46 protein-coding genes are annotated in these 54,218 nt (G+C 41.3%); 34 read left to right on the forward strand and 12 right to left on the reverse strand.

Annotated elements, in window-relative coordinates:
• The first annotated feature begins 12 nt into the window (after window positions 1-12).
• Together AAC000_RS12585 and groL are read left to right on the forward strand one after the other, a co-directional pair.
• Entirely contained in the window at window positions 13-303 is a 291-nt protein-coding gene (locus AAC000_RS12585) for a co-chaperone GroES (RefSeq protein WP_339723138.1), read from the forward strand.
• Between the two features lie 38 nt (window positions 304-341).
• Complete coding sequence (groL, locus tag AAC000_RS12590; protein WP_339723139.1) at window positions 342-1,991, forward strand: chaperonin GroEL; 1,650 nt, start codon at window positions 342-344, stop codon at window positions 1,989-1,991.
• A gap of 661 nt (window positions 1,992-2,652) precedes the next feature.
• On the opposite strand, the gene AAC000_RS12595 is transcribed toward groL, so the two are convergent.
• On the reverse strand, window positions 2,653-4,638 hold the full coding sequence (locus tag AAC000_RS12595; protein ID WP_339723140.1) for a serine hydrolase domain-containing protein: 1,986 nt from the start codon (window positions 4,636-4,638) through the stop codon (window positions 2,653-2,655).
• 205 nt (window positions 4,639-4,843) lie between these two features.
• A complete protein-coding gene (locus tag AAC000_RS12600; RefSeq protein WP_339723141.1) occupies window positions 4,844-5,761 on the reverse strand; it encodes a LysR family transcriptional regulator in 918 nt (305 codons plus the stop codon).
• Window positions 5,762-5,857: 96 nt separating this feature from the next.
• Here AAC000_RS12600 and AAC000_RS12605 point away from each other — a divergent pair, with 96 nt between their 5' ends.
• The 8 genes from AAC000_RS12605 to AAC000_RS12640 all read left to right on the forward strand — a co-directional run bounded on the left by AAC000_RS12605 (window position 5,858) and on the right by AAC000_RS12640 (window position 18,551).
• Window positions 5,858-7,321, forward strand: a complete 1,464-nt coding sequence (locus AAC000_RS12605; protein WP_339723142.1) for an NAD-dependent succinate-semialdehyde dehydrogenase — start codon at window positions 5,858-5,860, stop codon at window positions 7,319-7,321.
• On the forward strand, window positions 7,318-8,652 hold the full coding sequence (gene gabT, locus AAC000_RS12610; protein WP_339723143.1) for a 4-aminobutyrate--2-oxoglutarate transaminase: 1,335 nt from the start codon (window positions 7,318-7,320) through the stop codon (window positions 8,650-8,652). Before AAC000_RS12605 ends, gabT begins: the two co-directional genes overlap by 4 nt.
• A gap of 15 nt (window positions 8,653-8,667) precedes the next feature.
• A complete protein-coding gene (locus AAC000_RS12615) occupies window positions 8,668-10,497 on the forward strand; it encodes a PLP-dependent aminotransferase family protein (protein WP_339723144.1) in 1,830 nt (609 codons plus the stop codon).
• Between the two features lie 97 nt (window positions 10,498-10,594).
• Complete coding sequence (locus AAC000_RS12620; RefSeq protein ID WP_339723145.1) at window positions 10,595-11,446, forward strand: carbon-nitrogen hydrolase family protein; 852 nt, start codon at window positions 10,595-10,597, stop codon at window positions 11,444-11,446.
• Window positions 11,447-11,554: 108 nt separating this feature from the next.
• Complete coding sequence (locus tag AAC000_RS12625; RefSeq protein WP_339723146.1) at window positions 11,555-13,981, forward strand: TonB-dependent receptor; 2,427 nt, start codon at window positions 11,555-11,557, stop codon at window positions 13,979-13,981.
• A gap of 99 nt (window positions 13,982-14,080) precedes the next feature.
• Window positions 14,081-15,655 carry a sulfotransferase gene (locus AAC000_RS12630; protein WP_339723147.1) on the forward strand — a complete coding sequence of 525 codons (1,575 nt, stop codon included), beginning with the start codon at window positions 14,081-14,083 and terminating at the stop codon, window positions 15,653-15,655.
• Window positions 15,646-17,355, forward strand: coding sequence for a serine hydrolase domain-containing protein (locus AAC000_RS12635; RefSeq protein WP_339723148.1), 1,710 nt, complete (start codon window positions 15,646-15,648; stop codon window positions 17,353-17,355). The genes AAC000_RS12630 and AAC000_RS12635 overlap by 10 nt, the downstream gene beginning before the upstream one ends.
• A 23-nt stretch (window positions 17,356-17,378) precedes the next feature.
• The gene (locus AAC000_RS12640; protein ID WP_339723149.1) at window positions 17,379-18,551 is read left to right on the forward strand and encodes an MFS transporter; all 1,173 of its coding nucleotides are present in this window, start codon (window positions 17,379-17,381) and stop codon (window positions 18,549-18,551) included.
• Between the two features lie 282 nt (window positions 18,552-18,833).
• Here AAC000_RS12640 and AAC000_RS12645 read toward each other — a convergent pair whose 3' ends face one another.
• On the reverse strand, window positions 18,834-20,054 hold the full coding sequence (locus tag AAC000_RS12645; RefSeq protein ID WP_339723150.1) for a Xaa-Pro peptidase family protein: 1,221 nt from the start codon (window positions 20,052-20,054) through the stop codon (window positions 18,834-18,836).
• A gap of 163 nt (window positions 20,055-20,217) precedes the next feature.
• Between AAC000_RS12645 and AAC000_RS12650 the strand changes: the two genes are divergently transcribed.
• Window positions 20,218-20,595, forward strand: a complete 378-nt coding sequence (locus AAC000_RS12650) for a DUF3703 domain-containing protein (protein ID WP_339723151.1) — start codon at window positions 20,218-20,220, stop codon at window positions 20,593-20,595.
• On the opposite strand, the gene AAC000_RS12655 is transcribed toward AAC000_RS12650, so the two are convergent.
• From AAC000_RS12655 to AAC000_RS12675, 5 genes are all read right to left on the reverse strand, one after another.
• Window positions 20,592-21,209 (reverse strand): LysE family translocator, encoded by a 618-nt coding sequence (locus AAC000_RS12655; RefSeq protein ID WP_339723152.1) that lies wholly within the window; start codon window positions 21,207-21,209, stop codon window positions 20,592-20,594. The two genes, AAC000_RS12650 and AAC000_RS12655, sit on opposite strands and share 4 nt — an antisense overlap.
• A 66-nt stretch (window positions 21,210-21,275) precedes the next feature.
• Window positions 21,276-22,040: a YiiX/YebB-like N1pC/P60 family cysteine hydrolase gene (locus AAC000_RS12660; RefSeq protein ID WP_339723153.1), complete on the reverse strand. Its 765-nt coding sequence runs from the start codon at window positions 22,038-22,040 to the stop codon at window positions 21,276-21,278.
• A 218-nt stretch (window positions 22,041-22,258) separates the two neighbouring features.
• Window positions 22,259-23,260, reverse strand: a complete 1,002-nt coding sequence (gene add, locus AAC000_RS12665) for an adenosine deaminase (RefSeq protein ID WP_339723154.1) — start codon at window positions 23,258-23,260, stop codon at window positions 22,259-22,261.
• Window positions 23,261-23,517: 257 nt separating this feature from the next.
• A complete protein-coding gene (locus tag AAC000_RS12670) occupies window positions 23,518-25,212 on the reverse strand; it encodes an NAD-dependent malic enzyme (protein ID WP_339723155.1) in 1,695 nt (564 codons plus the stop codon).
• A gap of 78 nt (window positions 25,213-25,290) precedes the next feature.
• Window positions 25,291-27,924 carry a penicillin-binding protein 1A gene (locus AAC000_RS12675; protein WP_339723156.1) on the reverse strand — a complete coding sequence of 878 codons (2,634 nt, stop codon included), beginning with the start codon at window positions 27,922-27,924 and terminating at the stop codon, window positions 25,291-25,293.
• 138 nt (window positions 27,925-28,062) lie between these two features.
• Between AAC000_RS12675 and pilM the strand changes: the two genes are divergently transcribed.
• The 9 genes from pilM (at window position 28,063) to AAC000_RS12720 (ending at window position 37,143) form a co-directional block, all read left to right on the forward strand.
• On the forward strand, window positions 28,063-29,127 hold the full coding sequence (pilM, locus tag AAC000_RS12680) for a type IV pilus assembly protein PilM (protein ID WP_339723157.1): 1,065 nt from the start codon (window positions 28,063-28,065) through the stop codon (window positions 29,125-29,127).
• The gene (locus AAC000_RS12685) at window positions 29,115-29,699 is read left to right on the forward strand and encodes a PilN domain-containing protein (RefSeq protein ID WP_339723158.1); all 585 of its coding nucleotides are present in this window, start codon (window positions 29,115-29,117) and stop codon (window positions 29,697-29,699) included. The genes pilM and AAC000_RS12685 overlap by 13 nt, the downstream gene beginning before the upstream one ends.
• Entirely contained in the window at window positions 29,696-30,313 is a 618-nt protein-coding gene (locus AAC000_RS12690; RefSeq protein WP_339723159.1) for a type 4a pilus biogenesis protein PilO, read from the forward strand. Before AAC000_RS12685 ends, AAC000_RS12690 begins: the two co-directional genes overlap by 4 nt.
• Window positions 30,310-30,849 carry a pilus assembly protein PilP gene (locus AAC000_RS12695; RefSeq protein ID WP_339723160.1) on the forward strand — a complete coding sequence of 180 codons (540 nt, stop codon included), beginning with the start codon at window positions 30,310-30,312 and terminating at the stop codon, window positions 30,847-30,849. The genes AAC000_RS12690 and AAC000_RS12695 overlap by 4 nt, the downstream gene beginning before the upstream one ends.
• The gene (locus tag AAC000_RS12700) at window positions 30,842-32,608 is read left to right on the forward strand and encodes a type IV pilus secretin PilQ family protein (RefSeq protein ID WP_339723161.1); all 1,767 of its coding nucleotides are present in this window, start codon (window positions 30,842-30,844) and stop codon (window positions 32,606-32,608) included. The genes AAC000_RS12695 and AAC000_RS12700 overlap by 8 nt, the downstream gene beginning before the upstream one ends.
• A 223-nt stretch (window positions 32,609-32,831) precedes the next feature.
• Window positions 32,832-33,347 carry a shikimate kinase AroK gene (gene aroK / locus AAC000_RS12705; RefSeq protein WP_339723162.1) on the forward strand — a complete coding sequence of 172 codons (516 nt, stop codon included), beginning with the start codon at window positions 32,832-32,834 and terminating at the stop codon, window positions 33,345-33,347.
• A 40-nt stretch (window positions 33,348-33,387) separates the two neighbouring features.
• Window positions 33,388-34,455, forward strand: a complete 1,068-nt coding sequence (aroB, locus tag AAC000_RS12710; protein ID WP_339723163.1) for a 3-dehydroquinate synthase — start codon at window positions 33,388-33,390, stop codon at window positions 34,453-34,455.
• A gap of 74 nt (window positions 34,456-34,529) precedes the next feature.
• A complete protein-coding gene (locus AAC000_RS12715; RefSeq protein WP_339723164.1) occupies window positions 34,530-35,996 on the forward strand; it encodes a DamX protein in 1,467 nt (488 codons plus the stop codon).
• A gap of 313 nt (window positions 35,997-36,309) precedes the next feature.
• Window positions 36,310-37,143 (forward strand): Dam family site-specific DNA-(adenine-N6)-methyltransferase, encoded by an 834-nt coding sequence (locus AAC000_RS12720; RefSeq protein WP_339723165.1) that lies wholly within the window; start codon window positions 36,310-36,312, stop codon window positions 37,141-37,143.
• Window positions 37,144-37,201: 58 nt separating this feature from the next.
• Here AAC000_RS12720 and AAC000_RS12725 read toward each other — a convergent pair whose 3' ends face one another.
• Both AAC000_RS12725 and AAC000_RS12730 read right to left on the reverse strand, forming a co-directional pair.
• The gene (locus AAC000_RS12725) at window positions 37,202-37,504 is read right to left on the reverse strand and encodes a hypothetical protein (protein ID WP_339723166.1); all 303 of its coding nucleotides are present in this window, start codon (window positions 37,502-37,504) and stop codon (window positions 37,202-37,204) included.
• Window positions 37,505-37,669: 165 nt separating this feature from the next.
• Window positions 37,670-38,353 (reverse strand): TorF family putative porin, encoded by a 684-nt coding sequence (locus AAC000_RS12730; protein WP_339723167.1) that lies wholly within the window; start codon window positions 38,351-38,353, stop codon window positions 37,670-37,672.
• A 319-nt stretch (window positions 38,354-38,672) separates the two neighbouring features.
• On the opposite strand from AAC000_RS12730, the gene rpe reads away from it, so the two are divergent.
• The 9 genes from rpe (at window position 38,673) to AAC000_RS12775 (ending at window position 48,166) form a co-directional block, all read left to right on the forward strand.
• Complete coding sequence (gene rpe, locus AAC000_RS12735) at window positions 38,673-39,344, forward strand: ribulose-phosphate 3-epimerase (protein ID WP_339723168.1); 672 nt, start codon at window positions 38,673-38,675, stop codon at window positions 39,342-39,344.
• A gap of 37 nt (window positions 39,345-39,381) precedes the next feature.
• On the forward strand, window positions 39,382-40,386 hold the full coding sequence (gene trpS, locus AAC000_RS12740) for a tryptophan--tRNA ligase (RefSeq protein WP_339723169.1): 1,005 nt from the start codon (window positions 39,382-39,384) through the stop codon (window positions 40,384-40,386).
• Between the two features lie 24 nt (window positions 40,387-40,410).
• Window positions 40,411-41,037, forward strand: a complete 627-nt coding sequence (locus tag AAC000_RS12745; protein ID WP_339723170.1) for an aminodeoxychorismate/anthranilate synthase component II — start codon at window positions 40,411-40,413, stop codon at window positions 41,035-41,037.
• Between the two features lie 131 nt (window positions 41,038-41,168).
• The gene (locus AAC000_RS12750; protein WP_339723171.1) at window positions 41,169-42,332 is read left to right on the forward strand and encodes an HDOD domain-containing protein; all 1,164 of its coding nucleotides are present in this window, start codon (window positions 41,169-41,171) and stop codon (window positions 42,330-42,332) included.
• Window positions 42,333-42,590: 258 nt separating this feature from the next.
• Window positions 42,591-43,811: an aspartate aminotransferase family protein gene (locus tag AAC000_RS12755; protein WP_339723172.1), complete on the forward strand. Its 1,221-nt coding sequence runs from the start codon at window positions 42,591-42,593 to the stop codon at window positions 43,809-43,811.
• Between the two features lie 10 nt (window positions 43,812-43,821).
• Entirely contained in the window at window positions 43,822-44,856 is a 1,035-nt protein-coding gene (gene astA / locus AAC000_RS12760) for an arginine N-succinyltransferase (RefSeq protein ID WP_339723173.1), read from the forward strand.
• Between the two features lie 2 nt (window positions 44,857-44,858).
• Window positions 44,859-46,331, forward strand: a complete 1,473-nt coding sequence (gene astD / locus AAC000_RS12765; RefSeq protein ID WP_339723174.1) for a succinylglutamate-semialdehyde dehydrogenase — start codon at window positions 44,859-44,861, stop codon at window positions 46,329-46,331.
• 24 nt (window positions 46,332-46,355) lie between these two features.
• Window positions 46,356-47,177, forward strand: a complete 822-nt coding sequence (locus AAC000_RS12770; protein WP_339723175.1) for a DUF1338 domain-containing protein — start codon at window positions 46,356-46,358, stop codon at window positions 47,175-47,177.
• 68 nt (window positions 47,178-47,245) lie between these two features.
• On the forward strand, window positions 47,246-48,166 hold the full coding sequence (locus AAC000_RS12775; RefSeq protein WP_339723176.1) for a hypothetical protein: 921 nt from the start codon (window positions 47,246-47,248) through the stop codon (window positions 48,164-48,166).
• Window positions 48,167-48,192: 26 nt separating this feature from the next.
• On the opposite strand, the gene erpA is transcribed toward AAC000_RS12775, so the two are convergent.
• Window positions 48,193-48,537 carry an iron-sulfur cluster insertion protein ErpA gene (erpA, locus tag AAC000_RS12780; protein WP_339723177.1) on the reverse strand — a complete coding sequence of 115 codons (345 nt, stop codon included), beginning with the start codon at window positions 48,535-48,537 and terminating at the stop codon, window positions 48,193-48,195.
• 212 nt (window positions 48,538-48,749) lie between these two features.
• A complete protein-coding gene (locus AAC000_RS12785) occupies window positions 48,750-49,454 on the reverse strand; it encodes a DUF6776 family protein (protein WP_339723178.1) in 705 nt (234 codons plus the stop codon).
• A gap of 180 nt (window positions 49,455-49,634) precedes the next feature.
• Between AAC000_RS12785 and AAC000_RS12790 the strand changes: the two genes are divergently transcribed.
• The 5 genes from AAC000_RS12790 (at window position 49,635) to AAC000_RS12810 (ending at window position 53,893) form a co-directional block, all read left to right on the forward strand.
• The gene (locus tag AAC000_RS12790; protein WP_339723179.1) at window positions 49,635-51,311 is read left to right on the forward strand and encodes a chloride channel protein; all 1,677 of its coding nucleotides are present in this window, start codon (window positions 49,635-49,637) and stop codon (window positions 51,309-51,311) included.
• A gap of 15 nt (window positions 51,312-51,326) precedes the next feature.
• Window positions 51,327-51,755, forward strand: a complete 429-nt coding sequence (locus AAC000_RS12795; protein WP_339723180.1) for a CopD family protein — start codon at window positions 51,327-51,329, stop codon at window positions 51,753-51,755.
• A 48-nt stretch (window positions 51,756-51,803) separates the two neighbouring features.
• Complete coding sequence (locus AAC000_RS12800; protein WP_339723181.1) at window positions 51,804-51,986, forward strand: hypothetical protein; 183 nt, start codon at window positions 51,804-51,806, stop codon at window positions 51,984-51,986.
• A gap of 148 nt (window positions 51,987-52,134) precedes the next feature.
• Window positions 52,135-52,689: a GTP cyclohydrolase I FolE gene (gene folE, locus AAC000_RS12805; protein ID WP_339723182.1), complete on the forward strand. Its 555-nt coding sequence runs from the start codon at window positions 52,135-52,137 to the stop codon at window positions 52,687-52,689.
• Between the two features lie 184 nt (window positions 52,690-52,873).
• On the forward strand, window positions 52,874-53,893 hold the full coding sequence (locus tag AAC000_RS12810; RefSeq protein WP_339723183.1) for a 5'-methylthioadenosine/S-adenosylhomocysteine nucleosidase: 1,020 nt from the start codon (window positions 52,874-52,876) through the stop codon (window positions 53,891-53,893).
• Window positions 53,894-54,218: the final 325 nt, after the last annotated feature.

Raw genomic sequence — 54,218 nt, forward strand, 5'->3', positions numbered from 1 at the left:
GGAGATTTGAAAATGGCAATTCGTCCTTTAAACGATCGCGTTATCGTTAAGCGTCACGAACAAGAAAGCAAATCTGCAGGTGGCATAGTACTAACAGGCTCTGCAGCAGAAAAATCAACTCGCGGTGAAGTTATCGCTGTAGGCAATGGCCGTGTACTAGACAACGGCGACGTGAAAGCAGTTGACGTTAAAATCGGCGACATCGTAATTTTTAACGATGGTTATGGGGTTAAAACTGAAAAGTTAGACGGCGAAGACGTGCTTATCCTTAGCGAAAGCGACATCTTAGCAGTAGTCGAATAAACCCAATCCAATAACAGAATTTTAGAGGAATTATTATCATGGCAGCTAAAGAAGTTCGTTTTTCTGATGACGCTCGCGCAAAAATGTTAGCAGGCGTTAACGTCCTAGCTAACGCAGTAAAAGTTACCCTTGGTCCTAAAGGCCGTCACGTAGTATTGGACAAGTCTTTCGGTGCACCTACCATCACTAAAGATGGTGTATCTGTAGCCAAAGAAATCGAATTAGAAGATAAATTCGAAAACATGGGCGCACAGATGGTCAAAGAAGTGGCGTCTAAAGCCAATGACGAAGCCGGTGACGGAACAACGACTGCAACAGTTTTAGCTCAAGCTATCGTAACTGAAGGTTTAAAATCAGTTGCTGCAGGTATGAACCCAATGGATCTTAAACGTGGTATCGACAAAGCTGTTGTTGCTGCAGTTGAAGCGTTAAAAGGCCTTTCAGTTCCATGTGCAGACAGCAAAGCCATCGCACAAGTGGGTACTATCTCTGCTAACTCTGATTCAGAAGTAGGCGACCTAATCGCTGAAGCAATGGACAAAGTAGGTAAAGAAGGCGTTATCACTGTTGAAGAAGGTCAAGCACTTCAAAACGAATTAGACGTTGTTGAAGGTATGCAGTTCGACCGCGGTTACCTTTCTCCTTATTTCATGAACAACCAAGAAAACGGTACTGTTGAATTAGACAGCCCTTATATTCTTTTGGTTGACAAAAAAATCTCTAACATCCGTGAATTACTACCTACTCTTGAAGCAGTAGCAAAAGCCTCTAAGCCTTTGTTAATTATTGCTGAAGACGTTGAAGGTGAAGCGCTAGCAACACTAGTAGTGAACAACATGCGCGGTATCGTTAAAGTAGCAGCTGTTAAAGCTCCTGGTTTTGGTGACCGTCGTAAAGCTATGCTTCAAGACATCGCTACCTTAACTGGTGGTACTGTGATTTCTGAAGAAATCGGTCTAGACCTTGAAAAAGTGACCCTAGAAGACTTAGGTACAGCAAAACGTGTTGTTATCAACAAAGACAACACTACTGTTGTTGATGGTGCTGGCGAAGAAGACATGATCAAAGGTCGTGTTGCGCAAATTCGCGGCCAAATCGAAGATTCAACTTCTGACTACGACAAAGAAAAACTGCAAGAACGTCTAGCTAAATTAGCTGGCGGTGTTGCGGTAATCAAAGTTGGCGCAGCCACTGAAGTAGAAATGAAAGAGAAAAAAGCCCGCGTTGAAGATGCACTTCACGCGACTCGCGCCGCAGTTGAAGAAGGTGTGGTAGCAGGTGGTGGTGTAGCACTAGTACGTGCCGCTTCTAAAGTTGCTTCGCTAACGGGCGACAACGAAGACCAAACACACGGCATTAAATTGTTGTTACGTGCAATGGAAGCGCCTATGCGTCAAATCGCATCAAACGCCGGTGCAGAAGCTTCAGTTGTCACTAACGAAGTGAAAAACGGTACTGATAACTACGGTTATAACGCTGGTAACGACACTTACGGCGACATGATAGAAATGGGTATCCTAGACCCAACTAAAGTGACGCGTTCTGCACTTCAGTTTGCTGCATCTATCGCTAGCTTGATGATCACTACAGAATGTATGATCACTGACGCACCTAAAGACGATGCACCTGGCATGCCTGATATGGGCGGCATGGGCGGCGGCATGGGTGGCATGGGCGGCATGATGTAATCCGATAGGATTACTATACCGTGCATAACATTGCATAAGCTTGAAATGTGAACACTTTAAAGCCCGCAGATCTATGGTCTGCGGGCTTTTTTTAATGCCTTTAGTTTTGTCTAGTGCTCACTGATTATTAATTTTCGCTTAGACCCAAGAAACTCATCAATAATCAGTATTTCATCTTAAAAAACAACATTTATCTTAGATGTAGCAAAAGCGTGATGCTGTTTGTTCATAACAAAACTCAGTATGTTGCCCAGCAAGCACTTATCCTTTGTTTTAATTACCCTTCACTGAATAAATGGATAGTTAGCATGACAATATCCACCTTGTATTGTCACAAATTCATGAGCGTATCGAGTTAATCCTAAGTTTGATTTAGGACAAAAACGCAAACGTGAAACCCAGATACCGCAGCAAATAGCCACTGATTTGGATGACTATTCTAGTTCTATCGATGGTACCTTAACCAAAATAGTCACTACCACTTACCTTGTCGAATAAGCACAAAAAACTGCGCCATTACACCTAACGGATGGAGTGGAAATTGGCACCATGACTTATTAAATACCAAACCGTAATGATATTAAGATTACATCGAGTCACATACTCAGTTACGCAAAAAGAGTCTCGCATGGCATTTCCTTTTTAATACATGTGTCTACTTTCAATCTGATTCGGTAAAGGTATATTTGTGCTGTGGCGTGATTAGACTCAAGGTACGTTTGCCCGCGGCTTCACCTACAATAAGATCAAAATAACCTCGGGTTGCACCACTTACAGTTATCAAAGAATGAGTGCCATCTGCATTCGCTTTACTTCCCAATGGTGCGCGCCACGTTCCACTGTCGAGAATAACCTCAGAGCCATTCACAATAATATCCACTGTGCCTAATTTAGGGCTATGATATTTTTTAGCCAGATTAGCTAACAAATCCGGGTTAACAGGAATAGTAATGTCTTTTCGTGCCTCAACCATTGCTTTTTGCTTGGCTGCGGCACTTGCGGTTATTTGTGCTTGGGCTTTATCTACAGCGTCGTATAACAACTCAATCAGTTTCCTACCAAAAGGTTTAGTTAAGTTCCAGCCTTCGTCTGAATTGGTGAGGATGACAGCACCGATATTTGCGCTCGGTATAATCATCATTTGCGACTGATAACCTGCCATAGAACCACCATGCTCAATGATGGCAACGCCACTCATATCCCTATTTGACAACCCCATACCATAAGACGATCCTGCGCCCGTTTCTACTGTGGGTACGCGGCGCTCAAGTAATGGCTCGGCAGCAAACAAGCGAGTGCCATCAGGCGCTAATCCTGCGGTCAGTTCATTTTGAATATATTTGAGCATATCGGTAGTGGTTGACCACGCACCACCAGCAGGACGATAAGCCGTTACAGTATGGTTAAATCCCGCAAATGAGGTTTGCCTAACAGCATCTATATTAGCGTCGACATCTATGACATAAGGTTTCGCGACATTGCCGATAATTGCATCATTGAAATTAAAGGTCGTATTGTTCATACCTAGAGGGTCAAAAATAATATCCTGCATTGCTTTATCATAGGCGGCTCCTATTTCCATATCAGGGTAAAGCACATGACCGGCAACGTAACCGGCAACAGCGGCCATTTGATTGTTATATTGATAGATTTCACCAAACTTACTGGTCGGCTGGGTCGCCGCTAATTCCTCAAAAACAGCGGTCGCAGGTGTATCGGCTTGATTATTAAACACCCACTCATAATCTTTACGTGGCAGACCTGTGCAAGCGCACACTAGATGACGTATCAGTACACTTTTTGTGGTCGCGTCGTCACCTAAACGAAAATCAGGATAATGTTTGATGACCTGATCGTCCCAGTTAATTTTGCCCATTTCAACAAGCTTTGAGAGCAACAGCGTACTCATGCCTTTGGTATTAGAAGCAATGATAAATCGTGTATCACCATCAATTTTTTGTTGGGTTTCTTGGTCTTTCACACCTACCCCGCCACTGTATACCACTTCGCCGTTCTGGATAATACCAATACCCACACCAGGCACTTGATGCAGGTCTGCGGCCTGCTCAACAAAAGCCAGTAGTTCTGCTAGCATTTCTGGGGATATCTGCTTGGCAATGCGACCTGACAAATCTTCACCTTGGTACCCGGCGCGCGTTAGACTGCCAAACATGGCGCGCGCAGCAGCACCGCGCTTACCAATAGTACCTAAATCACCGTGCAGTAAAACTACTGCCCATTGACCTTCGAACTGATGAGGTTCTGCGTATACAACAAGCTCCTCACTGGGCGAAGTTTCATAGTCAATTGACCAAATTTTGTCCCATCCTTTTGATGAGGGGTTTTCAGTTAACAATTTTACTTTTCGGTCAAAACCGATATCGAGAAGATCCCAAGCTTTTTTAGCGGCAGATTCTGGATCAACAGCATTCGCAACTGTTACCAGTGAAAGGGTTAAATTGTCTTCAGGCGCAGTAAAGGTAATCACGTTGTGCTTATCGCTACGTGACCAGTCTTTAGGCTCGGTAAAGGTAGGAGGGGCCTTGGCGATTTGTTGCGACTCGCTTAGCGGCATTTTGTTTTGTGTATTACTTCCGGCGCATCCTGCTATTAACAACGTTAGGGTTAAAATTATCAGTGTCTTCATGATTAACATTCCTGCCAATTAGTAGTCTAGATTTACCAGTATAGGTGTCGCTGATTTCTTAACAAATAATTCATTTCTGCAAAAGTTTCAACAATGTATTCAGTACTCAACTTCACGATTTCAGTCGAATATTGTTTTGATTATGTAAAAATTACTAAGCGAAATTCAGTTACATAACCATACACATCAAGTTGCATATCGTTAACTAAACGTTGGAAAACATAACACTTTTAATCAAATCAACTTTCGCTTGCTCTCGCGGTGCGATTTTATTGGCTAAACAAAGACTAAAGTCATAAAAACAGTCATTTGCACAAATCAAACGGATCTCGCCGTTTTGTACTTCTTCGTTGATATAACTAATGGGTAAATATCCGATATAAACCCCTGATAGAATGAGGGTTTTGCGGGTGTCAAATTGATAGGCTTTGGCTTCTAACTTGAGTTTTAGTAACTGCTCCCTACCCGCTTGATCCACCTCAAGACCTGGATGTACTGCACTGTAGGAGCGAAGTAAATCTTCACTTATGAGTTCATCATCTATGTCAAAAAGCGGATGGGTTTTAGCACAACACAAAAACATCGGTTCACTAAATATCTGTTGGTATTCAAGCCCGTCTACTGGCTTATAATTGGGGATCAGACCCACATGGGCTTTGTCTCGTAACAGGGATTTTTCAATATTTTGAATCGAATCAACATCTAATACGAGTTGTAATTTTGGTGCTTGTTGATGAATAAGTTTTACCACTTCGGCCAGCCTTTTTTGTTTGGAAATATCCAGTTGGTCCGCACACAGAATCACTAATTCACCACTTAGTTCGCTGTTAAGAGATAACACTAACAACGAAAAATCATTCATGGATTCAAACATATCGGTGCAAGCATGATAAATAATGCGGCCCGCCTCGGTCAGTGCAAACCCGCCTCTGCCTCGCGAGCATAACTTTAGTTTGAGTCTCGCTTCTAAGTTACCCATGTGCACACTGATGGTTGAGCGAGTAATACCTAGCTCATTTTCCGCTGCTGCAAATCCACCGTTTTCTACCACAGATTTAAAAATACGTAATAGCCTTAAATCAAAATCGGTGACGGGTTTTGGGATCAGGCTAGAGGACTTCATAAGTTTTATCTACATAAGCGTAAAGGTTTAATGTTTTATATTTAACGATATCTGGATTTGAGTTTCAATGACTAAAAATAAGTCGCGGAGTACAAAATGCAAAATATCACTGACCAAGCCTTGGTCAAAACCGAGTCATACATTGACGGCCATTGGGTTGCAAGCACAGCAAAGATTGCAGTGTGTAATCCTGCCAATGGTGAAGTGTTAGTCAACATTAGCGATGCCAACCCAGAAATAGCCGAACAAGCTGTTGTAGCAGCGAGTAAAGCATTGGCCTCTTGGTCTGCAAAAAGTGCGCAACAACGCTCTGACATACTGCGCAAATGGTTTGAGCTTATGATCCAACATCAAGACGACTTAGGGCGTATTTTAACCTTAGAACAAGGTAAGCCTTTAGCTGAGGCCAAAGGAGAAATTGCCTATGGTGCTTCATTTATTGAGTGGTTTGCTGAAGAAGGAAAACGTGTTTACGGCGATGTTATCCCAGCACCAAGTGGTGATAAACGTATATTAGTCATTAAACAACCTGTTGGCGTGGTAGCTGCCATCACTCCATGGAACTTCCCTAATGCCATGATTGCCCGTAAAGCGGCTGCGGCTTTGGCTGCGGGTTGTACATTTGTGGTACGTCCCGCCACACAAACACCCTTGTCGGCTCTGGCAATGGCCGAATTGGCGTCACGAGCAGGTATTCCTGCAGGCGTGTTTAACGTAGTGGTGGGCGAAGACGCGAGTGGCCTAGGCAAAGTGCTCACTGAACATCCTTTAGTGGCCAAGTTTACTTTTACTGGCTCAACGGGTGTGGGTAAAAAACTGATTGCCCAATGCGCTAGCACAGTGAAAAAAGTGTCTATGGAATTAGGAGGCAACGCCCCTTTTATTGTATTTGATGATGCTGACATTGACGCTGCGGTTCAGGGGGCGTTGGTATCTAAATACCGTAACGCAGGGCAAACCTGTGTTTGTACCAACCGTATATTGGTACAGCGTAAGGTACATAAAGCCTTTTGCGAAAAATTCATTGCCGCAGTGCAAGATTTAAAAGTGGGTGACGGCTTGAGCAGTGGTACCCAAATTGGCCCGATGATCACCACAAAAGCGGCTAGTGACGTACATGAATTAGTACAGCAATCCATTGCCCTAGGTGCGGAATTGGTGCTGGGTGGTAGACGTGCTGAACAAGGTGACAATTACTATTTACCCACTGTACTTACCAATGTCACCAATGACATGCCTATCGCCAACAATGAAATTTTTGGCCCAGTGTCACCCATTATTTGTTTTGACGATGAAAGTGAAGCCATTGAGTTGGCCAATGCAACCGAATATGGACTGGCCGGATATTTTTATAGTCGTAATATTGGGCGTATTTTCCGCGTAGCTGAGTCATTAGATTTTGGCATGATTGGTGTGAATGAGGGCGCGATATCAAATGCTGCCGCACCTTTTGGTGGAATGAAACAGTCTGGCAATGGTCGTGAAGGCTCACGCTATGGGTTAGACGATTATTTAGAAATTAAATACCTTTGTTTAGGTGGTATGGAGAGTCACTCATGAGTATGAATCAATCAGTTATACAGCAAGTTACAACTAATCAAGCTTTACAAAAACGTAAAACAGCGGTCATTGCGAGAGGACAAGGTAATGTCTATCCAGTTTTTGTTGATTATGCGAAAAACTCAGAGGTGTGGGATGTTGATGGCAATCGCTACATTGATTTTGCCTCTGGTATAGCGGTGTGTAATACAGGTCATAGTCATCCATTAATTGTCGAAGCCGTCAAAAACCAAGTTGAGAAATTTAGTCATAGCTGTGTGATGGTCAATCCCTATGAAGTGGCGATTACACTAGCTGAAAAATTGGTGGAATTGGCTCCAGGCGAATCAGCTAAAAAGGCTATTTTTGTTAGCACTGGCGCTGAAGCGGTAGAAAACTGCATCAAGATAGCCAGAGCGCACACCAAACGTCGTGGCGTAATCGCCTTTAATGGAGGGTTTCATGGAAGAACCAATATGACCATGGCACTAACGGGTAAAATTGCCCCTTATAAAAAAGACTTTGGGCCGTTTCCAGCGGAGATCTACCACGTACCTTTTCCCAATGAGTTACATGGCATATCAGTGGCCGATTCATTACAAGCGCTGAATATTTTATTTAAAGTAGATATTGCTGCTGAGGACGTTGCCGCAATCATTGTTGAACCCGTACAAGGCGAAGGGGGATTTTATCAGGCTCCTGCCGAATTTTTGCAAGGTCTGCGTGACTTGTGTGACCAACATGGCATTGTATTGATAGCGGATGAAATTCAAACAGGCTTTGCCCGTACCGGTAAAATGTTTTGTTTTGAACACGCCAATGTCGAACCCGATCTAATTACCATGGCAAAAGGCATTGCCGGTGGTTTACCTTTATCCGCAGTAGTGGGTAAACAAGCCATTATGGATGCGCCTCTGCCCGGTGGTCTTGGAGGCACCTATGGTGGTTCACCAGTGGCTTGTGCTGCTGCTTTATCTGTATTGCAAATAATCGAACAAGAAAACCTAGTACAACGCAGCAATGAAATAGGCCAAATATTTGCGCAGCACCTAGAAGAAATGAAACTTCACTACCCTGGTTTTATTGTTGATGTGCGCCAAATAGGTGCCATGCTCGCCATTGAGTTGGTAAGTGACAACGATGTGGATAAACCTAATCCTGCTTTAACCCAAGCTATTATTGGCAAAGCAGCGGAATATGGATTGATATTATTAGCCTGTGGATTTTATGGAAACGTGATCCGTTTTCTGCCGCCATTGACCATTAGTGATGAAACTCTTGAAGAAGGTATTGCTAAATTTAAGTTACTCTTTCAGGATGTCATTGCGCTGCAAAATATTAAAACACAGTAGGATTGCCATTCAAATATGCTTAAACGATTGATCCATATAGACAATTCCCTTGACGAGAGTTTACAGAGTCAAATCCGTAATAAACTGGTTGAAGGGATCCTAATTGGATCATTCGCTTTAGGCAGCCGCTTGCCCTCTTCGCGAAAACTCGCAGAACAGCTGGGGGTAGCACGAAATACTGTGGTGTTGGTCTACCAAAACTTGCAGGACGAAGGTTACATTGTCAGCAGAGAACGCAGTGGGATCTACGTCAATGAAAAAATCCATCAAGGTTGGGTCAATCAAAATGAAGTCAGCCACCACTACTTGCCAAAAGTAAGTGATAATCAGCACAGATTCAAACATGCCGTGCAAACCACTAACCAAACCGCTTGCCCTGCAGATTGGCAAAAGTACAACTTCCCTTTTATTGATGGAAAATTCGATTCGTCGTTATATCCCGTAAAAGAATGGCGAGATGCCAATCAACAAGCCAATGTAACCCGTGAAATAAACCAATGGTCACATTTACAAGGTTTGGGTGATGACCCTATGTTATTGGAACAGATTCGCACTAAGGTCATTCCTCGGCGAGGCATTCAGGCCAGTAGTAACGAAATTATGATCACTGTGGGTACTCAACAAGCGCTACACCTTGTCAGTCAGTTGTTTGTGGATGCGTCTGTCACTGTGGCAGTTGAAGAACCCGGTTACCCTGAAGTACGTGATCTTTTGCAATACAATGGTGCCAAGTTGGTTTATCAACCAGTAGACGACAACGGTATGTTAGTTGACTCGCAACTGGACCAATGTGACATTATTTACACAACCCCTAGCCATCAAACTCCCACAAGTGTGACTATGTCCATGTCGCGTCGCCAAGCGTTGCTTCAAAAAGCCAAAGAAGAAGATATCTTGATTATTGAAGACGACTTCGAATTTGAAAGTAATTTTTTACGACAACCACATCCAGCGCTGCGCAGTTTAGATACTGAAAATCGCGTGATTTATATTTCCTGTTTATCCAAAGTATTGGCCTCGGGTATCCAAATAGGCTTTATTGTGGCCGACTCTGGCGTAATCAGCGAACTTAAAAAACTCCGAAAAATGACCATGCGTAACCCACCATTAAATAATCAAAGAGCGGTAGCCTATTTTCTGTCATTAGGTTATTACGATGCCTTTATGCTGCATTTACATAAAGTCTTTTTTGAACGTTGGTTAACCTTGCGCGAGGCATTAAATACCTACCTACCCAATTGTATTGATACCGGCCCTATTCAAGGTGGCACTGCCTACTGGATAACAGGTCCCAAACAACTAGATGGCGAAAACTTACGTGAAAAAGCAGCAGAACTTGGCATCCTGATTGAGCCGGTTAAACGTTACTTTGCCAAAGGCAAACACCCTGAGAATTGTTTTCGTATGGGAGTCACTAGTATTCCCAATGACAGAATCCGGGCTGGGGTGAGTAAACTCGCAGAGCTTATCCACCAATTAACCGCTGAGTATGAAGAAAAACTCACTGACGCAAGTGGCAAACTGCTTAGCAATGAAGTGCTTAAAAAATTGTTGCCGGGTACGCGCCTAGAATGTCAAATGGTGTACGGCGTACCTTGTACAATTGACCTATTACCCGATGGTTCCATGTCAGGACACACCAGTGGCATCGACAGCGAAACCGATACTGGCCGTTGGTGGATTGAAGACGGTATGTATTGGCGACAATGGAAACTATGGAGTTATGGCGAGGTTAAAGGATTTTACGTAGTAGTAGATGGCTCACAGATGAAATGGTTTGACAAAAACTACTGTTTTGTTCGTCAATTAGATATAAAAGAACACACCAAAAATCTGGACCCATAGAACCAAGCAAACTGGCTCTATCGGTTCTACTCTGGACCCATTACAGTTTCTTAAAGACAATGGAAAATCACAATGTCATCAGTATATGAGGAACTCAATGAGTCATTTTACCATCGCTGGTTTACAACTGGCCTCTTCATACGGGAACAACCTACAACAGATTGCCAAAGAAATAGTCAGCTGTAAAAAGCGTTTTCCATGGCTAGATATGTTGGTATTAGGTGAGCTCAATAGTTTTGGACCAGAAAAAAAATATGCTGAACCTTTACCTGGCCCTACCGAAAAGTTTTACTGTGATATAGCCAAAGAGCATAACATCTGGCTGATCCCTGGTAGTCACTATGAACAAGCTGAAGAGGGCGTTTACAACACCACTTCGGTTATCAATAATCACGGCGAAGTGGTATGTCGTTATCGCAAGATGTTTCCTTTTTGTCCTTACGAAAAAGGCGTGGAAAGTGGTAAAGACATAGTGGTATTTGATGTCCCACAAGGTCGTATTGGCGTTGCCATATGTTACGATCTTTGGTTTCCAGAAGTGGCTCGCAGCATGGTATGCGAGGGGGCAGAAGTGCTTATCTATCCTACCATGACAGGTACTATTGACCGTTCAGTAGAATTAAATTTGGCTAAGGCTACCGCTGCCATTAATCAATGTTATGTAGTGGCTGTGAACACAGCTGGCGCTTTAGGTAATGGGCAATCGATTATTGTGGGGCCTCAAGGTGATGAAATCTATTGCGCGGGTGAATTACAAGAAATCATCCCTATAGAAATTGACTTTGCACACATCCGACGTACCCGAGATCGAGGCCTACATAACTTGGGGCAACCATTAAAAAGTTTTCGTGACAATCAGCATACCCTGACTAATCAAGCAATGAATAAACCAAGTGACTTTTTAAATCAATTGGGGCCACTGACCTTACCCGCTCGTGAAGAAGACTGACAACCAAACTGGACCAACAACTGGCACCAATCTGGTACTACGAAGAAAGTATTTACTGTTCTAACCTCGAACAAGATTATAAAAAATAAAGAAAACTGGAGTAACACTATGCATGCTTTAAACTTTAAGAAACGTTCGATTAGCACAGCCATCGCTAGCGCCCTAATAATAGGCGCTCCAGTTGCACAGGTAGCTGCACAAGAAGTCGCTGTTGACTCAGAAAAAATGGTTGAACGCATTGAAGTGACGGCCAACCGTCGTACACAAAGCATTCAGGATGTGCCCTACAATATTTCTGCGGTATCCGGTGACGAACTCAAGGCGGGTAACATTATTGATTCAACTGAGCTACTGAGAAATGTGCCCGGAGCCACAGTAGTGGACAGAGGGTACCGTAATTCAGGTGTTATAAGCGGTGTGGTTATTCGTGGTATCAACGTTGATAGCGGGGCACAAGGTGATGTTGCTTTATCGGCAGTTGCCACAGTTGCCGGTTACGTAGATGAAACGCCTCTACTAGCCAACTTTATTCTGAAAGATGTAGAAATGGTTGAAGTATTGCGCGGCCCTCAAGGCACTTTGTACGGTTCAGGTTCTTTAGCCGGAACCGTAAAGTATCGTATGAACAAAGCGGAAAGTGATGAATTTTACGGTAGCGTAGGAATGGCCCTTGGACAAACTGAGGGTTCAGAAGGCAACAATCTAAATTTAGATGCAATGGTCAATATTCCACTAACCGACAACTTAGCGTTTCGCGCTAACGTAGGCCGCATAGATAACGATGGTATTGTTGATTACAGCAACGTTTATGTTCTGGACAGTAATAATTATGCCCCCGCTGCACAAGGCGGCGATCTGGCCGCCGGTGGCGTCAGTTTCCGCAGTGTAGAAGATGCCGATACGGTTGATATTGATTACGGACGTATGTCACTTTATTGGGAGCCTTCGGACGACGTCAGATTGAATCTTTCCTATCAAAAACAGAGCGATGCAATTGGTGGACGCCGCCAAGTAACCCGGGGCACAAATTGGGTCGATGGCACTGAACAACAATATGGCGAATACGAAAATGGCGCGGTAATACTGGAACCTTCAGAACGAGAAGTCGATTTAACGGCTTTGGAAGCAGAGTGGGATCTTGGTTTTGCCACTTTGACATCTAGTAGTTCCAAATATAATCACAGCGGCGATTCCGTTAGCGACAATACTGGTTTTTACGCACAACAGAACTGGTTTGCTGATTTATATTACGGCTCGCCTAGACCTATGGCACTTGCTGAACGTGGATACGACGATAGCGCTTTCGTGCAAGAATTACGTTTAGTCTCTAACGAAACAAAAAACAATATTGATTGGGTTGTAGGCGTTTACTACATGGATCAAGACAGTCAAGCCACACAAGATAGCTTTATGCCTGGATATCAAGAATGGGCGGGTGCCGCATTTTCTTGGTGGCCAACTATGGGTGGTTTCGGCATGGTTTATACCGACAACGATTTCCACTATATTCGCAACGAAAATTTCAAGGATAAGGCTATTTTTGGTGAGTTAACCTACAATTTTTCCGATGATTTTCGCGCCACTATTGGGGTCAGACGTTTTGACAATACCTTTGTCAATGATACTGAATTAATGTTACCTATTTGGCCATTTTTAGGTGCCGAGCCTAGTTTTGAAACATCTGAAAGTGACACCCTATTCAAATTTAATATGTCTTATCACCTAGACAAAGACACTATGGTGTACGGTACTGTTTCAGAAGGATACCGCCGCGGTGGCGCAAATGCGGTACCCTTGGAAGGAAGTTTGGCAGAACGTCCAGAGTGGCAACAATACTCTTCTGATAGTGCGGTTAATTATGAATTAGGGGTGAAAGGTTACCTAGGCAATAACAAACATAGTTATAGTTTGTCGGCTTTCAGATTAGATTGGGATAATCCGCAACTGAATACGGCCTCGTATTGGGGATTTTTTACTGTAGCTAATGGTGAATCGGCTCAAACACAAGGTATCGAATTAGAGCTTCAAGGTTACCTAACAGACAGCATTCATTATGTGCTGGGTTATGCTAATGTCAGTGCTGAATTGACTGCTGATTTTATTGTGCCTACTGGAGTCGACTCAGAGTCGGCAAACAGAGTACAAGCAGAAAATGGGGCGAAACTACCTGCTTCACCTAAAAACACTATTAGTCTCGCAGTTGACTACACCCATGAACTAGATGGTGGCATGTATTGGGTCACGCAAATAAACACTTACTATCAATCTAGCTCCCTTAACTACTTAGGTGACAGTGATTCTTTACAGGCCGACATAGATGGATTTTCGTTATCGAATATTACCTCTAGACTCGCCTCTGACACTTGGGATGTGACCCTATACGTGAAAAACATTTTCAATGAAGATGGGGTGACCGGGCTGATACCCGAGGCCTACATGGGAACCGACCCTAGCGAAAACTTCTTGGGTAATTCTTCTAAAGATTACATTAGTTTGCCCAGAACATTTGGGGTTGCTTTTAACTACCGCTTTTAATTAGGTGGTTGTTAATGTTGAATTTCGAAGGGCTAGTATATTGTGTTAACTAACAGCACAATAACGCTAACTAACACTTATTCAGAAACTAAGGAAAACGTGTTAAATCCCGAAATTGAATTACAACAGGTATGGCAAAACCTGAGTCATAAAAAACTGTCAAACGCCTTTGAAAGAAGCCAGCAACTTTGCCAAACCTTCCCGGACTTTGCGCCGGGATGGTACGCGGCGAGCATAGTGGCAACCGAACAAGGGCGTGTCGATACCGCTCTTGAAAATATCAATCATGCCTTACAGCTACACCCAAATATTGACCAATGGACTTTACATAAAGCAAAAGTTCATTTGCTTAAAGGTCAAAGAAAAGAAGCCAATGAATTGGCGCAACCACTATTTAATAGTTCACAGAAAAGTCTTAGTTTTTGTACTGAGTTAGGTTTGTTATTTAACAAACTAGGCGAGTTTCAATCTTCCCTTGAATGTTTTCAACAAGCATTAACAATACAACCCAATAACCCGCAAACACTATTTAATTTGGCGTCAGTGCAGCGTTATATGGGTAAAATAGAAGAGGCACAAAACAGTTTTGACCAGTTGATTAAGCTAGATCCATCTGACAGCGAAGCTTGGCTTTTACGATCTAACCTTAAGAAACAAACCTCTGAACATAATCATGTGTTAGGTCTACAGCAGGCATTAAAACAGCCTAAAAAACCGATTGAACAAACACAACTTTTATTTGCGCTAGGCAAAGAATTAGAAGACTTACAAAAATACCCAGAAGCCTTTGAGGCACTTAAACAAGGTGCCCAAACGCGCCGCGCCAACATGCAATATACCTTAGATAATGACTTAGCGGTTTTAAACAAAATCAGACAAGTTTATGACCATAGAATGCTAAGTAGTGCAATTGTGGGATATGACGACCCTGCCCCCATTTTTATCCTTGGCTTACCCCGCACAGGCAGTACATTAGTAGAGCGCATAGTCGCTAATCATTCAGAAGTGTACGCTGCCGGCGAACTCAACAACTTTGCCATAGCCATGATGCAGCAAGTTCGCCAACAATTAAAAACACCACCAGCCAACAAGTTATCGTTAATCGAAGCCACTACTAAAATAGACTTTGCGCAACTGGGACAAAACTACATTCAAAGTACCCGTCCCGACACCAATAACCATGCTCGGTTTATTGACAAATTACCACTAAATTCATTGTATGTAGGACTGATCCGCTTGGCCTTGCCAAACGCCAAAATAATTCACGTACAGCGCCATCCTCTTGATACTTTTTTTGCCATTTTTAAGCAATGTTTCACTCAGGGTTATCCATTTTCTTACGATCTAAATGAATTGTGTGAATATCAAATTGCCCATCATAAATTAATGGCCCATTGGCAACAGGAGCTTGGACAACATCTTTATAACCTTAGCTACGAAAGCTTGGTCAACGACATTGAAGGTGAAACAAGGAAACTACTGAATTATTGTGAATTGCCTTGGGAGCCTAAGTGTATTGAATTTAACCAAAACCAAACCGCTTCAACTACTGCAAGTGCGGCCCAAGTAAGACAACCACTGTATAGCAGTTCTATTGGTAAATGGAAAAAATTCAGCCAACAGTTATCAGAAGTGAAATTGCGATTTGAAGCAGCAGGTATAACATGCGATTAATCTTACTTGTTGTGCTACTGAACATCAGTTTTTCTGCCTTCCCCGCCAAGTTAACTAAGATACTAAACAGCGAAACATTTTTACCTGACACACCACTTCCCTTGTCTTTGTTCACACCTCAACCTCAAAAGACTGAGGTAACAATCAAACAAGGCTCCACCAGCATTTTGGCTAACGCCAAGATGTCGATGTTAGTGAATACAAGTACGGGAGAAAAGGTAACAGACGGACGTCAGATTTTTCCAGACATCACCTTTGATTGGGTGCAAAACAACTCCGGTGAAATTATTCCAACTATCAGGCACTTAGTGATTTCTGACAATCCTTACTGGGATTATATTCTAGGCGTTGGCAAGATGTTGCAAGACAACTCGGGGCAAGAATCAAACAAAGTGAGCATGCCCTTTACTTTAATCGAAAAAAATGAAAACTGTAGCCACAATGGTGTTCTGGTTTTTGATAACCAAGCAGCACAAGGCCATGCCTATTTTCAGATAAGTAGTGAAACATGCGCCTATTTTAAAGCTGACTTCTGGGGTCGCGGCAATGTGACCAATACACCACTCAAAAATTTGAAACAGCAAGCCGTTATCACTGCCTATGCCAAGGAAAAAAGCAACAGAGTTAAAACCAAACCCATCAAAGCCCTAACTGAACAAGCCAATCCAATTCAAATTGAGAAGTTGGCATTAGCCAGTAGTATTGCAGCAACTGATATGACGCTTTATGGATTATTAGTAGATGACGTACATTATGTGTCTGAATGCCAAACCCGCGCAGGCAACTATCCATTTTGTGAGCAATTGGTATTGCCTTCATATTCAACAGCTAAAACCTTGTTTGCAGCGACAGCCATGTTGTACCTCGAACAGCAATATGGCGACGTTTTTTCTCAGAAAATCAGTTCTTGGGTAAAACAATGCTCTGGCGATGATTGGCAAGAGGTAACTTTTTCCCATTTATTAGATATGAGCACAGGTCATTATCAATCATCTAAGTATTCTGCTGATGAAGCTTCACCTAAAAAATTGACCTTTTTTAATGCCAAAACCAATAATGAAAAACTCGCTTTTGCCTGTGGTTTTTACTCTCGGAAAAGCCAAGCGGGGAAAACCTTTGTGTATCACACTTCAGATACCTACTTGTTAGGTGCGGGTTTAACCGCTTACGTGAAAGACAAACTTGGTGAACAAACCAACCTATTTAACAATGTTTTGTATGAAAAAATATTCAAACCTTTAGGCCTGAGTCAAGTCGCCTCACAAAGCCGCAGAACCACTGATTTAGATAATCAAGCTTACGTCGGTTATGGCCTGTTTTTCACTCGCGATGACTTAGTACGACTCAGTCGTTTTGTCAGTCAACAAGCTTCTGCTAACGAGGAATCTAGACTCTTAGCAAAGGCACCACTACAAGCAGCATTACAACAAAATCCAAAAGCCAGAGGACTTACTACCGACTACAGTTTCATTCGTTATCAGCATGGTTTTTGGGCGAGACAAGTTTCAGCAAATAATGTGTGCCCCAATACCCAGTGGATACCTTTTATGTCTGGTTATGGCGGCATAACCGTTGCATTACTGGCTAAGTCATCAATCTATTATTATGTCAGCGATAGCTTCCATTTTGATTGGTCTGATGCAATACCCGAACTTGAAAAATTAAATCTTATCTGTTCAAGGGCAACAGTAGATACCTAAAAACACTTGTGCAGGAGAGAATAATGTTAATCAGTGAGTCTCAGTCGAGTTCATTTTGGAAAGTCGATGCTAACGGCATCTTAGCCCGTATTTATCTGGCATTTTTAACCACAGCGGGGATCTTTTATATCAATATTATGCCCGCCTTAGTCAGTGGACTAAAGGAAGGTTTAGGCTTTACCAACCAACAAGCTGGCTTTGTCAGCTCGGCCAATCTTTATGGTGCAGCAGCGGGGGCGCTATTGGCGGTATTTATCGTTAAACACATAGATTGGAAAAAATGGGCATATATATTATTGCTGGTCATTATCTCCATAGATTTTCTGAGCATTTATCTAACCTCATCCACCACTTTAGTGTTAGTCAGAGCCTTTCACGGCGTGACCGGTGGCCTGTTAGTTGGGATTGGTTTTGCGGTGATTTCTCGCACTGAAAATCCTGACAAGACATTTGGATATTTGCTGCTAATTCAATGGGGCTTAGGTGGACTAGGGTTGATGTATTTGCCCGGATTGGTACCAGAATTTGGCACAACCGCTCTGTTTGTATCACTCATAAGTTTTACTGCGGTGTCCTTAGTTATGCTGCCATGGTTACCAGACTATCCCATTGCAAAAGTGGATCCCAAAGCAGCACTTCCAGCTCCTGTACGTCGAAAACCTTTGTTATTCAATTTGCTCGCCATTTTCTTATTTCAAGCGGCAAATATGGGATTGTTTGCCTATGTAATTGGTCTTGGAAAAGCTGAGGGCTTAAGTATGGAATTTATGAGCCCAGCTTTGGCCAGTGCAAGTTGGGTAGCATTATTAGGATCATTTTTAGTCATTCTTATAGGCACACGATTTGGCCGAACACGACCATTGATCTTCGCGATTCTGTTAACCGCACTTTGTAGTTGGGTGCTTATTTACAGTGAATATAAAATGGTCTATTTGCTGGCTAATGTGCTCATTGGAGTCACATGGGCGTTTGTATTGCCTTACCTATTTGGTATTTGCTCAGAGCTCGATAAAGCTGGGCAACTTGCAGCACTGGGTGGTTTTGCCTCTAAGATGGGTTTAGCTTCAGGCCCTATGGTGGCGGGGTTGTTTCTAAGCAATGATAATTACGAACTCGTAATTTATCTCGCAACCTTCTTCCTAGTGGTAGCGACCATTCTGGCGTATATGCCGGCAAAACTCTTAGACAAAGCTTGATAAAACCAGGAAGTTTCCAGCAATAGCTAACACTTTTACATCTCGTTTCTCTGTTTTAAGAAACGAGATGTATAATCGTCCCCCAGTTTTGGGGGCTTTTAGCTTAGCTGTGAATATGTCTTTTCATATTCAACTGGATACACAAAACCAAGATGCTTATGCAATCGAGTTCGTTTCTTAATTTTTAAGGAAACTAAAAACGCCACAAATCTTTATGCTTGATGGGGCGGCATAGTTCACATCAAGGTTATTCTTTCCCTTCATCAATCAAAACAACTCAGGCTAATTCTCCAAACCAAAGGGATTATCAATACTTTCGCTTGGCTCTGTAAACCAGCGCGGGCCAGTGTCTGTCATATAAAAATGATCTTCCAAGCGAATTCCAAACTCATCGGGTATCACTAACATGGGTTCATTACTAAAACACATGCCTGTAGCAAGTGGGGTTTTATTACCGCCAACTAAATAAGGCCATTCATGAATGTCTAGACCAATACCATGACCAGTGCGGTGTGGGCAGCCGGGAGTTTGATACTCAGGGCCTAGACCTTGTGACGCTAAATATTCGCGGGCAGCAGCGTCAACAACTTCGCAAGGCACTCCAATTTGGGCGGCGTTAAAGGCGGCGAGTTGTGCCGCTTTTTCGTGATCCCAAAACTGCCGTTGTCTATCTGTTGCCTCACCAAACACGTAGGTTCGGGTAATGTCAGATATATAGTCATGCACTTTACAGCCGGTATCTATTAACACCACATCTCCTGCTTTGAGGATTTGTGGATCTTTCACACCATGGGGGAAAGAGGTAGCGTGACCAAAAAGTACAATACAAAAATAGTTACCCGTCGCACCCACTTTTTGATGTGCTTTCGCAATAAAGGTTTCGACTTCTGTGGTGCTTATTCCAGCATAGAGCATACTGGCGGTTGCTTGATGCACAGCAAGAGTCATGTTCATAGCGGCCTGCATTAATGCAATTTCGTTTTTTGATTTGTGCATTCTGCAATGGGCAGTAACTTCTTGAGCATTGATGAGCTGCAGACCGGTTTGTGCTTTGTTAATACCATCGAAAATAAAAAACTGCGCGCTTTCATCAATGCCTATAGTAGCGGACTCCGCTATTTTTAATTGTTTTAATACCTCAACAAATAAAACGTAAGGATTCTGGTGTTCTTGCCAGCCATGGATTGGCCCGTCTATCACTTTAAAGCCGTTTAAGCTGCCTATCTCAAAATAGGGCGCTATGTATTGCACACTGCCCACCGCAGGTAATATCGCGCCCACCATTCGTTCACTGGCATACCATTTCATTCCCGTAAAATACGTCAGATTGGTGCCTGCGTTAAGATAAATGGCATCAATATTATTGGCTTGCATATAAGCTTGGGCTTTGGCAATGCGACTTAGGTGTTCTTCAGGTTGAATGGGAACTAGGCTTGTGGTCATATCGCTTAACGTGGATAAAGCTTGTTCTGGTGTTTGGGTGCCAATACCAATGGTTGTCATGTTGTTTCCTTTTCCGGTACCCGTAAAATACTCACTTGGGTTGCCTTTTATTCATGTAATAGTAGCTATGGTATCATCCGCTGCACCAAGATAGATCCTGATATCATATACAGTCGCCTTGTATTATGGGCTGTTGATCTAACTACAACTGAGGAACCTATTAATGTCTAAACACTTTTACAAAAATATCAAACCTCATGTTGAGCAAGAAATCACCTTGGCGAAACAAGCAAGAACACAAGGCGATGCTGTGATTGAATTTAAACACTTAGAAAACGCCCATGTGCTTGGTCAAGCATCGACCTATTTACATACTAAAGTTCATATATTGATGTTGTTTTGGGCGATGAGGCAGTTAAATTTTAAGGAAGGTTTAGGTCAAGTCATGCGTATAGTGGGGGCAGCTACCAAAACTGCCATTGGGTTAGTTCCTTCTGGGAATACAGGTGGGACTAATGTTAGCCCATTTAAGGTGTTACCTATTTCTCCCCAACTAGCAGCAATATTAGATAAGGCCAACAATAGCGCCCAACCCCACTAACTTAGCGCTAGCCACACACCGACACCTATCAAAAGTGTGCCAGAAATACCGTTCATCCAACGAATATTATTGCCTTTATTAAGCAGCGTTTTTAAACCTTTACCTCCTGTGGCATAAATCAACATACAAATAAATTCACTCAGCATAATGATAATCACCAGCGCCATAAGCTGAAAAGTAATAGGTCGGCTAGCATCGATAAAAGGCGGCAATATGGACAACATAAACGCCCAGCCTTTGGGGTTGGCAATAGCGGTGACAAAGCCTTGTGATATTAAAGCATAACGACTGAGTGTTAAATCCATCTCGGTACTTAAGGACATTCGCCTACCAGACCAATACATTTTGAATCCTAGATACATCAGATACAGCCCGCCTATCCACTTAAACCAAGTGAACAAGCTAGGGTAATTTAACATAATGGCAGCAGCCCCCATGACTGCCGAAATGGCAACTAAGGCGACTCCAAACACTTCTCCGAGCATCATCCATAAGGTTCGGCGCAAGCCAATTTTCAACCCTAATGTCATGGCCAAAGTCATACACATACCAGGGGTAATCGAGATAAAAAACATAGTGGGAATAAATACGGCTAAGGTGGCGAAAGTGGGCATAGTTGCTTATCAATAGTCAAATGAGAGGGATCTTACGACCCAGAGGTTATTTGGGGAATTTGAAAACTAATTCTGTTGATACTCACTCCACTCAATGGAGTGTGGATCAAACCCTTTATCTAAAGTGGGTTTGATAATTTTAAAATAAGGTGACATATCAAAATCTCTGGGCACAAATAAGGAATGGTGGCGAATTTGTAACACTTCGTCGTAATAAGCACTATTGTTCGGATGTTTGGCTTTTTCTAAAAAGATGTCTGGCAATATAGGGTAGCGGATTGAGTGGAATGTCTGGGCGATTAATGAACTACAAATAGCGCGGGTTGGATCACCACTACCAAGCACTATCATTTTTCTGCGCCAACGTGCGGGTACCGGTGGTGTTTGCACTAGGTAACGCATAAGGTCAAACACATTTTTCATATCATATTGATGACCAACTTGGGCCGTGGCGAACCCGATAGCACTCGTTATTTCTTCATCATTTAGCCCTACCGGGCGACATATTCTAGTGTGTAAGTCTTCATAATGGCTTAATGCTATGGTTCTTATACCGTCGAGTACATCCGCTTCTATTAAAGTGACATTGTTACAACTTGGCTCGGCGCTGTTGCTGTCGTCAGCGATGCACAAAGCGGCATGGGACCATGTTGATTGGGTGAGATACTTAATCGCCGTACTGATCCGACTGGAGCCATCCACTAATAAAACGTCACCGACTCTGATAGAGGCCGCCAATAATTCAGGTTTGCAAGTTGAAGGTTGAATTGTCCCACTCGGCTTTTCCAAATACGCAGCTAACATACGGCCAATTTTCTGCAATAAACTCATTCAACCCTCTGGCATACTTAAGCCGTCTTTCGTAAAAGACTAATTATATCCCATATTAATTTAATTTAGTCTACTCAGTGAGTTATGAGCATCGACTATTTTACAGGATATAATTAGATACGCCTGAAGCAAACTAGAAATATAGTGTTTAAATGTAGCACTGAGGAGTGATTTCAATCACCAATGGTATGCCATGCTCACTACTGATTTAGATACTATTATTGAGCAACGTAATCTTCGAGTTGATTCAAGTAGTTTTCTTTTGTCACTTCATCCAACCAAGCAACCTTAAACGCATTAGCAACTAAGGTAACAATTTGTGCTTGATTAAATCCTCCTTCTTTTTGTAATTTGACCAAATTTTCATTTAAGTAGGCTCTAAAATAAGCGGGATCATCTGAGTTAATCGTCACTAACATGTCTTTATCGAGCATTTTGTGGATCTCATCTGAAGTAAGAGATTGCACCACAAACTGGTTAGACACTGGGCATACAGTTAATCCCAGCTTTTTGTCTTTAATTAAGGTGCACAATTCTTCACTTTCAAGTGAGTTTATCCCATGATCGATGCGATCAACCTGAATCTCACTAATACACTGATTAATATGTGTCAGGGTATTATTTTGATTAACATCACAGTGCATAGTGAGCTTTAAGCCCATTTTCTTAGCTTTAGCAAAAACCTCTGCAAACTTAATAGGTGGGTTGTTTCTCTCGTCAGAATCCAGTCCCACACCCACTATCCAATCAAGATAAGGCATGGCTAAGTCTAAATGCTGCATGGCTGATTCAGCACTCATATCCCTCAAAAAACACAGTATCAATTGGCTCTTGATACCTAACTTTTGCTCTGCATCAACCTGTGCTTTATGAATACCAGTAATGATTGTTTCAAAAGCAATGCCTCTAGTGGTATGTGCTTGTGGATCAAAAAACAACTCTGCATACAAGGTTTCTTCACTTCGCGCTTTTGTTAAATAGGCATAGGTCAATTGATAAAAATCGTCTTCCTCCACCAGCACATTCATACCTGCATAATAAATAGTTAAAAATGAAGGTAAGTCATGAAAATCATAGGCCGCAATCAATTCCTGTGGGGTTTTATATGACATCTCAATGCCATTCTTTTTGGCAAGTGCAAAACTTAATTCTGGTTCTAGCGTGCCTTCTAGATGCACATGTAACTCTGCCTTAGGCATTTTTTCGATAAAGGTTTGCATGACTGTATTCGCTCAAAATTATAAAGTAGCATTAGGATAAGCAACTTTAATGCCCATATAATCGCTTACTCATTGCCAGTGTTATGGACAATATCAGTATTTTACGATGAGAATAGCTGACTAAAGAAGGGAAGGCGCACTATTTGCGTGCGTTCAATATCAAGTGACATTTATAAACATAAATGCCAGAAATGACTTGTGGTAAAAAAACTAAAGAAACACCTCATTGGATGTTTCTTTAGTTTCGTACTGTGTAGTTAAATACTGACCCGCTTATAGGGTCTATACTCGGGCATCCAAAAGTTTCGCTCTATGCGTTCTTCTAGTATCTCATCTGATACTTCTAAGGCTAGGTTTTGCTGCATCGCAATTTTTGCCACATCAAAGGCAATCTTTTTACTAAGCTGCGCTATTTCACCCAATGCTGGAAGTAAGTCGCCTTGCCCCGTCGCTGCTAGTGGAGAAGCTTCTGCCAATGCTGCACTTGTTGCCATTAACATTTCATCACTGATCACACTGGCTTTAGATACAATGACACCCAAGCCAATTCCAGGGAAGATGTAACTGTTATTGCACTGCGCAATAGGATAAGTTTTGCCTTTGTATTCTACTGGTTTGAAGGGGCTACCTGTGGCGATGATAACTTTACCATCCGTCCACTCAATCACCTGCTGTGGGGTGGCCTCAACTTGACGAGATGGGTTACTCAAAGGGAAAATAATCGGTAGTTCGCAATGTTTTTTCATATTACGAATCACTTGTTCAGTAAATAATCCTGCCTGCCCAGAAACACCAATTAAAATATCGGGTTGTGCGCAGTTAATCACATCAAGCAATGAAGGAAATTCGCTGCTAAAAGACCACTCTTGGATGACATCATTTGACTGCACAAGACGTTGTTGGAAATCTCGCAGCCCCTGCATGCCTTCGCTTAGCAAGCCAAATCGGTCAACCATAAAAACTTGGCTGCGGGCTTGCGCATCTGAAATTCCCTCTAGGCACATTTGCTGAATAATTTGTTCGGCTATGCCACAACCTGCAGAACCGGCACCGACAAACGTGACTTTTTGTTCTGATAATTTAACATTTTTACTTTTACAAGCAGCCAATATAGTGCCGACCGCTACCGCAGCTGTACCCTGTATATCATCATTAAAGCAGCAAATTTTATCCCTGTAACGTTCGAGTAAAGGCATAGCATTGGGCTGTGCAAAATCTTCAAACTGCAACATAACCTCAGGCCAACGACGATAAATAGCCTGAATAAACATATCAACAAACTCGTTGTATTCTGCTTGACCAATACGTTTGTGGCGCGCTCCCATATACATAGGATCAGCCAAGAGTTTTTCGTTATTGGTACCCACATCTAACATCACAGGTAAGGTATAGGCTGGGCTAATTCCACCACAAGCCGTATATAAAGATAACTTACCAATAGGAATACCCATGCCCCCAATGCCTTGGTCACCCAAACCTAAAATACGCTCACCATCGGTTACCACTATCACTTTGACTTTACGCTTGGTGGCGTTACGTAAAATATCATCCATTTGATGACGTTCAGAATAAGAAATAAACAAACCACGAGAGCTACGGTAAATGTCTGAGAATTGCTCACATGCATCACCTACTGTAGGGGTATAAATAATCGGCATCATCTCGTCGATATGCTCTTTAATTAAACGGTAATACAGGGTTTCATTGTTATCTTGAATGGCACGTAAATAGATATGTTTGTTAATCGGCTCATCAAAACTGGAATACTGCATATAAGCCCGATCTACCTGTTCTTTGATGGTCTCGTAACGGGGCGGGATCAAGCCTGTTAAGTTAAACGTAATACGTTCATCTGAACTAAATGCACTGCCTTTATTTAACAAGGGGGTTTCTAATAAGGAGGGACCAGAGTGAGGAATGTAAAGCGCATTCTTTGTAGCTGGGTTAGCCATTAACGTTTTGTCCTGTGAGTTAATATGGTTATTTAAGTTATCACTGACCTCTAAGGTCAGTGTAGGAGTTATCTATGTTTAAAATATATCTTCAATCTGTTTTTGACTCTGTTCACTTTGATCTGCAGCCTCAATAATTTGTGCATCTGCAACAAAAGTTTGCGGCTCAGTACCTAGAGTAAAGTATTCAAACATAGATGTCTTATCTGTTCTATTAGTAAGTTTGCCTGTGCCCTTATCAATACGCACCGTAAGTAAATCTGTAGGCATAGGTAACACATGTTCAGGCTCACCCGCTAAGGCATATTGCATAAATCTTATCCATGCTGGTTGTGCAGCATGGGCACCAGATTCACTGCCAATAAGCGCGTTACCTATATAATTAAATTTTTGAGGATTTTTATTCACTAAATTTTGATTGCGTGTGGTGTAACCCAAGCGACGATTATTATCATCAAATCCCACCCATGCGGTGGCCACTAAGTCAGGTGTAAAACCGCTAAACCAGGTATCACGTACATCATTGGTGGTACCAGTTTTACCGGCTATATCGCTACGACGATTCAGTAACAAAGCGGCACGCCATCCCGTTCCTCGATTATCCCAAGTGCCGTTTATTTGCACCGCTGAACGCATCATCTCTGCGACTAAAAATGCATTTTCAGCACTGATAACTCTAGGAGCAGAAAGAATATTAGAAACAGGCTCTGCTACCTGTTGTGCCACACCCAGTTCTGCGGCTAACAGCGCCTCAATATCTTCAGGGTCGGTGTTGCTTTCAAGGGCTTGAGAGGGAGCATCGCAAGGATCGCAGGCATTTTTGGGGTTGGCTTGCCACAATACGTCGCCCATCTCATTTTCAATACGTTGGATAAAGTGAGGTTGAATTAAAAACCCGCCATTGGCAATGACCGCCATTGCAGTTGCCACTTCTAGAGGTGTGTGAGAGCCAGAACCTAAAGATAAGGTTTCATCTAAAGGAATGTCATCTTTATTAAAACCAAACCGAGTCAAATGCTCTGCTACGTTTTCTAGACCTACCGCTCGGAGCAAACGCACCGACACCACGTTTTTCGATTTACTTAAGGCAACTCGCATACGAATTGGCCCATCGTATTCAGCAGGAGAGTTCTCTGGTCGCCAAGCGTTACCAGAACCAGCTTGCCATTGTGTAATTGGGGCGTCGTTGATCACACTTGCCAAAGTGTATCCATTTTCCAGTGCCGCTGAATAAATAAAGGGTTTAATGTTCGAGCCGACTTGTCTCTTGGCTTGGGTTGCACGGTTAAATTGGCTTTGATAAAAACTGTATCCACCTACTACCGCTTGAACCGCGCCGTTTTTAGGATCCAGTGCAACAAAAGCGCCACTCGCTTGTGGATACTGAGCAAGTTGCCAATGCAAATCGTCTTCTCTTTGGCGTATTAAAATCAGCGCGCCTTCTTGCAGTATGTCACTGGCTGTTTTGGGATCTGGTCCTTGTTTTGAGTCATTTATATAAGGTCTGGCCCAATCTAAACCATCCCAGTCAATAATATTGTATTGACCTTGTTGATTAAAAACTATGATGTCTTTTTCATTCACTTTAACAACAATAGCAGGATGCATGGATTCGAAGGTTTGTACATCTTGTAGATAAGTTAACATTTGTTCTTCAGACCATGGTGTTGACCTATCTAACTCAGATTTTTCAATTTCCACACCTTGACCTTTTTTGTTATCAGTTACCTCTGCTGACCAAAGTTGTGTGACTGGACCGTGATAACCATGACGTTCATCATAATCATGTAAATTTCTACGTACTGCTTGTTGCGCTGCCGCTTGCATATCAGATGAAGCCGTCGCATAAATTTGATAACCGCCAGTTTCGGCCTCGTCTTTTCCGTACAGCTCAATCATTTCACTATAAATAATATCGGCTAGGTAAGGCGCATCTAAGTTAATTTCTGCGCCGTATTTTTTAGCGGTAACGGGGGCGTTGACAGCTTCGTCAAATTGCGCACGATTAATGTATTCTTCATCCAGCATACGCAACAACACAATACGCCTTCTAGCCAGCGAACGTTCTGGGTTACTTATGGGATTAAGTGCTGAAGGAGCTTGTGGCAACCCAGCAATAGTGGCAATTTGCGCCAATGTGAGTTCATTCAGTGACTTACCATAATAGACTTGTGCTGCGGCACCAAAACCGAATGCTCTATGGCCCAGTTCTACTTTATTTAAATACAACTCTAAAATTTCTTGTTTGCTTAATAGCTGCTCCATATGCCAAGCGAGGATAATTTCACGTATTTTACGGATGTATTTCTTCTCGCGGGTAAGGAAAAAATCTCGCGCCATCTGCATAGTCAGGGTACTTCCGCCCTGACCTTTTTCGCCAGTGACGACTAAATTAATTAAAGCGCGCATCATGCCGATAGGATCTATACCGGGATGATCATAGAATCGACTGTCTTCGGTGGCGATAACGGCTTGTTTTAGTTGTTCCGGAATTTGCTCAAGTGTAAGCGGGATGCGGCGTTTCACTCCGTACTGGGAAATCAATTTACCATCTTGGGTAAAAATACGCATAGGCGTTTGCAATCGAACATCTTTTAGGACGTCGACACTAGGTAAGTCAGATTTGATATAAAAATAGGTACCTAATAGGATAGCAATACCGGCTACAAATGTGACGGAAATGGTTATTAATGCGGGTTTAAGTAACTTCACGGATAGATAATACCAAGGCAACTTCTAATAAATGATCTACATTTTATACCTATGTACAGTTATTAGAACCATAAAACACAAAAAATTACGTAATAATGCTGGCGTGGAATTATTCTCATTCAATCGGATGTCTAACAATTGAAAAAATTATTTGGCCCTAAAGTACAAAAAATGATTGGCCTTGATATAGGAACTCGCTTTATTAAAGCTGTGGTTCTTGAAAAATCAGGTGAACAATACAGCTTGCAAGCCTACGCCTGCGAGCCCATTCAGGGTAATGCTTTTGCAGAGCGTGAAATTAAGGATTTCGAAGCTGTCAGCCATGCGCTAAAAAAAGTTAAACTTGCCTTAAAAAATAAAAGTAAATTAGTTGCCATAGCCGTGTCAGGCTCAACCGTTTTGAATAAGATAGTATATATGGACCCAGGACAAACGGATCACGAACTTGAAAGCCAAATTGAATTGGAAGCTGATAGTTTGATTCCTTATCCATTGAATGAGGTGTACATAGATTTTGAAGAGATCGGTGACAGTCAAACCACTAATAATAAAGTTGAAGTATTATTAAGTGCGGTTCATAGAGAATTAGTCGACCGCAGAATTACCTTATTGGGTGAAGTAGGTTATGAAGCCAAAATTGTTGATGTTGAAAGCTACGCCTTAGGTACAGCAGTTGCAAATTTCTATCCCCAAAAAGAAGATGAAACCGTATGTTGTATTAATATTGGCGCTAGCCATATACAAATGTGCGCCGTCAAAAATGGAAAAGTCATTTATACAAAAGATCACAACTTTGGTATGGATGCGCTGATTCAAGATTTGACTATGCTATACAGCCAAGAGCGCTCTCAGATTGAACAACAATTGACAGATGACACATTACCAGAAACATGGAAACAAGATGCCTATCCCATGTTTTTAGCAAATCTACAACAACATATAAATCGGGCCTTACAATTATACATTAGTGCTAGTGGTGAAAGCCGCCCTAGTTCACTACTGATATGTGGAAGTGGCAGTCGCCTCAAATCCTTACCTGAAGACTTAACCGCAGACTTAGGAATTGAAGTAATGTGTTTCACCCCATTTACCGATATGACGCTAGCAGAAACCATCAACCAAGGAGATTTCGAACAAGTCTCTGGACAACTGATCATTGCTGCGGGTTTGGCCAGTAGGAGTTTTCAACCATGGCACATATAAATTTATTGCCTTGGCGCGAAAGTCGCAGAGCTGAGCATAAGAAAAATTACCTAACATTACTTGCAGGGCTTGCATTGGGTGCCTTTGGTCTGATGTTTGCTATTGGAAATGTGTTGGATAAAATGACCGATAACCAAAATGTTCGAAATAATTTTATCGAGCAACAAACGGCTATATTGGATCAACAAATTGAAAAAATTAAAGATATCAAAAAAGACAAGGAAGCCATTGAACAAAGAATGGCCTTGATTGAGCAATTAGAGTCCAGCAGAAATGCGGTGCCTATTGTTTTAGACGAGTTAGTACGATTAGTCCCCCATGGCTTGTCCTTTCGTAGTTTTTCTCGCCAGGGAAATTTAATTGAAATATTAGGAGTCAGTGAATCAAATAACAGATTGGCTGATTTTATGCGACAGTTACAAGATTCAACAGTCTTTAGTAGTGGAGAATTATCTTCAATTAAAGCGGATACTTCAGCTTTAGAAGCAGTCAGTGATTTTAAGCTCACTTTTACTATTAACCCTAGCGTTGCTCCGGATTTCTCAATTATTACCGAGGAGTCAAGCAAATGAAATTTGATGTTAATAAGTTAAAAGAGATCAATGATCTAGACTTTGAACAAGTCGCTACTTGGCCCTTTGAAGTAAAATCTTTGGTGGCATTATTTGTAGTTGTATTTGGCCTACTAGGTGGCTATTACTTTTTGTTAAAAGATAAATTACCCATACTCGAAGTGGCTCAGAATAAAGAATTAACATTAAAACAGACATATCAAGGCAAGTATCGAATAGCCGTTAACTTATCAGCCTACGAAGAACAATTAACCCGTTTACAAAGCGATTTTTCATCGATGTTGAAATCTCTGCCAACCAGTAATGAAACCCCAGGATTATTGGATGACATTACATTAGTGGGCACGTCAGCGGGACTGACCTTTAGATTGTTAAATTGGCAAAGAGAAATTCCAAAGGAGTTTTATTCAGAGTTGCCTATAGAAATGGAGGTATATGGGGGATATCACAACTTTGGCCAATTCGCCTCTGAGATAGCTGGCTTGCCACGTATAGTGACTGTGCATGATTTTGAAGTTACTCAAGAAAGTAATACTCTTAAGCTCAAGGTTCAGGCTAAAACCTATAGAACATCAAATGAGCAAGAAACAACGGCTAAGGAGCAAACACAATGAAACATCTTAAGATTGTGTTAGCCGCAGCACTATTAAGTGGCTGTGAAGCCAAGATTGATGATTTACAAATATTCATCGCTGAAGTGAAACAAACCACTTCAGTGAATATTGAGCCTTACCCTGAATTTGAAAGCAAACCTACTTTTATCTATTCGGCAGACACGTTACGCAGCCCTTTTCAGCGTCCAAGAAATACTGGAGCGGGAGTTGAACAACAAGTCGTAGCACAACCCAATTGTGCTCAGCCCGACTTTAACCGAAGTAAACAACCTTTGGAGAAATTTGGTATCGATGCGTTATCAATTACAGGCGTGTTTCAATCGAATGGTAAAACATGGGCACTTATTCAGTCCAATACCGGCAGTTTATTTAAAGCTACAATTGGCGATTACCTAGGATTGTTTTTTGGGAAAATCGATTCTATTCAAAATGGCACAGTTTCTTTTACTGAAATGCTGCCCGATGGTGCTGGCTGCTGGCAGAAAAAGCAAGCCACACTCACCATGCTTTCGAAGGCAGGAGAAAATAATGTCTGAGCGTTTTATTTTTAACAAAAAACTTAATCGAACTAATTCGCTATGGTATTGGTTACTAGCAGTCGTTTTTAGCCTATTTGCATTTGAATCTTTAAGCCAAGAAGAAGCGGTGGTATTGGTTGACCCTCAATCTAAGGTAGACAATGTATTTCGTTCTGAATTACAAGATATACAGTTTTCACGCTTGCCTAGTGGTGGCGCAAAAGCGTTGCTGACTTTTAGCAATAAAAACTTCCAATTACAGTTGAGTGAAAAAGGGCAATCCTTAAGCTTGGTGTTACCCAGAACAAAACTGGCCGATGAACAATTATTTAAATTAGACGTGGTAGATTTTGCAACTCCCGTTAATTCTATTGAAACTTTCCAAGATGAAGAACAAACCAGAGTAGAGTTTTCACTCCAGCACAGAATCACCTTCAGTCATCAGAAAAATGCCAATAGTTTAAGCATTGAAATCCAAAAGCGTTTGAAGGATGCGCCAGAAGAAGACCAGAAAAGCAATTTTGCAGGCGAACCTATCTCTCTTGATTTCCAAGACGTGCCGGTACGTCAAGTACTGCAAATAATTGCTCAGGTTAATGGCTTTAACCTTGTCACAACTGATACGGTAACGGGCAATGTAACTATTAGTTTGTCTGGGGTTCCATGGGATCAAGCTTTAGATATGATCCTAAAAATCAAAGGATTGGATAAAAGACTAGAAGGTAATATTTTACTGATTGCACCAACTGAAGAACTAACAGCTCGCGAAACTCAGCAATTGCAATCTAAGCAGCAAGTGGCTGAACTGGCCCCGCTAGTCTCTACCAATGTGCAAATTAATTATGCTAAAGCCCAAGATCTTGCAGCTATCCTTAAGGGTACAGAGAACAGCATTTTGACCCCCAGAGGCAGTGTTGCCGTTGATGAACGAACCAATACACTTTTACTTCGAGACACCCAAACATCAATCAATGAAGCGAAATTACTGGTGGACGCTTTAGACATCCCCATTAAACAAGTACTGATTGAGTCGCGCATGGTAACCGTAAGAGATAACGCCAGCGAGTCACTTGGGGTGCAATGGGGTCTAAGCGATACCGTCAATGATGGTGCCATATCTGGTTCATTGACCGGTGCTGATTCTATCGCCAGCGGCGTGGTACCTTCGATATCGGATAGGCTCAATGTAGCCTTACCGGTCAGCAATCCAGCGGGCAGCATAGGTATCCAGATTGCACGCCTGCTAGATGGCACCATAATTGATTTGGAACTATCGGCCCTTGAGTCTGAAAATAAAGGTGAAGTGATTGCCAGTCCACGTATTACAGTGGCAAACCAACATGAAGCTTATATTGAACAAGGTACAGAAATCCCCTATGTTGAAGCAACCTCAAGTGGCGCTACCTCAGTTGAATTTAAAAAAGCGGTGTTAAGTTTAAAAGTCACACCCCACATTACTCCAGATAACCGAATTATCATGGATTTGGTTGTCACCCAAGATACTCGAGGGGATACAGTCACAACCTCAACTGGTGATGCCGTGGCAATTGATACCCAAGAAATTAGCACTCAAGTGTTAGTTGAAAATGGAGAAACCATAGTTCTTGGCGGAATTTTCCAACAAAGTAGTTCAGATGATGTGAGAAAAGTACCACTTTTAGGTGATTTACCTTTTGTGGGTTACCTATTCAAAAACACCTCAGAAATCTTGGAAAAACGTGAGTTACTCATTTTTGTAACGCCCAAAATTTTGACTGATGAGCTGAGAAGCAAATAATACCATCCAAATCAGCTATCTTAATTTAGAAAAAAAACCGTCTAATCAATAGATTAGACGGTTTTTTTATAATTCCTGCCGCATAATCTTTACAAAGCTTGCAAAATTCACTGTAAAACTGAGATAATCGCGCATCGAAATTTTCGACGAGGTCTGGTTAATCCATAAAAGGGTAGCCGCACGAACTTTCTACCCCTTAAACATAGTTGTGAAATAAGCAAAAATGGCTGAAAAACGTAATATATTCCTTATAGGCCCCATGGGTGCTGGTAAAAGCACAATTGGAAGGCACCTTGCAGACGAACTTCATTTAGAATTCTTTGACTCTGATCAAGAGATCGAGAAACGCTCGGGCGCAGATATCGCTTGGATATTTGACCTTGAAGGTGAAGAAGGTTTCCGTCTACGTGAAGAAAACATCATTAACGACCTAACTGATAAACAAGGCATTGTTTTAGCAACAGGTGGGGGCTCTGTAGTCAGTAAAAACGTCAGAAACAGGCTATCCGCCCGCGGCATAGTGGTCTATTTACAAACCACTATTGATAAACAAGTCGCGAGAACTCAACGTGACAAACGTCGTCCATTGCTACAAAAAGATGATCCTGAAACAGTTTTGCGTAATCTAGCTGAAGAACGTAATCCACTATATGAAGATGCTGCCGATTATATCGTTGATACTGATGACCAAAGTGCTCGTGCCGTAGCGAATCAGATCATCGCTAAAATAGGTCTATAACTCTTCTTTTACAAATAACAATTAATAGGGCTAGCTGCTTATGGCAACACTTACAGTTGAGTTGGGTGAGCGTAGCTACCCTATATTGATTCAAGCTAATCTGCTTGATGACCCACAGGTTTTAACCACACACCTCACTACCAAAAAAGTAGTAGTAGTCACAAATGATGTGGTTGATCCACTGTATTTTCCCATTGTCAGTCACGCATTAGCAGGCTATGAAGTCAGTAAAATTGTGGTACCTGACGGTGAGCAACACAAAAATCTGCAAAGCTTTGAGATGGTGATCTCTAAGTTGCTAGAAATGTCAGCAGGCCGAGACACCACATTAATTGCATTAGGCGGCGGTGTTGTGGGTGACTTGACGGGTTTTGTTGCTGCTAGCTTTCAGCGTGGTATGCCCTTTATTCAAATCCCTACCACCTTATTATCTCAAGTTGATTCTTCAGTAGGTGGGAAAACAGCAGTCAATCACCCTTTAGGTAAAAATATGATTGGTGCCTTTTACCAACCTAAAGCCGTATTAATCGATACGAATAGTTTAAGTACACTGCCAAGCCGTGAATTTTCTGCAGGCATGGCAGAAGTAATTAAATACGGTGTGATTTACGATGCAGATTTTTTTATCTGGTTAGAAGAAAATCAACAGGCCATCAAACAACATGAGCTTGCAGCGTTGCAATACATGATTGCCCGGTGTTGTGAAATCAAAGCTGAAATAGTTGCTATTGATGAAAGAGAGTCTGGCTTAAGAGCCATACTCAATTTAGGTCATACATTTGGTCATGCCATTGAAGCTGAAAAAGGTTATGGAAACTGGTTACATGGTGAAGCGGTATCATCAGGCATTGTTCTTGCTTCTGCAGTTGCAACTAAGATGAATTGGCTCGACGCGTCAGAATTCAGTCGCATCGAATCTTTGCTGCAAGCATTTGATTTACCTACTGTTGCACCTAGTGATATGACATATGATGACTTTGTTCGACATATGCGCCACGATAAAAAAGTGCAAGCGGGTCAACTGTTTTTTGTCATTCCCAAGGGAATTGGCAAAGCAGTTGTCACAAATGAAATTTCAGACGAGGTGTTACAGGCCATTCTTGCTTAGGACTTAATTTTTGGTTGTTACATCGATGATGTTTTGCATTGTAGTAACAGCCATCACAACCTAGGTATATATAAATGGCAGCGTCAGAACTCAACAACCGGTTAGACTATCTAATAAGTTATTCTTCGCAACTTGTGTTTGTGTGCAGTGATAAAATACCGCAACAATCACAAGTTGTAGAAAGTTTTCTAGCCCATCAAAATGAACAAGCTGATCTTGCGTTGCTTACCGCAAATGAACTCACCCCTTTAGTTATCTATCGCGAGAAGCTGTTTCGTCAACTTATAAGCCAAAATCAAAAGGCTGACTTTAATCGACCACTAAACCAACTATTGGCACCACTGAATAATCATAGCGGTCCAATATTGATCAGTGTATTTCATGCTGAAAAACTCCCTGATAGGCTAGTTAAAGAACTCTGGGATTTAGTATTACAAAGTCGTTTTGCCAATAACAAACAACACCTCAATGTATTGCTAATGGGGCTCTCAGATTGGGCCGAGACAGCCAAGTCTGGGTTAGGGAGCAGATCCAAAGAACAACCCATAGTGTTAAATAGTCAAATAGATATTCAGCACACAGAGACTGAAGAGTTTTCTGATTTAGAAGCCTTCATTCAAGATAAGCGAAAGAAGTTCGCGCAACGCATTGAAGAGCGTCATTTTGACAATTACGAGTCTAAACCTACTTATAAAAAGTGGTGGATGACAATTTTATTTGGATTGATTTTTTTAAGTGTTTTTTCTGGGATATTAGGGTGGCAATATCCTGAAAAAGTGCAAGACATATTAGCATATTCTAGCATTCAACAAGCGACGCCCACTGAACAGCAAAAAACGCCAGAAGTTACTACAAAAGTCGAGCCAGTTTCCGTTGAAAATGCTGAACCTATTGTTCAACCCACTAAGCAGCTATCGGCAGCAACAAATTTGCCAGTCGTGAAAAAAATTAACATTAAAGATGAGTTAGTGACCGATTGGACCTCAGCAAGCGCCAAACTTCAAAAGCAGTCAAATAAAATCCTATTAAAAAGTAATACTGCTGATGTATCGGCAGCTATAAAAACAACGACGCCAAGTGAATCACTGCCGCCGACTACCATTGCTGAATCGCCCCTTCCAACCAAGACAGTAAATGACTATCAAATTGAAGATTCAGTTGCCCTAAAACCAGTAGCTGAAATGGAAGAGTTTTCTGCGAAAACAGTTGCGCAAAGTCAGACTGACGAAATGCTACGCCCAAAACCTGAATTGATCTTGGCATTACCTGAAAATAACTTTGTGATCCAAATAGCCGCGATGGCTAATATAAGTATTCTGCAAGATTACGTTACAGAAAATCAACTCAGTCAGCAGCTTTGGTTATATAAAACTCAACGTTATGGCGGTGCTTGGTATGTGTTACTCAAAAACCAAGATTTTACTTCAATACAAGATGCCAGAGCAGAAATAAGCCATTTAGCAGACAGCCTGTTAATGAATACCCCTTTTGTTAAGAGTATTGCACAGGTAAAACAAGAAATTACGCTCTCTAGACGCTAAGCTATTTGTTGTTTTAGCCCAGTGCCGTTACAATTCGGCCTGATAAATTAGCGGCTCTGACTTGGTTGAACCTAGAAACCGCAGTTGACCGCTAAAAGTGATATTTAGCATTATGCTCTATCTGAAATTAACATTATGTTGGGTCACACCTCAAAGGTGAAGACGCTACAGGCATTGATACTGGTTAAAAACCGCTGGCTCTGCGTTATGATTTTTATTAGTGGAACAACCACTTATTTCAATTCATGCCTTGCTGCAATGGTTTTTTCCTGCGTCTCATCACCTGTCAAACTACGGACTCTAGGTTGAAAAATTGGCAGTAACAAAAGATAAAAAAAACAGAGCCTTTTTAAAGTGGGCCGGAGGCAAATACAGCCTAATTGAAGATATAAACGCTAAACTTCCAGAGGCTAAAAAACTCATTGAGCCATTTGTTGGTGCAGGGTCAGTATTTCTCAATACCAATTATTCTAAATACCTTCTCAACGATATTAATCCTGATTTAATCAATCTATACAATATCGTAAAACAGCAATCTGCCGAATACATCAGAGACAGCGCCAAATTATTCACGCCAGCCTATAACGAAGAAAAACGTTATTACGTTATGCGACAAAAGTTTAATGACAGTGAAGACATCTACGAACGCGCTGTGTATTTTCTTTATTTAAACAGACACGGCTATAACGGGTTATGCCGTTATAACAATAGTGGCAAATTTAATGTGCCTTTTGGCAGATACAAAGCGCCCTACTTCCCGGAAAAAGAACTTTGGTACTTTGCTGAAAAATCTCAACTGGCCACTTTCACCTGTGATTCCTTTGAAAAAGTGTTCGCAAGAGCGAGAAAAGGCTCTGTAATATATTGTGATCCTCCCTATGCCCCCATTAGCAAAACAGCTATGTTTAATAGTTATGCCGTTGGCGGCTTTACTTTGGATAACCAAATCAAACTGGCTTCTTTGGCGCGCCGCACTGGCCACACACGCAAGATCCCAGTATTAGTGAGTAACCACGACACAGAATTTACTAGGGATATTTATCAAGGCGCTGACATGACTAAACTTCAAGTGAGCCGTTTTATCAGTCAAAATGGTAGCACTAGATTAAAGGTGGCTGAACTATTAGCACTCTATCAGACTAAATAAGTTCAATTGGTCTCAATCAATCTACAGTAGAGTAAGTTTACATTGTTATCTGGGGATCTTAAGCTTCAGTATTTCCCGAGCGAGATAGTAGCTCAAGTAAATCTATGAAATGAAACTGGTATGAACTTGAACGTCCAGTAAACCATTCAGACCAACTCACACCTTTTGTTTGATCGGCGGCACATCTGTTGATTGGATGACTAACAGGTAGCCCATGATCAAGAACCGCATTTTCTAGATTTCCACAAAACATACTTTTATCGTCTAGGGAAACCCGAGAAGCATTGAATATAGCAACAACCGCTAAACCAGTTAAGGCCACTCCAGTTAGAGTAAATAACGATTTCGAATTCCTATTCATTGTGTTATCCGCGTTGAAATATTTTGTGACATTATACCCGCACAGGAAAACTCAACAACGTGCTTTAACTGAATTGTTAGGGCATTCATCGATAAATACCACGATTAAAAACAAAAGGAGCGCCTAAGCGCTCCTGTTAACATTCACTTTTACGTAGAGACTCTACTAAAAAGAAGTGCCCCAACTTACTGCGAAGTTAGTATCATCGCTTCCAGATTCTTTATCTGCTTTTGAGATAGTGAAGGTAAAATCACCTTTTCCTAAATCAACTTGGAAGTGACCATAATCAACATCGATGCTAGGTGTATCAAAATCATAATAACCGTAGGTAAGACCTAACGAATAATCGTTGCTTAAGTCAAAGCCGTAACTCACGTTGTAATACAAATCGCCTGTTCCAAAAGGCACATCATCATCTGCATCACTATTAATGGTGTATGCTACGCCGAAACCTAAACCTCCAAAACTACCGTTGAAGTAGATTTCACCAAAATTGCTGTCCTCATAACCAGTCGCAGGATAATAATAATAGATATAACCAACATCATAACCAAAATCACCTGATTCACCGCCGAAACCAGCATAGAAATCAACCTCGGCACCTTTATCATCAGAAGTTTCATCTGTCCAATCGATAGTACCTACCCATGTGCCCGCATAAAAACCGCTCTCGTTAGAGTAGTCAATACCACCAGACAATGAAGGTGCGTTACCACTTTGGGTTACACCACGCCACAAGTAGTTACTTGTTGCTCCAAAATTAGATTCCACGTCGGCTAACGCAACTTGACTAAAACTAGAAGCAGCTAAAACAGCGGCGGCGATAGAAGTTATTTTTAACGTTTTCATGTGTGTACTCCGATAGTATTTTTATATTTTTCAGTAATTAAAGGTGGCTTTCTGTCATATTATTATTATTTATTGACCGTATAACGCAAAACTAATGCCTAAATGTTTTAAGCCAAACAACACCCCACACATTAAAATTAACATATTGTTTTTATTACCTATTTTTAAAATAAGGGCAACAGTGATTTTACAAAAATGTAATTTTACGAGAAGAGCGGTGCACCATTAATGAACAATGTTTCACTATTGGTGCACAGTAGGTGCTTTTGTCTATTTGGATTTTTCTGTAAAGTATCGGCTTTTGCCAACAAGGAAAATAATGAAACCTTATTTAATCGCGCCTTCGATTTTATCCGCCGACTTTTGTAACTTAGGTAAAGAGGTGGACAAGGTGTTGGCTGCGGGCGCCGATGTGGTACATTTTGATGTGATGGATAATCATTATGTGCCCAATTTAACTATCGGCCCATTAGTGTGTAAAGCATTACGCAAACATGGGGTAACGGCAGATATTGATGTTCACCTAATGGTGAAACCAGTTGATGATATGATCAAGCAGTTTGCTGATGCAGGTGCGAGCTATATTAGTTTTCATCCAGAAGCGTCACAGCATGTTGATAGAAGTTTGCAACTGATCATTGATTCTGGATGTAAGCCAGGATTAGTATTTAACCCAGCGACGCCATTACAACATCTAGACCATGTAATGCATAAATTACATCATATATTGTTAATGTCGGTTAACCCAGGATTTGGTGGGCAATCATTTATTCCTCAAAGCTTAGATAAGCTAAAACAAACCCGCGCATTAATTGCTCAATCAGGGTTTGATATCCGATTAGAAATTGACGGCGGCGTAAAAGTCGATAATATTCGCGCCATTGCACAAGCCGGTGCCGATATGTTTGTAGCCGGATCTGCCATTTTTGATCAAACAGACTATCAATTAGTGATTGAACAAATGCGCTCTGAACTTGCTTTGGCTAATTAATTTTTCTTTCAACATTTTATAAGTAGATATATTTAACATGACTAAACCAATAGTACTCAGCGGCTGCCAACCTTCAGGTCAACTCACCATTGGCAATTATATGGGTGCACTTCGTCAATGGGTTAATATGCAGGATGACCATGACTGTTTGTATATGTTGGTGGATTTACATGCAATCACAGTAAGACAAGATCCTAAAGCCTTACATCAAGCCTGTTTAGACGGATTAGCACTTTATATAGCCTGTGGAATTGATCCTGCTAAAAGCACTGTTTTTATGCAGTCCCACGTGCCAGAGCATGCCCAATTGGCTTGGTTAATGAATTGTTATACGCAGATGGGTGAACTGAATCGCATGACGCAGTTTAAAGATAAGTCGGCAAAAAATGTGTCGAATATCAATGCCGGTTTATATTCTTATCCCGTATTGATGGCAGCAGATATATTGTTATATCAAGCGAATCAAGTGCCAGTAGGCGATGACCAAAAACAACACCTTGAACTAGCAAGAGACATTGCCACTCGTTTTAATAATGTATATGGCCAAACCTTTAGCATACCAGACCCTTATATTCCCGAATTTGGCGCGCGAGTGATGAGCTTGCAAGACCCGACTAAAAAAATGTCGAAGTCAGACGATAACGTCAATAACTTTGTAGGTCTTTTAGAAGATCCTAAAAAGATAGCCAAAAAAATCAAACGCGCTGTAACTGATTCAGACGACCAAGCACGTATTTACTTTGATATTGCTGAAAAACCTGGTGTCTCTAATTTACTGAGTCTTTTGTCATGTGCCACTGGTACCTCAATTGAAGCGCTGGTTCCTAGCTATGAAGATAAAATGTACGGTCACTTAAAGTCTGATGTGGCAGACGCAGTAGTAGCATTAATTGAACCTATCCAGCAAAAGTATAGAGCTCTACGGGACGATCAGAGTGAACTAAACAGAATAATGCACCAAGGCTCTGAAAAAGCCAGTCAACGCGCTGCTGTCACACTAGCAAAAGCATATGACGCGGTAGGTTTTGTTAAACGCCCTTAAATTACTCGATTGCTGCGTCCAACAATGCTGCTGTTGATAGACAACTATGATTCATTTACCCATAATTTGGCTCGCTATTTTGAAGAGTTAAAACAAGAGGTATTGGTTGTACGCAATGATGAAATATCTTGTACTGAGATAGAAGCCATGGGGCCTGAATATTTAGTTTTTTCGCCTGGCCCTTGTACACCAGACTCAGCTGGGGTTACTCTTGAGGCCATCAAAACCTTTGCGGGGCGGATCCCAATTTTAGGGGTGTGTTTAGGTCACCAAGCAATAGGAATGGCCTTTGGGGCAAACCTAGTAAACGCGCAACAAATTAGGCATGGAAAAACATCCCAAGTACAGCATCAGCAATCAATTTTGTTTAAAGGTATCAACCGTCCTTTTGCGGCAACGCGTTATCATTCACTGGTACTAGAAACGGCAAGTATCCCCGAAGCATTTACAATTACAGCTTGGTGTTTTAATAATGCAAATGAAAACTGTGCGTCTAAACAAATATCAGAACAAGCGGAAGTGATGGCCATAGAACACAAAACCCTAGCAATATTTGGCGTGCAATTTCATCCAGAGTCTTTATTAACCGAGTTTGGACATCACATTCTAAATAACTTTATTTTCAGCAAAACTACGACTAAAGCACTATAGTCTCACTATAGAAATCTTAAAGCATTAATGTAACATTACCGATTAATTTTAATGGGTGTTCTTTCAAGAATATCTCTTTCAAAAAATTCATCACCTAGATTCAAAGCAATTTCATAAGAATATAACAATTAATGAGTACAATTACAGAAGCGGAAAAACTAGTTAAACAACGCTTTGAAGCGTTGTTTTTAGATGTAAAGTTGGCCCAACAAACCCTTATTGTTGAGGGTAAACCAGAATTAAACATAATAGAAATTGAGCAAAGTAAAACGGCCCGGTCTTTACTTCGCGTTGAAAAACAAGCCATCCGAGAAAAAGACTTAAACACTAAGTCTGACATTAGTTTTCTTGAAAATATATCCGAACAAATAGATGCCGAAGTTGCCAAACGCCTAGACGAAAGCTTAAAGGATACAGACCACCTTTACTCAAAAATAATGGGAATTGACCAAGCGCTTCCTAAATTACTCGACCTAGTTTGTGTTAAAGCAGCCACTATCTCAAAGATCGAACCCCTTGCCAGTGAGTTACCATGGTTTTTTAATGATTTGATGAGGTTTGTTAATCAACCCAAATACCGACGTTATGACAATAAAGGCAAAGCAGTACTAGTGGAAACAATGCGAGTTGGATTGAATTTTTTTGGTTTAGAAAATTTAATTATTATACTCACATCCTTAGCTTTCAAACGTTCGCTACCCCAGATAACCGATCCTTATCCGCTAATAAAACGCAGGATCTGGGAAGAGGCGTTGGCCTCAGCAATTTCTTGCAAACAAATAGCATCAGTAGTGGGTGTTAATCAAAATAATGCTTTTTGCCTTGGCATGTTGCAATCAATGGGCAAAGTTGTAGTCACTAAATTGTATTTTAGGCTCTTCGAAAACGTGCTCAGGGAAGCGTTAATAGAAACTCAGGACGCAAAAAAGCATGGGGAACACTCGGCTTTGACTAGGATTACGCCATCAGGCCCCTTTCTCAATCAATTAATCGATAAATATGCGCCAACTATTAGTGCCAACTTAATTGATAAAATGGCGATGCAAAGAGTATTTATTGGCAATGCTATGTTTGAAGTCGCCAATAACGAGCCAATAGCAGATTTATCTCCCTTGGCGTTAGTCTTAAAACAAGGTAATGGCTATGCTCAATATCGCATGTTAAAAGGGCATAGACTGATTGATTTGCAACAATCTAAAGACTTTTTACGCACATTGCGAATGCCAAAAGGTGCCCTTGAGTTACTTAAAACTACGGATATGCGCACCCTTGATCTAAGAATAAGAAACGATTAATTTTTTTAAGCATATTCATGCAACATCTTAATGAAAACTAAAGAGACCAATACTGGTTTGCAGTATTGGTCTTATATGCCACAACCAGTATTCACAGGATTTTGTTGAACTAGATAGTTATTCACTATTCATGCAAAACTAGGTGAACCCCTTTAAAAATGCCGCATTGCATTTAATATCCCTGAAGACAAGTGTTAAACCTTCTGCCATACTATCGCTCTTTTTTAAGCCCAAATATTACACTTGAAAGGCAATAGTATGAATGTAACTCGCGACTTGTTTAATGACGTAATGGTTCCAAACTACAATCCAGCAGCAATTATTCCAGTAAAAGGATTAGGCTCTCGCTTGTGGGATCAAGCAGGTACCGAATACATAGATTTTGCCGGTGGCATTGCGGTTAACGTATTGGGTCATTGCCATCCTGAACTTGTGTCGACGCTAACAGAGCAAGGCCAGAAACTTTGGCATTTGAGCAACGTTCTCACTAATGAACCTGCACTACGCTTGGCCAAAAAACTAACTGATGCCACATTTGGCGAGAAAGTATATTTTGCGAATTCCGGTGCTGAAGCCAATGAAGCGGCTCTAAAACTAGCCCGTCGTTTTGCTCTTGATAATTTTGGTGAGCAGAAAGATCAAATTATCTCTTTCAAACAAGGTTTTCATGGACGCACCTTTTTTACCGTTACAGTAGGCGGACAAACTGCCTATTCAGATGGTTTTGGTCCTAAACCGGGCGCCATCGAACATGCTGATTATAACGACCTAGCAAGTTTTGAAGCATTAATATCTGACAAAACCTGTGCAGTTATGATGGAACCACTACAGGGTGAAGGCGGCATAATCAGTCCAAGCGTTGATTTTGTAAAAGGTGTCCGAGCTTTGTGTGATAAACACAACGCCCTCCTTATTTTTGATGAAGTACAATCAGGTGTGGGTCGTACCGGCGACTTATATGCTTACATGGGACTGGGCGTCATACCCGATATACTGACTACTGCTAAAGCTCTAGGTGGCGGTTTTCCCATTGGTGCCATGTTAACAACCACAGAGATTGCCAAACATTTAAAGATTGGCACTCATGGCAGTACATACGGTGGTAATCCACTTGCTTGTGCGGTAGCCGAAAAAGTCTTGGATATTGTCAATACACCTGAAGTATTGAATGGCGTAAAACACAAAGAACAACTTTTTCGTAAAGGATTAGAAGCAATTAATGAGCAATACCATTGTTTCTCAGAGATTCGCGGTCAAGGCCTACTATTAGGGGCGGCATTGAATGAAAAATTTGCAGGTCGAGCCAGAGAATTTTTAGTCGCTAGTGCAGATGAACAGTTAATGTGTTTGATCGCTGGCGCGAATGTAGTGCGCTTTGCTCCATCGCTTATTATCCCTGATGAAGATATTCAAGAGGGCTTAGTGCGTTTTGAACGAGCTGTTGCAAAAGTAGTTGGCGCCGACGTCTCCTTTAAGTGAGTAAGCGAACATGAAAATCATTCGCCCCATTCATAGTGAAGATTATGCGTCACTGTATGCCATTGCCCAAGAATCTGGAGTGGGTTTTACTTCTTTACCAGTCAACGAAGTGTTGCTTAGAAGTAAAATAGACAAGTCAGTTCAAGCTTTTGCAAAAGATGTCTCCGAGCCATCAGATGAAAGTTATCTGTTTGTGATGCAAGACCAAGAAACCCAAGAAGTGGTAGGCACCAGCGGCATAGTAGCGGGTGTCGGTTTAGACGATGCCTTTTATCATTATCATTTAAGTAAAGTGGTTCATGCATCCCGTGAACTTAAAATTTATAATAATGTCGATATCCTGACGTTGTGTAACGACTACACGGGTGTCTCTGAAATATGCACTTTATTTTTAAGGCAGAATGCTAGAGAAGGCTTAAACGGGCGATTATTATCCAAATTCCGCTTTTTGTTTATGGTGGAACACAAGCAACGTTTTGCTGAAATCATTATTGCCGAAATGCGTGGTATTAATGATGAAAATGGTGAATCTCCTTTCTGGCAATGGCTTGAAGAGCATTTCTTTTCTATGGATTTTCCTACGGTTGACTACCTTACTGGTATAGGTCAAAAACAATTTATCGCTGAACTGATGCCCAAATACCCCATTTATGTAAGCTTGCTCAGCAAGCAAGCGCAAGCGGTAATTGGACAAGTACATGAAAAAACCAAACCAGCTTTACAACTTCTAGAGCAAGAAGGTTTTAGTTGTAGAGGTTACGTAGATATTTTCGATGCAGGCCCTACAGTTGAAGCAAACTTGAAAAATATCCGTAGTGCGCAAGCCAGTAGAAAAATGCAGGTTAAAGTGAGTGATGACGTCGCAGACAATCACCCATCCTTTTTTGTTATCAACACTAAAGTACAAGACTTCCGTGGAGTATGCACTTCACTCGTTATCAATATGGATACTGAAGTTGCCACTATCGGCCAACAAGCCGCCGATGCACTCGGTGTAAGTGATGGCGATAACATTCGTTTTGCTCCGACTCATTTCAGGACATAAATATGAATCAACATACACATTTTATTGCGGGTAATTGGCTCGCGGGCGAAGGTCACGACATTAGCTCAATTGATCCCGCAAAAAAAAGCATCATTTGGCAGGCTAAATCTGCCACCCAAGAACAGGTTGACTCCGCAGTCAGTGCTGCCCGTTCAGCCTTTGTTGCTTGGAGTAACCTCTCTTTTGAGACACGTTTATCTTATGTGAAAAAATTCGCTGAATTGCTCGGGGAAAATAAACAAGCACTGGCTTTGAGCATCGCTCAGGAGACTGGCAAACCACTATGGGAAACAGCAACTGAAGTAGGCGCTATGATAGGCAAAATTGCCCTGTCCGAAAAAGCCTACCATGAGCGCACAGGCACAGTAGAAAATCCTATGCCATTGGGCAAAGCGTTTATCAGGCATAAACCTCATGGAGTGGTGGCTGTGTTTGGACCTTATAATTTCCCAGGGCATTTACCAAACGGACATATAGTGCCGGCACTGCTTGCGGGTAATTCCATAGTGTTTAAACCAAGTGATCTGACCCCAGTAGTTGCAGAGAAAACCATAGAGCTTTGGCAACAAGCGGGTTTACCTGCTGGGGTATTGAACATGGTGCAAGGTGAAGTAGAAACCGGCAAAGCCCTTGCTGCTCATAGCGGCTTAGACGGTTTGTTTTTTACCGGTAGCTCCCGCACTGGTAGGTTGTTACATGAACAATTTGCTGGGCACCCTGGCAAAATACTCGCATTGGAAATGGGCGGAAATAACCCACTTATAGTCAAAGATGCAGCTGATATTAGTGCTGTTGTGCACGATATTATTCAATCTGCTTTTGTGACTTCTGGTCAACGTTGTACTTGTGCTCGACGCTTATTTATTCAACAAGGTGACGCGGGTGATGCAATACTTCAAAAATTGATTGTAGCAACCAATAACATTCAAGTAGGTATGTATGATGCTGAAGCACAACCCTTTATGGGCGCAATGGTTTCGCAACATGCAGCGTCGTTAATGGTTAAAGCCCAGCAACAATTAGTAGAACTAGGCGCAAACCCTTTAGTTGAACTTAAACATCTAGACACAGATTCGGGTTTTGTTAGTCCTGGTATCATTGACGTAACAAACATTCTTAAAGATATGCCCGATGAAGAACATTTTGGCCCATTACTCAAAGTCATTCGTTACAGTGATTTTGACCAAGCCATAGATGAAGCAAACAACACCAGCTTTGGATTGTCTGCAGGTTTATTGTCAGATAGCCAAGCAGACTACCAACATTTCTATCAGCGTATTCGTGCTGGCATAGTTAACTGGAATAGGCCTATAACTGGCGCCAGTGGCGCCGCACCTTTTGGTGGGATTGGCGACAGTGGCAATCATAGAGCAAGTGCTTACTACGCAGCTGACTACTGCGCTTACCCCGTTGCATCTGTGGAATTAGAAAAGACAACATTACCTGGCACTTTGAGTCCAGGGTTAAGCATTTAATTATAGGATTTGAGCTTTCGAACTATGCACAACAAAATTGACACTTTGTTTAGCCATTTATGGCAAGACTACTTAAGCATTACGCCTTCAGCAAAAAAAGTACATGATTTATTGGAAGGCCATGAATTGGAGCATTCAGGCAAAAGCGCCAAGTTAGGGAATGACCATATTGCGTTGCGTACTTTTAATATTGAAAAAATTAACTTGGATAAGCTTGCAGCGCACTTTCTGGCATTAGGTTATACAGAACAAGGGCAATATGACTTTGTAGAAAAAAAACTACGAGCCAAACACTTTGAACACCCAGATGATACTCAACCTAAAGTTTTTATTAGTGAGCTGATAGTTGAAGAAATGCCCTCTGATGTTCAGAAAATCATCCTTAAGTTGACAGCTAACATTGCTGAAAATGCAGCACAACAAGATAACTTTTTGTATTCAGGTACCCATTGGCAAATCAGCACCGAAGAATATGACGTTCTAGTAGCACATTCGGAATACGCAGCTTGGATGTCTGCTTGGGGATTTAGAGCCAATCATTTTACGGTAAGTCTAAATCACATGGGGCATTTACAATCTTTGGCCGAGCTCAATACATTATTGAAAAATTCAGGTTTTGTATTGAACACGTCAGGGGGAGAAATCAAAGGTGGACCAGAGGTATTATTAGCCCAATCTTCTATTATGGCAGATAAAATCGAAGTACAGTTCGCCAATGGTAAGAAGCTAGTACCTAGCTGTTTTTATGAATTTGCGCAACGCTACAAAATGCCTACGGGTAAATTGTACCAAGGCTTTGTAGCCGCTTCTGCCGATAAAATTTTTGAAAGTACCAATACCCAATAGATGTTCTTAAGATAGAGTTTTAGCAAACTCTATCTTATTTCTGTATACATGAAGACAAGGATGTTTTAGTGAAAAAGTCAATTGGGGTTTTAGCCGCGTTGTTAGTCTTTGTTTTCTGGATGTCAGGCCAGGATCTCTCAGATGGTGACGCTACTAACAGCCAAATTACAGTACTAAAGTCCGCAACCGACCTACAACAAATCAACGGGAATCGAGAAAACCCAAATTTTTTGGATCTTTCTACTGCTACATCAAAGTTAGAAATCAATACACAAGCACATCCAAACAATGGGTTAGTAACGTCGACATGCACCACGACTCAGCAGTTAGACTCAGATCCTAGACAAAAGGCTGTGTACCAATGGTTAGAAGAATCCTTTGGAGTAGACCTTGATACAATCGCTAATATTTATGCTTATTCGTCAGAAACTGAATTACTTCAAGCCGCTCAAAAAGGCGATTCAACGGCTATGCTGGCCCTTGGTATAAATTATAAGTGGTACGCTTTTCATGACAATTTTCAGTCAGATAGACTGAGACCCAAGGATTTACCTGAGGTCAGTTATACGGTCAAACCTTTAGATAAAAATATCATGGATAAAGCTAGATATTGGCTTATGCAGGCCGCCCTCAACAATCAATTAATCGGATTGAACGAGCTTGCTTTTTCTTATGCTGATGAAAAAAATCACACAGAAGATATGAAAGAAAAGCAGGCTCTCGAAATCAATTTTTTGGCTTATTTTGCGTTAGTTGATGCATTGCAACCCAGTACCGAGAAAACAATTCCAACTAACTTGTTCTATGTTGATGAAAAGGCAAAGCAAAAATCTTTGGAAAACAAAATGGCAGAACTAGTGACCCAATGGCGCGAAGACAGACTTAAAATGGGGCAAAACGAAAGCCTTGAATTAAATCCATCAAAAGAAATAATAAACTATCTAGAATTACAGAAAAATTTATGTCGGGATACCAATAAAGAGCAGTGATAGGCTAATTGAACTAAAACACTACTCTAAACAGTAAATGAAGCGCCACAACCACAAGTTGTTGTTGCGTTAGGGTTAGTCACTAAAAAGCGTGAGCCTTCTAATCCTTCAGTGTAATCCACCTCACCACCCACTAAATATTGCAGGCTCATAGGATCAACGACTAAGGTCACTTCATTTTTATCAATGGTAGTGTCACCTTCATTTACTTTTTCATCGAAGGTAAATCCATATTGAAACCCAGAACACCCACCACCAGTGACATACACCCGTAATTTCAAATTTGGATTTTCTTCTTCTTCCACCAACGTTTTTACTTTTCTAGCTGCGGCATCAGAAAATTCAATAGGTAAAGCAACTTGCACTGTCATAACTTGCCTCGGCAAAAATGGGATTAACTCTTAATTGTATGGATTATCCAGTACCTGACTAATATGGTCAAGTATTCGCTAATACTAATTAATTACTATTCAGTCCAGCATACTCTAGTTAATCTGACTTAATGACCCTCTTTGGTTTGATTGTATGAACATATTCAAACATGGTACTTAGCCCCCATTTAACAGGAGACACTTACAACAGGTTAGTTAGGATTGATGTCCCAATTAAATACTGTAGTTAACTCACCTTTCTTACGTTTAAACTGAAAAATATCGGCATGCACAGAGACTTGTTCTGGTTGGAAACCTTCAGGTAATCGTATTTCACCAGCAATCACCTGAAAATATTTAAAGCTAAAGGTCAAACTTTTTTGCTCTTGATCAGATAACATAGAGTCAATGGGATATTGCTTTGCTTTACCATTTTCACTGCCAATTAACGTCACCTTCAAATTTCCCTTAAGGGTATTTTTAGTTTTATTTTGTTGCATCAACACTAATTCAAATCGATAAGAATTATCACTTAAAGCAGGCTCTAGGTTAAATCCGTCAATTAAAAAGCCTTGTTCATTTAATTCCGGTGCCATCACTTGTTGATAAAAGGCAAGCTGAGTACGTAGCTCTTTTTCAGTATCGATACTTTTTCCAATTTCAATAAAGTGTTGCTGCTGAGTCAGTCTTGCCACTTCAAGCTCAACCCCTAATACATTGAGTTTTTTGGTCAGTTGCTCATTTTCGAGTTTCAGGTTTTGAATACTTTTTTCATGTGTAGATATAGTCATTTGCTGCTGCGAATAATAGGCGTTTCCCCAAAAGAATCCCGCATACAGGGTAGCGGCAATCACCACAATGAGTGTGAGGTAAAACTGGAATGGTCCAGTCTTATTCTTGAGTTCAGAAATTATCAATTTATGCCCTTTTTAAAGCTACCACGCTTTTCTATGTGAACAGGATATTATCATTTAGTGATTTACAATGGTTGATTGATTTATGAAAAATCTAAGGACTCTGTATTGATAGTTTAACTCTATAAAATACAATGGCTTGTGATAAGCTTCTAATTATCTGAGCTATAAATACCAATATTTATGAACCTCAACGCCTTCAGAAAAGAACTCGCCACGCCACGCACCTCAATTCAATTGTGTGCTATTGCTATTGTGGCTGGTGTTTGTTCTGCAGCGTTAATCATTGTATTTCGTTTATTTATCGAATGGATACAGTTATTGTTTCTGCCAGAAGTGAATAACTTCAGTGCCTTGTCACCTAATACTCGCTTATTTGTACCTATGGTTGGTGCAATATTGATTGTAATTATCGCCTATTTAACCGGTTTTAAACATTACCGTATGGGCATACCGTTTGTGATCCACAGGGTCAAACACTACTTTGGACATATTCCTTTTCGCACAACCATTAATCAATTTTTAGGGGGAGCCATAGCCCTTGCTTCAGGTTTTTCTGTTGGCCGAGAGGGGCCCTCTGTTCACTTAGGGGCATTTGGTAGTAGTTTTATTGGGCAGTGGTTAAAGTTGCCCGACAACAGTATTCGTATTTTATCTGGTTGTGGTATTGCTGCAGCGATATCAGCATCCTTTAACACCCCTTTTGCAGCCGTTCTTTTTGTGATGGAAGTGGTAATACGGGAATACAAAATCCATATTTTTATTCCCATTATGCTGGCAGCGGCTTGTGGAAGTGTTATGACTCGGGCGGTATTTGGAGAAGTCCAAGAATTAGCCTTTATTCAATTTACCGATTTTAATCACTGGATATACCTTTATTTAGTGATATTTGGCATAGTGTTAGGTGCATTGGCCACCTTTTTTAATAATAGTCTCATGGCCATCATTCGTGGTTTTCATCGGTTTGATATGGTGCGGCGTTTACTGATTGCCGGTGCAGTCACTAGCCTAGTAGGTTTTATATTACCCGAAGCTCTGGGCACTCACTTTAATTCAGCCCATGCATTATTTTCTGAAAATTATGATATCCAATTATTGGTATGGGTGCTTTGCGCCAAATTTATTTTAACCATAGTCGCCTTAGGACTAGGTGTGCCCGGCGGAATAATAGGCCCAGTATTTGTAATTGGTATGTTAGGCGGAGTACTTTTAGCCAGTCCTCTGGGTTTGTTTGTGAATGATGTCAGTGAACTTCATGGAAGCTTTTCATTGTTGGGCATGGCAGGTCTGATGGCAGCAGTAGTGCATGCTCCATTAGCAGCTTTGTCAGCGGTTATGGAATTGTCTTATAGCCCCGAACTTGTGCTACCAGCGATTCTGGTAATAGTACCTGCCTACGTCACGGCGACACAATTTTTAGGCAACCGTTCTATCTTTATACGTCAACTCGATTATCAAAAATTACCTTATACAATTTCCTCAGTAATGGAATATTTGCAAAGGACAGGTGTACTGGCAATAATGGATACTGAATTTACTATGGCGCAACGAGATAAAGAGCACTTGGTATCTGAATTGGCCATCGCTGATCAAAAAGCCTTGGTGTATAAGTCTTCTGTTGATGATCACACAGAATACGCCTTGGTCAGTTATGATAACGGCAAAGGTGGTGATGCAATACGTATGACACTCACACCTATGAAGGCCGTCAGATTTCAAGCTACTTTGGCAGAAGTGTATGCCCTATTGTCCCCCAACAGAGCTGGAGCTGTTTACATCTTTTCCAATACAACAGATGATATAGTGGGGATTATTTCATGGGAAACCTTGCGCCATTATTTGCATAAAGCTAATTATTAGGAAGCCAACCTTTCAATGACAATTTTGTGGATTAAAGCCTTACATATATTTTTTATGGTTGCATGGATGTCAGGCTTGTTCTATCTGCCTAGATTGATGGTCTACCATGCCCAGACTGATGTTCAAGCAGTGAAAGATCAATTCAAAATAATGGAGAGGCGACTTTGGTATTTTATTACTCCATTTGCCATTTTAACCTTAGTGTTTGGAGTGTGGTTGATTAGTTTGTATGGCAAAGAATGGTTTGTAGCCGCTAAATGGTTACACCTTAAACTCACCTTAGTGTCGGTGGTATATATTTACCATTTTTACTTATTCAAATTGCTACGAACATTTGCTAACGACCAGAATACTCATTCGCCACGCTTCTTCCGTTTTTTAAACGAAGCGCCGGTTTTAATTGTTTTAGCTATTATTGTTTTAGCGAGCGTAAAGTTTCTTTAAAATTTTAAACGCGCATTATACTCTAGGAAAAAGATCAGGAGAATCGATATGGATGTCAACCAGCAACGCCTTAAGTCTTTACTTGACCAGACTGACTCAGCTTTTGAAGAATATAAACAACACCCCGCATCAGAGGATTATGCACAAGCCTATGAAGAAGCCAAAATAGCCCTTGATCACTATATGCTAGAAATCCGCTTATCGATGCAGCAAAAAGGCAAAAAATCTTAACCTAACTAGCTGTCCATATCATATAAATATGACAGCGGTATTTAATCCTATCCTCAGAAAATGTTATCATTAGGTAATCTAATTACAGGTTGTGCCTGTAATACCTACACATATTTCATTCATACCACTCATCGAAGAGCCCAATTACATGTCAGATAAATTAGCCGGCCACTACTCAGATATTCTTTCAATTTTAGGGGAGGACGTCAGTCGTGGAGGATTGCTAGACACGCCTAAGCGTGCAGCCAAAGCCATGCAGTTTTTAACTGATGGTTATGAAAAAAATCTAGATGAGGTAGTAAATGACGCTATTTTCGAAGCAGATACAGATGAAATGGTTATTATCCAAGACATCGAGTTTTACTCGTTATGTGAACACCATATTTTACCTTTTATAGGACGCTGCCATATAGCCTATCTACCCAATGGCAAAGTATTGGGCTTATCGAAGTTTGCTCGCATTGTCGATATGTACTCTCGGCGCTTACAAATTCAAGAAGGTTTAACCAAACAAATTGCTGACGCAGTGCAGCAAGTAACAGGTGCTACTGGTGTAGGCGTCATTATGGAAGGTAAACACATGTGTATGATGATGCGCGGTGTACAAAAGCAAAACTCTTCTATGATCACCTCTGTTATGTTGGGTTCAATGCGCACATCTGATGCGACCCGTAATGAATTTCTACGCTTAATTGGTAAATAGCCGCCTAAAAGACAAACGCCATGTCGACAATTATTGGCACGGATTTCCCATAGTTTACAGGCTGAGACTCAAATCTCTCTATACTGGTGCAGTCAGGATTAAATAATCACAGACTGCCCAATTATTTACTATCGCTTTGCACTTTTAAAGGGCAGAGGCATGTTTCATTTACGAGAAAGTTATAATGTTTAAAAAGCTCCACGTCCCTTGTTTGTTTATCTTTTGTATATTGTTCAGTGCTCAAAACACCTATGCACAAGATCTTAGACCCTATGGGCCAAAAGAATTTACAGAAAAAAACAAATGGACCGCGATTGTTGCCGCCTATGCACCAGAAATTAAAGCCATAGACCAAGCATTCTCGCAGCTGGCTGATGCACAAATTAACCAGACTTTAACCATCAGGGGAGTCAAATACCAATTGGGCACCTACAAAGGCGAACCTGTGGTGATATTTACAACTGGCATAAGTGTACCCAATGCAGCCATGACAATGCAGATGGCACTAGATTATTTTCCTATTGACCGCGTTGTAATGATGGGCATTGCGGGTGCCGTTAATCCTGATTTCCAACCTGGTGACATTGCTGTGCCAGAGCGTTGGTATTTCCATGATGAATCCGTTTATGTCAATCCTGATCCAAAACAAGCAGGCAGTTTTGTGCTACCAGATTATTATGAAAATGCCCAAAAGAGTTACCAAGCAAGGCGTAAACAAGATCCCCATTCTCCAGCTTATGAGAACTTTGGCTATGTACATCCAGAAGAAATGGCCGTCATTAAACAGGGCTGGGATCAGCCTCAACAAATGCCGTACTTTACTGCGACTGCTGAATTAATTGAACTGGCTAAAAAAGCAGTTAAAGCGGTGAGTCCAATCAAAATGCCTTCAGGCAACCCAATTAAAATTAAAGTGGGTGGCAATGGCGTAACAGGTTCGGTGTTTCTTGATAACGCCGAGTATCGTAATTGGTTGCAACGAGTATACAGTGCCCAAGTAGCTGAAATGGAATCAGCGGCTGTGGGTCAAGTCTGTTTTGTTAACAACGTAGACTGGATAATTATTCGATCAATTAGTGATTTGGCCGGTGGGCAACACGGTAAAAATGTTGAAAATGTATTTGATGGCATTGCATCTGGTACAGGCACCAAATTAATGATTGGTTTACTCGACCAAATAGTTGCCTTGGAACAACAAAAGTAGCTCTTAAAAGGTGTAAGTAATAATCTCAACTTAGTTGCAGCTTATTACTTACATCTTTCTACCGCTGAGGCAAAGTGAGATGACAGGTAACTTTGAGCCTACGAGCATTAAACCTAAAGGTGAAGAATGTGCCAATACCTGTCATTCCCGTGGTAGTTTGAAGCAAAAATATTGAACCTCGGAGGGCACCGGGTGCCGCGCACAGAGAGAACAGAGGAAAAGATATTTAGGGTGTGAGTTCAACCGGTGAAGATTTACAAGCTATTACACGTCATTCCCGCGAAGGCGTAATACTGTTCGTTTAAGGCTTTTTCTTTAAATGTGC

The organism is uncultured Paraglaciecola sp. (genome assembly GCF_963977085.1).
Lineage (GTDB): Bacteria > Pseudomonadota > Gammaproteobacteria > Enterobacterales > Alteromonadaceae > Paraglaciecola.

What these genes read in the sequence shown, in the direction of transcription:
- AAC000_RS12585 (WP_339723138.1), top strand. Translation starts at nt 13, where the DNA reads ATGGCAATTCGTCCTTTAAACGATCGCGTTATCGTTAAGCGTCACGAA.
- groL (WP_339723139.1), top strand. Translation starts at nt 342, where the DNA reads ATGGCAGCTAAAGAAGTTCGTTTTTCTGATGACGCTCGCGCAAAAATG.
- AAC000_RS12595 (WP_339723140.1), bottom strand. Translation starts at nt 4,638, where the DNA reads ATGAAGACACTGATAATTTTAACCCTAACGTTGTTAATAGCAGGATGC.
- AAC000_RS12600 (WP_339723141.1), bottom strand. Translation starts at nt 5,761, where the DNA reads ATGAAGTCCTCTAGCCTGATCCCAAAACCCGTCACCGATTTTGATTTA.
- AAC000_RS12605 (WP_339723142.1), top strand. Translation starts at nt 5,858, where the DNA reads ATGCAAAATATCACTGACCAAGCCTTGGTCAAAACCGAGTCATACATT.
- gabT (WP_339723143.1), top strand. Translation starts at nt 7,318, where the DNA reads ATGAGTATGAATCAATCAGTTATACAGCAAGTTACAACTAATCAAGCT.
- AAC000_RS12615 (WP_339723144.1), top strand. Translation starts at nt 8,668, where the DNA reads ATGCTTAAACGATTGATCCATATAGACAATTCCCTTGACGAGAGTTTA.
- AAC000_RS12620 (WP_339723145.1), top strand. Translation starts at nt 10,595, where the DNA reads ATGAGTCATTTTACCATCGCTGGTTTACAACTGGCCTCTTCATACGGG.
- AAC000_RS12625 (WP_339723146.1), top strand. Translation starts at nt 11,555, where the DNA reads ATGCATGCTTTAAACTTTAAGAAACGTTCGATTAGCACAGCCATCGCT.
- AAC000_RS12635 (WP_339723148.1), top strand. Translation starts at nt 15,646, where the DNA reads ATGCGATTAATCTTACTTGTTGTGCTACTGAACATCAGTTTTTCTGCC.
- AAC000_RS12640 (WP_339723149.1), top strand. Translation starts at nt 17,379, where the DNA reads ATGTTAATCAGTGAGTCTCAGTCGAGTTCATTTTGGAAAGTCGATGCT.
- AAC000_RS12645 (WP_339723150.1), bottom strand. Translation starts at nt 20,054, where the DNA reads ATGACAACCATTGGTATTGGCACCCAAACACCAGAACAAGCTTTATCC.
- AAC000_RS12650 (WP_339723151.1), top strand. Translation starts at nt 20,218, where the DNA reads ATGTCTAAACACTTTTACAAAAATATCAAACCTCATGTTGAGCAAGAA.
- AAC000_RS12655 (WP_339723152.1), bottom strand. Translation starts at nt 21,209, where the DNA reads ATGCCCACTTTCGCCACCTTAGCCGTATTTATTCCCACTATGTTTTTT.
- AAC000_RS12660 (WP_339723153.1), bottom strand. Translation starts at nt 22,040, where the DNA reads ATGAGTTTATTGCAGAAAATTGGCCGTATGTTAGCTGCGTATTTGGAA.
- add (WP_339723154.1), bottom strand. Translation starts at nt 23,260, where the DNA reads ATGCAAACCTTTATCGAAAAAATGCCTAAGGCAGAGTTACATGTGCAT.
- AAC000_RS12670 (WP_339723155.1), bottom strand. Translation starts at nt 25,212, where the DNA reads ATGGCTAACCCAGCTACAAAGAATGCGCTTTACATTCCTCACTCTGGT.
- AAC000_RS12685 (WP_339723158.1), top strand. Translation starts at nt 29,115, where the DNA reads ATGGCACATATAAATTTATTGCCTTGGCGCGAAAGTCGCAGAGCTGAG.
- AAC000_RS12690 (WP_339723159.1), top strand. Translation starts at nt 29,696, where the DNA reads ATGAAATTTGATGTTAATAAGTTAAAAGAGATCAATGATCTAGACTTT.
- AAC000_RS12695 (WP_339723160.1), top strand. Translation starts at nt 30,310, where the DNA reads ATGAAACATCTTAAGATTGTGTTAGCCGCAGCACTATTAAGTGGCTGT.
- AAC000_RS12700 (WP_339723161.1), top strand. Translation starts at nt 30,842, where the DNA reads ATGTCTGAGCGTTTTATTTTTAACAAAAAACTTAATCGAACTAATTCG.
- aroK (WP_339723162.1), top strand. Translation starts at nt 32,832, where the DNA reads ATGGCTGAAAAACGTAATATATTCCTTATAGGCCCCATGGGTGCTGGT.
- aroB (WP_339723163.1), top strand. Translation starts at nt 33,388, where the DNA reads ATGGCAACACTTACAGTTGAGTTGGGTGAGCGTAGCTACCCTATATTG.
- AAC000_RS12715 (WP_339723164.1), top strand. Translation starts at nt 34,530, where the DNA reads ATGGCAGCGTCAGAACTCAACAACCGGTTAGACTATCTAATAAGTTAT.
- AAC000_RS12725 (WP_339723166.1), bottom strand. Translation starts at nt 37,504, where the DNA reads ATGAATAGGAATTCGAAATCGTTATTTACTCTAACTGGAGTGGCCTTA.
- AAC000_RS12730 (WP_339723167.1), bottom strand. Translation starts at nt 38,353, where the DNA reads ATGAAAACGTTAAAAATAACTTCTATCGCCGCCGCTGTTTTAGCTGCT.
- rpe (WP_339723168.1), top strand. Translation starts at nt 38,673, where the DNA reads ATGAAACCTTATTTAATCGCGCCTTCGATTTTATCCGCCGACTTTTGT.
- trpS (WP_339723169.1), top strand. Translation starts at nt 39,382, where the DNA reads ATGACTAAACCAATAGTACTCAGCGGCTGCCAACCTTCAGGTCAACTC.
- AAC000_RS12745 (WP_339723170.1), top strand. Translation starts at nt 40,411, where the DNA reads ATGCTGCTGTTGATAGACAACTATGATTCATTTACCCATAATTTGGCT.
- AAC000_RS12750 (WP_339723171.1), top strand. Translation starts at nt 41,169, where the DNA reads ATGAGTACAATTACAGAAGCGGAAAAACTAGTTAAACAACGCTTTGAA.
- AAC000_RS12755 (WP_339723172.1), top strand. Translation starts at nt 42,591, where the DNA reads ATGAATGTAACTCGCGACTTGTTTAATGACGTAATGGTTCCAAACTAC.
- astA (WP_339723173.1), top strand. Translation starts at nt 43,822, where the DNA reads ATGAAAATCATTCGCCCCATTCATAGTGAAGATTATGCGTCACTGTAT.
- astD (WP_339723174.1), top strand. Translation starts at nt 44,859, where the DNA reads ATGAATCAACATACACATTTTATTGCGGGTAATTGGCTCGCGGGCGAA.
- AAC000_RS12770 (WP_339723175.1), top strand. Translation starts at nt 46,356, where the DNA reads ATGCACAACAAAATTGACACTTTGTTTAGCCATTTATGGCAAGACTAC.
- erpA (WP_339723177.1), bottom strand. Translation starts at nt 48,537, where the DNA reads ATGACAGTGCAAGTTGCTTTACCTATTGAATTTTCTGATGCCGCAGCT.
- AAC000_RS12790 (WP_339723179.1), top strand. Translation starts at nt 49,635, where the DNA reads ATGAACCTCAACGCCTTCAGAAAAGAACTCGCCACGCCACGCACCTCA.
- AAC000_RS12795 (WP_339723180.1), top strand. Translation starts at nt 51,327, where the DNA reads ATGACAATTTTGTGGATTAAAGCCTTACATATATTTTTTATGGTTGCA.
- AAC000_RS12800 (WP_339723181.1), top strand. Translation starts at nt 51,804, where the DNA reads ATGGATGTCAACCAGCAACGCCTTAAGTCTTTACTTGACCAGACTGAC.
- folE (WP_339723182.1), top strand. Translation starts at nt 52,135, where the DNA reads ATGTCAGATAAATTAGCCGGCCACTACTCAGATATTCTTTCAATTTTA.
- AAC000_RS12810 (WP_339723183.1), top strand. Translation starts at nt 52,874, where the DNA reads ATGTTTAAAAAGCTCCACGTCCCTTGTTTGTTTATCTTTTGTATATTG.